Genomic DNA, 56,350 nt, shown 5'->3' with positions numbered 1-56,350 from the left:
TAATATTGCCGTTTTTTCACCCAATTCAAATTCGTTCGATCCTGTTCAAACTCGCAACCCTACCCGGTATTCAATGAGGCAGACCCCCGTCATGCTTGAGCGACTATTTCAGTTAAAAGCCCATGGCACCAACGTTCGCAGAGAAGTGGTAGCCGGCATTACCACGTTTCTGACCATGGCCTACATCATCGTGGTCAACCCCAGCATGCTGGAATCTGCGGGCATGGATTACGGCGCGGTGTTCGTCGCCACCTGTCTGGCCGCTGTGATCGGTACCCTGATCATGGGCTTGTGGGCCAATTACCCGATTGCCCTGGCTCCGGGTATGGGCCTGAACGCGTTTTTCTCGTTCACTGTGGTCGGCAGCATGGGCTACAGCTGGCAGGTCGCCCTGGGCGCCGTGTTCATTTCCGGCTTCCTGTTCTTCCTGCTCAGCATTTTCAAAGTCCGGGAATGGATTATCAACAGCATTCCGTTGTCGCTGCGCTTCGGCATTACCGCCGGCATCGGTTTCTTCCTTGCGCTGATTGCACTCAAGAACGCCGGCATCGTGGTGGACAACCCTGCCACGCTGGTGGGGCTGGGTGAGGTCAAAAGCCCTGAAGCTCTGCTGTTCTTTGGTGGCTTCGCTTTGATTTGTGCCCTCGCCTACCGCCAGATCACCGGTGCTGTCATGATCGGCATCATCGCCGTCACAGTGATTGCCATGATGCTCGGCCTGGTGGAATACAACGGCTTTGTTTCCGCGCCGCCGAGCCTCGCCCCGACGTTTATGGAGCTGGACCTGGCAGGAGCCTTAAACATTGGCATGATCAGCGTGATCTTTGCCTTCCTGTTCGTGGATCTGTTCGATACCTCTGGCACCCTGATCGGGGCGGCCCAGCGGGGCGGTCTTCTGAACAAGGAAGGCAAGCTGCCCCGCCTTGGTCGCGCGCTGATGTCTGATTCTGTTGCTACCATGTCCGGTGCGGCCCTGGGCACCTCCACCACCACCAGCTACATTGAATCCACCGCGGGCATCTCCGCCGGCGGCCGTACCGGGCTCACGGCGGTGGTCGTCGCCGTTCTGTTCCTGGCGTGCCTGTTTCTGTCACCGATTGCCAGCGTCATTCCGCCCTACGCCACTGCGCCAGCCCTCCTGTTTGTGGCGGTGCTGATGACCTCTGGCCTGAAGCTGATTGACTGGGACGACGTCACCGATGCGGCACCCGCGGTGGTCACCGCGCTGATGATGCCGCTGACCTTTTCCATCGCCAACGGCATTGCACTGGGCTTTATCACCTACGCGATTCTCAAAGCACTGAGCGGCCGCTGGTCCCAGTTGAATGTCAGCGTGGTGATCATTGCCGTTGTGTTCGTACTGAAATTCATGTTCCTGGACGTGGCGTAAGCCGCCTCCAGCGTTTCCCGGACGAGTTATGGATTACTTCGCAGAGAGCATCAAGAAAGCCATCCGCACCGTGCCCGACTGGCCCAAACCGGGCGTCGCGTTTCGTGATATCACCACCGTGCTTCAGGACAAAACCGCCTTCCGCAAGCTGATTGACGCCTTCGTGCACCGCTATCACGGACAGCAGATCGATGCCGTTGCGGCTGTCGACGCCCGTGGATTTATTATCGGCTCCGCCCTGGCCTACGAGTTGAACGCATCGCTGGTGCTGATCCGCAAGAAAGGCAAGCTGCCCTTCGACACGCTGGTGGAAGATTACGAACTGGAATACGGCACAGCATCCGTTGAACTCCACAAAGATGCGTTCAAGCCCGACGACAAGGTCGTATTGGTGGATGACCTGATCGCCACCGGCGGCACCATGCTGGCCGCCACCCGCCTGATTCGCCGAATCGGCGCAGAAATCGTGGAAGTGGCCGCCATGATCGACCTGCCGGACCTGGGCGGATCACGCAAACTGCAGGACGAAAACCTGGCGGTTTATACGGTGTGCTCTTTCGAGGGGGAGTAACATCGCTAGCGCCAATACCCACCGATAAGATATGGTCGGCTCTCCCACGAGGGCCGACCGTGCAGCCTGAAACCCTACCAGCCTTCTTTTGGGATACCGTGTTCTTCTAAATGATCGCCGCTGCGTTCGAGGTAACCTTCCGTTGTTTGTTTGAACTCTGAGGGATCGCCTTCGATTTCGTTGGCTTGGAGTCTTGCAAGTTCGATCTCATTTCCAATCTGATTCATAACCCACACAACTATTTCCCCGCCAGGTGCAAGACCAAAAATTAGCGAATCTCGGGGACCTTCAAACGCGCCTAAGGACGTGGTGTACGGGGCTGGTTCCTTCATTTTTTCGAGCCAGGCCTCTGGTATCGACATTAACCGCTGGTAGAACTTCTGCTCCGCATAGGAGAACCATTGGATCGCTATATAGTTTGGAAATGGGTCCAACCGACCACCGGGCCCTCTCGGTCCGTGGTCACCCCTCCAGCAACAGGAGACAAACCCAGGTGCCTGATGCCACGCATACTCACCAGACAGTTCGAACTCCATGTATTGAACCCATACGTCATAGTGCTTCGGAACGGCCACTCGAAAATACCACGCTGACTCCTTCTCCACCGGAGTTAAGCCACTACAACCAGCTCCCATTAACATCAAGCAGAGGAGTGTATATGTGAGTAAATTCCGCATTATCTTCCTGTCATTTTATGGTTTGGATGGACAACTCGGTTCCGTCGCGTTGCCGGTCGAAAGGGATGAATCTCGTCAAATGGAAACTCGTAACGTAGTAGGTCGTCTCCAACGGCACTTTCCATCAAGTTGTAGTGATCTGAGTGATGAATGTATCTTTGCAAGATTCGTTTGTTTTCTGGCTCTTCTAGAGTTAAAGCCTGCGCGCCAGAAGCCAATTGTTTGGTGAATTTTTCATAAAGGATGCGCAACTCATCTGGCACGCTTTCAGATTCGTTATTGCTTCCCAATGCTGCTAACGGAACTTCTTCCGCGGAGGCCAAGTCATGCATGATTCTTAGCGCAATTCTCGAGTAATGGCCCTTTATGTGCCTTGTCATGCGCAAACTCAGTAATACCTGACCATCAGGTGCCGGATGATCAATTCGTCGTTGCTTGATTTTCAGACTTGGATGTTCTCCATCAGGTAACATAAAACTGTGCTCTCCAATCCACCCTTCACCCGCCAGATACGACCGAAAATCCTCTAAATTGTCCCACTCTATGGTACTCACAGGCCATTGGACACTGCTGCCGCGGATGCTCAAAACAGGGTAAACAAGGACTTCTTCTATTTGCTCATCCGGGTAACCTCCCCCGATGTCGGAGTGAGCACCTGGCATGATAATCTCCCGAAAATTTTCCGGAATTTGATTCTGAGCATCCCTGAGACTGTTTAAAGCAAAGTTTTCCCGTTTTTCATGGCCAGCAACCAGCTGCACGGCTTTCGCCACGTCTTTTCGATTCAAATGCAAATTAACGGGAGAATTACGGTCATTTCCTGGTGAAAAATCGAGATCGGACAAATTAACTATGCCAGCAACCGTGTCAAATAATCCGACAAACCTAATTTCGACAGCTTCAGGCAATTCCAAATTATGGCGGCGCATCGCTTGAGACAACATGCCAGTCTTGCCCTTTACAATTTCATTAACAGCATGTCGGGCGGCAGCACCACCTCTGCTAAACCCGAACAAATCAAAAACAATTCTGTACCCCCTGTCTCCAGTGTTTAGATTTCTGATTTGTGAAGCAAGTTCCATAAAGAGCCGATTCACCTGCTCGAAAACCCCTGTCTCCCCCAACCCAGTAGCCATGCCAATCAGTGAATCATTCTCTCCGGTCTTAGTGCCAGCTCCGGGAGAATATACCTTAATCACGACAGGCCCCTTACCGGGTGCCTGCTGGCTTGAATCATCATAAAGCTGCCAGAGCTTCGCCACATTCGTAGCCGCCCCCGCATAGCTCTCCCCCATCAACAACCGCAGCCGCTCTTCGCACTCGGCCTGTTTTGACGGGTCTTTGCGCATGGGCTCCAGGCATTCCTGCTCAACCCGTCGTTCAAAGGTCTCGATGTTGTCCACGTTATTCAACGTGCCATCGGTAAACAGGCCGGCCACAATTTCCAGCGGGGGTTCTTCCGCTTTTTGCTGCTGTTCAGGGTTCGCTTCCACGGGCGCAACGGCGGCGAGGGGTAACGCAGCGGCTAAAGCTGCCGTGGGGTTTGTGGATGCATGCGCACCGGCCTCGCGCTCACGTTGTTGACGGCGCTGCGCGCGGAGTTCCATCTCAACGTCACCGGCCGACATGCCGCCAATACCCATGGTCGCTTCCAGATCGTCAGGCGATATACGTTCACGGTTGAGTGCGGCAACGGCTTCAGGGATATGACGGCTGAGGTGGCGGCTTTCCTCATAACACCATTGTCCAGGGCCGCCATCGTCTGAACGCCAGGTGACCACCGGGGAAACCAGTTCGTTTCGTCTGATGTCGCTGTACACCAGCAGAAGTTCCCCCGCCGCAACGCGGGCGCAGAGCTCATCGGCCTGGGCCTGATGCGAGCGGTAGCGGCCAGCTTGCTCCCGGGGCAACTCAAGCCGGTTGCGTTCGTGAGCATAAAACGAGGTGAGAATGGACCGGACTTTGCTGGTCGCGAAAAATGGGGATTCAATCAGCGGCAGGTCCTGTGCCCTGAGGTCCCGGGGGTATTTGAGTATCATCACTGTCCCTGTTGGTTTTGTTCCAGCCGGCCCTCTCCGTTGGTGCCAAGCGTCACGGAAACCTAAAGAATTTCTCCCGGTAGTGCAAGGGAAACAGGTTCCGGTTTAGACTCATGCCATTGTTTGAGGAGAAAGTTTCCATGCAGAACTACCAACACCATTGGAAGGACGGCACGCCGGTTCACCTGCCGCTTGGCAAGATTGTCTGTATCGGTCGCAATTACGCCGAACATGCCAGGGAACTGAATAACCCGGTACCCGATGAACCCTTGCTGTTTATCAAGCCCTCTACCGCGGCGGTGTACGCCACCCGCCCGCTGGATTTCCCCCGTGACTGCGGTTCGGTTCATTTCGAAACGGAGCTGGCGGTGCTTATCGGCCGCCCGCTCACCAACGCCTCGGCAACGGAAGCGGAAAGCGCGATACTGGGTTACGGCCTGGCACTGGATCTTACCCTGCGGGATGTTCAGGGCAGGCTCAAAGAGAAGGGCCAGCCCTGGGAGCGGGCGAAAGCGTTTGACGGCTCCTGCCCACTGTCGCCGTTTGTCCCCGTCGACCACGTCAGGAAAGACCACCTGACGTTCACCCTCGATATCGACGGTCAGCGCCAGCAAACCGGTGATACCCGGGAAATGCTCAACCCCATCGTGCCGTTGATCGCCCATATGAGCAGTCAGTTCAGCCTGCTCCCTGGCGATGTGGTGCTCACCGGCACGCCCAAGGGCGTTGGTCCACTGGTGGCCGGCCAGGTGTTGTCACTGGAACTGGAAGATGTGCTGTTTGTCGAGACCAAAGTGCTTTAACGTAGGCAACACAGTAAACCTTTCCAAAGGTCGGAACCCAATCACGGCATGGCAAAAAAACCGGTTACCTCACGTAGTGGGCGCTTCTTCAAGCTGGCGGGCATGACCGCCTCGGTGGCTGGCGAATACGCCGGGCAGCGGGCGCGACGCCTGTTCCGCACCGAAAACGACGAAGGTGCCCAGAGCGAAAGCTATACCCGCATGGCAGACCAGATCGCCGATACGCTGGGCGAACTGAAAGGCGCGGTAATGAAAGTGGGCCAGATCGCGTCGCAGACCCAGGATTTCCTGCCCAAAGAATTTTCCGACGCACTGGAACGGTTGCAGAAAGAAGCGCCCCCCATGCCTTTTGAGGTTATCGTGGCGCAGGTGGAATCCGAGCTCGGCCGGCCGATAGCTGAATTATTCGAATATTTGCAGGAGACACCCTACGCGGCGGCTTCCATTGGCCAAGTCCACCGGGCGCGCCTGCATGATGGCAGCGATGTCATTGTGAAGGTGCAGTATCCGGGTGTGGACGAATCCTGCGACAGCGACCTGAAGCAACTTCGCCTGACCCTCAAGCTTGGCGGCCTGCTGAAAATGCCGAAAGAACACGTGGACCAACTGTTTGGTGAAATCCGCGTGCGCCTGAAAGAAGAGCTGGATTACGAGAACGAAGCCCGCAATCTGGAGGAGTTCCGCCACTTCCACGCCAAGGACGACTGGATTGTTATCCCCAGGGTATTTGAAAGTCACTCCTCAAGGAGGGTGTTGACGATGGAGCTGGTGGAGGGTGACCACATCAGCGCCATCACCCCCGGCAGATACAGCCAGGAAACCATTAACCTCATCGGCCATCGCATTTTCACCATGATGGCGGATCAGCTGTTTCGGTTTCAGTGCATCCACGGCGACCCCCATGCGGGCAATTTTGCCTATCGACCCGATGGCTCCATCATCCTGTATGATTTTGGCTGCGTGAAAAAACTGAAACCGGAAATTGTCGAAGCCTACCGCAAGGCGCTGATTTCCGCACTGGAGGAGGATTACGCCGCCCTCGACCGCCACCTGATCGACCTGGGCGCACGGGTGGAATCACAGCCAGCGGTGGACGAAGCCTATTACGCCATGTGGCGCGATATCCTCATTGTGCCGTTCAATCAGGTGGAACCCTACAACTTCGCCGAATCTGACATCCATAAGCAGGTGGCCGCCAAAACCACCACGGTGTTCAAATACCTGGATTACTTCAAGCCTCCGGTGGAGAGCATCTTCATCGACCGTATGATTGCGGGGCATTACTGGATGCTGAAGCGATTGGGGGTTCAGGTGGCGTTCAGAAGTGAGCTGGAGAAGTACCTGCAGACGGGCTTTCAAGCCGGCGGGTCAGCCTAGCTCAGACTGGATAGCCATTCAGCCGCTTTCGGCGCTGATGCCAGCGCCTGTCAGTACAACGATGTGATCACGCATCAATCGAAAATCTTGCCTGGGTTTATGATGCCGTTGGGGTCAAACACCTGCTTGATACCCTTGAGGTAGGCAATTTCCGCCTCACTGCGGGTGTAGTGCAGGTAGTGCTTTTTGGTCATGCCCACACCATGCTCGGCGGAAACACTGCCCTGGTAGCGTTCGACAATCTCGAACACCCATTTGTTGACCTGCTGGCACTTCTCGAAAAACACCTCTTTGGCCATGTCTTCCGGCTTCAGGATATTCAGGTGCAGGTTGCCGTCGCCGATGTGACCGAACCAGATGATCTCGAAATCCGGATAATGCTCGTTCACTACCGCGTCGATTTCCTCGAGGAAGCCCGGTACTTTGGAGACAACGACCGAAATGTCGTTTTTGTAGGGCGTGCGCGGCGCGATGGACTCGGATATCCGCTCCCGCAGCTGCCACAGATTTCGCGCCTGAGTTTCGCTCTGGCTGATCACACCATCGAGCACCCAGCCGTTTTCCACGCATTGTTCGAACAAGTTCATGGCGTCGTCCATCACCTGATCGGACACCGCTTCAAATTCCAGCAGCGCATAGTATGGCGCTTCGGTCTCGAACGGGGCCTGTACCTGGCCGTGAGCCAGCACATGCCCCATCGCCTGATGAGAGAAGAACTCATACGCGGTCAGATCGATCTGCTTCTGGAAGGCCTGCAACACATCCATGGTGTTGGTCAGATTGTTCAGCCCCAGCACCAGCACCGTCAGGTTGTCCGGTTTGCGGGAGAGCTTCATGGTGGCTTCGGTAATGAACCCCAGAGTGCCTTCTGCGCCGATAAACAGGTGGCGCAGATCGTAACCGGTGTTGTTCTTTTCCAGATCCTTGTTCAGATCCAGCACGTCTCCCTTACCGGTTACCACTTTCAGGCCGGCAACCCAGTCCCGGCTCATGCCGTACCGGATCACCTTGATGCCACCGGCGTTGGTCGACAGGTTGCCGCCAAGCTGGCTGGAGCCGGCAGACGCAAAATCTACCGGGTAGTAAAGACCATTCTCTTCTGCAAACGTTTGCAGCTGTTCGGTCACCACGCCGGCCTGGCATTTGACGGTGCGGTCGCTGGCGCTGAAATCCAGGATCTGGTTCATGTTATCGAACGCGATCACCACCTCGCCGTTGGCCGCAACGGCTCCGGCGCTCAAGCCCGTACGGCCGCCGGAGGGCACCAGGGCAACCCGGTTCTCGTTGGCAAACGTCACCAGTGCCTGCACCTGTTCCGTGGTTTTCGGCAACACAATCGCCAGCGGCTTGGGCGGATAGATTTTAGTCCAGTCCTTACCGTAGGTTTCCAGGTCGGCCGGATCGGTCAACACTTTCCCGGGGACGTCGCCGGTGGCAACCAGCGCTCTGAGCGAAGCGATAATCTGTTCGGAATTCATGAAGTTAAGCATCTCATAAAGGTTCGGAGGCCGGTCGCTGCACACCTGATATCCAGGCTATCGCCAAGTTGTTGATTCAGGCGATCCGACGCACTGTGAAAATCTGCGTTTATGGTATCATACCGCCCCTGTTCTGTGAGCCAGCCTGACGATCCCCTGGCTCCAGGTCATTTCACGTGACGAAAGGTTCGGAAACAAGCCCATGTCCAATACGTCTCTCGAAAAGAGCAAAATCCGGATTCTGCTGCTGGAAGGCGTGCATCAATCTGCCATTGATACCCTGAATGCCGCAGGCTATACCAACATTGAATACCTGACTCACTCGCTGGCCGAGGAAGAGCTGGCCGAGAAAATTGCCGATGCGCACTTCGTCGGCATCCGCTCGCGCACCCAGCTGACCGAGAAGGTATTTGAAGCCGCCAAGAAGTTGGTGGCCGTGGGCTGTTTCTGCATTGGCACCAACCAGGTGGACCTTCAAGCCGCCACCCGTCGTGGCATTGCAGTGTTCAACGCGCCCTTTTCGAACACCCGCAGTGTGGCCGAGCTGGTTCTGGCTCAGGCCATTCTGTTGCTGCGCGGCGTGCCTGAGAAGAGCGCCAAAGCCCACCGCGGTGAATGGCTGAAATCGGCCAAGGACAGCTACGAGATTCGTGGTAAAAAACTGGGCATCATCGGCTACGGCAACATTGGCACTCAGTTCAGCGTGCTGGCCGAAGGCCTGGGCATGGATGTGTACTTCTACGATGTGGTCTCCAAGCTGTCCATCGGCAACGCCACCCAGGTGGGCACCCTGCAGGAGCTGCTCAACATCTCCGATGTAGTCAGCCTGCATGTGCCTGAGACCCCGGCTACCAAGTACATGTTCAAGGCGGAGCAATTGGCCCAGATGAAGCCCGGTGCCATCCTGATGAACGCGTCCCGAGGCACGGTTGTCGACATAGACGCGCTGGCCGACTCGCTGAAGAGCGGCAAGCTTCTGGGTGCCGCCATCGACGTGTTCCCGGTCGAGCCCAAGTCCAACAACGAGGAATTTGTGTCCCCGTTGCGCGAGTTCGACAACGTGATTCTGACGCCGCATGTGGGCGGATCCACCATTGAGGCCCAGGAAAACATCGGGCGCGAAGTGGCGGAAAAGCTGGCCATGTACAGCGACAACGGCACCTCGGTGTCTTCGGTGAACTTCCCGGAAGTGGCCCTGCCTTCACACCCAAACCAGCACCGTTTGCTGCACATTCACGAGAACGTGCCGGGCGTGCTGTCGGAAATAAACCAGGTGTTCTCCGAAAATGGCATCAACATCTGTGGCCAGTATCTGCAGACCAAGGAAGATATTGGTTATGTGGTGGTAGACGTGGACAAGGCCTACGGCGAGCTGGCACTTGAGAAACTGCTTCAGGTCAAAGGCACCATTCGCTGCCGCGTACTGTTCTGATCTGACCAGATCGGATGAGTGAACCTAAAAAAGCGGGAGCCTAGGCTCCCGCTTTTTTGTTCTGCCAGCACCCGTTCCGTGGCAATTACTGAGGCGCACGCAGCAACAGGTTGGGTGAACCGGCCTTGATGCCACCCAGAACATTCCCCGTTGCTATCTCCAGTATGGCGGAACCCACCTGAGCCGGGCTCAAACCGCCCTGATCGCCCAGCACCAGGGCTCCAACGCCTGCCACATGGGGTGAAGCCATTGATGTGCCACTGATGGTGTTGGTTTCGGTGTCACTCTGATACCAGGCCGCCGTGATGTCCGATCCGGGCGCAAACAGGTCCAGGCATTCACCATGATTGGAAAAAGACGAACGCTCGTCCTCTCGCGTTGTGCTTCCCACCGTAATGGCAGCCTCCACCCGGTTCGGAGAACCAGAGCAGGCATCGCCATCGCTGTTACCGGCGGCCACTACAAAGGTCACGCCCTGTGCAATCGCACCTTTCACCGCAAAATCCAGAGCGTCTGAATTTCCACCTCCCAGCGACATATTGGCAACCGCCGGTGCCTGATGGTTCTCAGCAACCCAATCCACGCCCGCAATCACGTCGGCATTCGAACCGGCACCGGAGCAATCCAGTACCCGCACAGCAGCCACGGAGGCTGCCTTGGCAACACCATACTCTGAACCCACCGCAGTGCTGGCCACATGAGTCCCATGACCATGGCAGTCTGTCGTATCGGCAGGATCAGTTTCCCCACCAATATTCAGCAGGGGGCCAACTAACGGCAGACCGCCTGCTCCCAGAAGACCCGTGTCGTTTGCTGCAAAATTGCGCCCCTCGATCACACGACCTGTAAACTCGACATGGCTGTCCCGCAGGCCGGTGTCGATAATGTACACATTGGCTCCTGCTCCGGCGGACGCAGGGTAGCGATAGTGCTCGTCCAGCGGCAGTACCTGCTGGTCAATCCGGTCCAGCCCCCAGGTTGCACCCTGCTGTACGTCCGTGGTGGCAGCTACGACACGATCCGGCTCCACGGCCAGCACACCCGGCAGGGACGATAACAGGCCAGCCTGATCGTCGCTCAGTGATACCGCGGCACCAGTCAGAGCAGCGTTATACAGGTGCAGGATGTCCCCACCACCAACGGCCAGCAACAGGGACTCAACCCCCGCCCGCAGGTCCGCCAATCCGAGAAGGCCGGGCAGCTCAGGATCGAGGGTAATAATGTACCGTCCCGGCAGGACATCTCCGGGCTGGAGCGCTTCCTGGCTGGTTTCATCCTGGGATCCGCCAGTCAGGCCACCGAGAAGGCTACCGTGACTTGCAGATGTGGAAGCGGCGAGAGCCAAACCAAGACAGGCAGCAGGCAATATTCGGCTGGTCATAGGGTATGTTCCTTCATTTGTCGTTATTAATGTTATTGATCGTGATCAATTTGTCACAACCAGCACCCTCTCCAACATGGCTACGGAGGCCAAAGTGTGCCGAAGTTAACGTTATCTAACCGCCTATTGTTCGGTTTTCGCTTGAGAAACACCCAATGCTGGAAGGCCGCATTGATAAGTAGCTGCCCAGCACTACCAGTTAGGCGTAAAAAAACCCCGGAGCGGTGAAGCTTCGGGGTTTTCCTGGACTTGCGACAAACTTATTGCATCGGCACCAGTGTCAGCTCGACACGACGGTTCTGCTCCCGCCCGGAAGCGCTGTCATTGGAAGCGATCGGATAGCGAGGACCATAACCCACGGCCCGTGTACGCTTGGGCTCAATTCCCTGGTTCAGCAGAAAGTCCCGCACGGATCCGGCGCGGCGCTCACTCAGCAACTGGTTGTAGTTCTGCGAGCCAGTGCTGTCGGTATGACCGTCGATCTGGATGATGGTCTTGTCGAATTCCTTCAACACCAGGCCAACGGACTCCAGCGTGTTGCTGAACGACGGCTTGATGGTGGATTCGTTGGTATCGAAAGTGATGTTGCCAGGCATAACCAGCTCAATTTCATCACCATTACGTACCACCCGAACGCCTGAACCTTCCAGCTTGCGGCGCAGCTCGGCTTCCTGCTTGTCCATGTAGTAACCAATGCCACCACCCACGGCAGCGCCGCTTGCGGCACCAATCAGCGCGCCTTTGCCACGATCACTTTTGCTGGAGGTTGCAGCACCCACCGCAGCACCGCCGATGGCACCAATAATGCTGCCTTTAGTAGCACTCGATGTTTTCTCTTCCCCGGTGTAAGGGTCGTAAGTCATACAGCCACCGAGACCAACCGTGGCAATCGCGAAAGCGAGAATAGTTTTCTTCACAGCATTCTCCTGACATTGTTGTTACTAACAGGCCTCGGAGAAGTCCTCGGCCTGATCATTAGAAAATGTATCGATGATGGCATTGAACACCGTCGCTTGCAGATCCTGTGCTTCATTCACCAGATGATGACGCCCATCCGGTATTCTCAGTTCCTCAACCGAGGAAAATTTATTCCTGATAATCCGTAGGTTGTGTCGCCAGTCAACCGTCAGGTCTTTCTCCCCCTGAACCACCGTCACCGGAAAATTGACCGGGCGAGCGGACTCGATGTGCGGCACCCACCGCTTTAGCGCGCTGACCCAATCCACGTGAACCGCCCTGGCCTGCAGCGGATCGTGCTCTCTGAGAAATCGCAGAAAGCGGGTATTGCCACTGTTCGGCGCGAAGGCCCTGCGCCAGCGTGACAGAAACGGCCTTGCCAGACTGTGCAACACCTTGGCTCCCAGCCATCCCACTGGCCTGACCAATGGAGCCAGCAACACAACCTGTCGAAAATCCGATGTCTTCTGGTCGTGATGGTTCGACAACAGGTAGTCGATCAGTATCGCACCGCCCGTGCTTTGCCCGACGGCGTACCAGGGGGCGCGCACTTTGCCTTTCACCTCGGCTATTACCTCAGAAAGCACCGCCTGGTACTCCAGAAAGCTGCCGATCGCTGCCGGTGTTCCGCTGGACAGGCCATGCCCCGGTTGGTCGTAAGCCAGCACATCAAAGCCCGCATCCAGGCAGCGGTCGATCAGTTGGCTGTACAATCCCACGTGGTCAAAGTAGCCATGCAGAATAAATACGGTGCCCTTGCTGACAACGCCTTCGGGATGACGGAAATAATGCACCATTACCTGATGCCGCCCCGCGCTTACATAGCCCTGATGGTAGTGCACCTCCGGGTGTTCCACCCATAAATCAAGGCCGTAGAAACGGCAGTAAGCCATCATCTCGCCACTCAGATCGCGGCTGGCAGCGGGATCAAACGGTTCCAGCCATTCCAGCAGAGAGCTTCGGTTCCAGCCCGGGATTTCTATGGTATCTGTTTTCCAGTACACGTAGAGTTACACGCCTGTCATTAAAAGGTCGTATGAATGGCCCTGAAGCCCCTTGCTCACCTGAGCGTTCGTCACTAGGTTAGCACACCACTGTATAATCTCAGGCAGAACCTGCTCATTATCACGGAGAAATTCATGCTTCAGACCGTGCTCGAAACCGGCCTTCGCCAGACCATGAGTCGGCTTATCCGCCCATGGCTTCATCCCGCCATTCCCGTGCCCCTGCAACGCTCGATTGTGGCGCAGGCTTACCGCAGCTCGGTACCGCCCAGAGGCTGCCGTTTCAGCAAGATGACCGTTGGCGGCATTCGGGCGACCCGCACGGACTTTGGTGATGCCGGGCCGGGAGTGGTGCTCTATCTGCACGGCGGGGGTTATATCATCGGGTCACCCTCTACCCATCGTGGCATTACCGGGCACCTCGCCAAAGCGTGTGGGTGGCCGATCATCGCGCCAGATTACCGCCTGGCTCCGGAACATCCCTTTCCAGCGGCGCTGGACGATGCTGAAGCCGCCTACGATGGGTTGCTGCGCGACGGTTACAACCCGGAAAACATCGCTGTGGCCGGAGACTCAGCCGGCGGTGGCCTGACGGTAGCCCTGGCCATGAAACTGCGGGACGGGGGGAAACCGGTGCCTGGTTCGTTGGCGGTCATGTCACCCTGGGTCGATCTGAGCCACCAACGGTTGTACTCACCAGAACGGGAACCCGTGCTGCAAGCTCGCTGGATCGACAAAGCAGCACGGCTTTACTGCGGCTCCGAAGCACCAATCCACCCGTTGATCTCGCCGGTGTTTGGTGACCTCAGCGGCCTGCCGCCGCTGCTGATTCAGGTCGGCAGTGAGGAAATCCTGCTTAACGATGCCCAGCGGCTTGCCGAGGCCGCCACGCGCCAGGGCAATGAAACCACTCTGGAGATATTCAACAGCCTGTGGCACGTGTTTCAGGTTCACGCGGGGCAACTGGACCGGGCAACCGACGCACTCAATGACGTTGCCGCTCACATCAGTCAACATCGGGCAGGGTAATGTCCCCTCTGACCAACGCCTCCTTTTGAGTCCGGGGCCATTGTTTCAGCTGCCATTCCAGACGAGAAGCGATGCTGCGATCGCTGACGGCCGCTGAGAACACCAGCTCCAGGGGGCCTTTGCCCCGCAAACTGCGGGCTCCTTTTGGGGCACCGGCCTGGTGTTCAGAGAAGCGTCTCGAAACGTCGGTGGTGATACCCGTGTAGAGCGCGCCCCGGGCAGTTCGGACCATGTACAAGTGCCAATGGCTCATCGCTTTTCCACCGCTGCCAGGCGCGCCCGGGTTTTGAGTTGCTGAACCCAGAGCCCGGCAACAATCAGCAACAGCCCCACGTAAGTTGACGGCAGAATCACTTCGCCCAGGATCAGGTAGATAAAGACCAGTGACAGGAACGGAGAAATAAAGATCAGGTTGCTCACCCTCGACGTGTTTTCCGCTTTTTTCATGGCGTAGGACCAGAACACAAAGGCAATACCCATCTCAAAGACACCCACGTACACCGCTGCGCCAACAGCCGTGCCGAGCGTCATATCAAAACCATCGGTGAACGCGCAGGCCACGAGAATGAAGGGCAAACCGCAGAGAAAATTCAGAAACAGCCCAACCACCGGGTCGCGTTTATCCCGAGTCGCGATGATCCAGTACGATGCCCACACCAGCGTGCTCGCAATCGCCAGCCCTACGCCAAGCGGGTCGGAAAACGTCAGCGACAACACATCCCCCCGGGTAGCGATAACAACCACCCCGGCGTAGCAGATCAGGCCGGCGACGATGTCCAATCGGCGCAATCGCTGGCCAAGAAACGGCACCGAGAGATAGGCCAGCACCAGCGCCCAGGTGTAATTCAGCGGTTGGGCCTCCTGGGCCGGCAAGCGGTCGAAGGCTCCGAACAACACCAGATAGTACAGGCACGGGTTGATCAGACCCATACCGATGGACTGCAGGTACTGCTGGCGGCTTAGCGAAAACACCAGGTGCCAGCGCTTCTGGACTATCAGAATAAGCGCCATGACCACCACCGAGGCCGAGCAGGCCACCGCCATCATCTGGAGTGGAGACAACTCGCGAAGCGACAGCTTGAAAGCCGTGGCAACCGTGGACCACAACAGCACCGTTGCCAGGCCATACATCATCGCGTGTTTCTGGTTAGTCATTCACCTCTCCCGCCCCGGCACCCAGCCAGCGATAGAGCGTTCGGCGGTTGATTCCCAGAATTTGGGCGGCCCGGCGCTTGTTCCCTTCCACCGCTTTGATCACCCGGCTAACGTAATCCTGCTGCAGCGCCTCCAGCGTTGGCCAATCGGCCAGGCTGCCGGGGCTCGCTTCGGCCGAAGCCGCCGGCGACTCCGCACGGCGCCGGCGTATTCTCGCTGGCAAATGTTCCGGCTGAATGACCTCGCCATCGCAAAAGGTCACTGCCCGCTCAATGGCGCTCGCCAACTCCCTGACGTTGCCGGGAAACGGGTAATCCAGCAGCGTTTGTGATGTGACATTACTCAACCTCATAAACCCCCGGTTATGGCGTTGGGCCGCCTCCCGGAGAAAGTGCATCGACAGGATGTCGACATCATCACCCCGTTCTCTCAAGGGCGGCACCAGCAGGGCAAGGGTTTCCAGTCGGTAATACAGATCTTCCCGAAACGCGCCTTCTGCAACGGCCTTAAGAAGGTCGACGTGGGTGGCCGCAAGAATGCGCACGTCAACGCTTTCTTCCTGGTCCGCACCTACTGGTTTGATGGTTCCCTCCTGCAGCACACGTAGCAATTTTGCCTGAAGCGCCAGCGGCATTTCACCGATTTCATCAAGTAGCAGCGTTCCGCCGTCAGCTTCCGCGAACAGACCCTTGCGAGCTTGCCTGGCTCCGGTGAACGCACCCGCTTCATGCCCGAAGAACTCGCTTTCCATTAACTCCTGCGGAATCCCTGCACAGTTCACCGGCAGGAAAGGCCGCGCTTTGCGCTCACTTTCAGTATGAATAGCCCGTGCCACCAGCTCCTTGCCGGTGCCACTTTCGCCATTAATCAGAACCACTGCGTGGCTGCGCGCTACCTGTCGAATCTCCGTTCGCAATCGGCGCATGGCTGCGCTGTCACCAACCAGACCGAGCGACGTATCGTCTTTGCCTCTGGATTTATAGCGGGCAAGCTCGTGGGTAATCGCCGCCTGAGATAACAGGCGGCGGATTTTCAGCCGCAGGTGGTCGGTCGACAGGGGTTTGGTGAGGAAGTCGTCAGCGCCGGCTTTGAGGGCGTCTACCGCCTGGTCCACCGTGCCAAAGGCGGTAATTATAATAAACGGCACCGAATGCCCAGCCGCCTGAAGTTCACGCAAAACGGAAAGACCGTCTGCGTCCGGCAGCCGCAAATCGGACACGATCAGGTCAGGAATCTCCGCCAACGCCTTTTCCTGCCCTTCGTAGGCGGATGCAGCTGACACAACCCGATAGCTCTCCAGCTCCAGCTCTTCTGCAAGCAGAGATCGCAGACTGGCATCGTCCTCGATCAGCAGGATCAATGGCTGATGATTATTCATTGCCTTGTACCCCCGCCCAAAACAGACTCATCCGACACCCTCCAAGCTGACTCTCCCCAATATCGACATAACCGCCATGTTCTTTCAACACGCTGCCCACCACAGCCAGGCCGAGCCCCGTCCCTTCACCGGCGGGTCGGGTACTGTAAAACGGTTCGAAAACACGCTCCCTGGCTTGCGGATCGATGCCGGGGCCATCATCTTCCACGCGTACTTCCCACTGAGCTCCCTCGCGCCTGAGCGACACTTCTACCCTGCCCTTGCTGGCCTGGCAGGCATTACGGATAACATTCAGGCAGGCCAACTCCAGGCGGGTGGGTTCTGCCGTGATTTCCGCCAGCTGATCCAGCCCATGAGCCTTCACGCTGGCTGTACCGCACTTGGGGTCATCGCCAATCCGGTCGGTGACATCCCTGAGCACCGCCGCCAGATCCGTGGTGCGGCGGGAGTCCGGCACATGGCGAAAACAATCCAGCAATTGCTGGATGATCAGCGTCATCCGTTCTACCTGATGTTCGATGTCGTCCAGATGTCGATCCTGCCCTTCTTTGAGCCCGGCCCGGCGCAGAATATTGGCGCGCCCCTGAACCACACTCAGCGGCGCGCCCAGCTCGTGGGCGACACCGCCGGCAACCCGACCGATCATGGCCACTTTTTCCTGGTACTCCAGGCGCTCGGCCAGCTCCCGCTCCCGAATGACGCGCTCACCAATCTCGGTCTCAGCCGCCCGCATACGCTCACCCATGTCCCGAAGCCCCTCATGAATTTGGCGCAATTCACGGGGGCCGCCGGGCACCGCGGTGACACGCCAGCTTCCCGGAGCCATGCGGCCCATAATTTCCAGCAGCCGGCTGACATGACGGCCCACCGCACCGTAATGCCCCAGCACCACCACCAGAATGACAATCAGAGAAAGCGACGACCAGATAGCGATGGCCCAGAGCCAGCTGGAAGCCACCAGCTCGTGAAAATCACTGCGCTTGCGGGTGATCTGCAGCAGCCCCTGAATACGGCCGTTCTCAGCGACCAGAGGGGTGAACTGGGAAAACACCGACTCGCCGTCCACCCGCCGAAACGCACCGCCAAGCTCACCGCTGGCGATAACCCGCTCGGCACTCTCGCTGCTGCGAACGTTGCTGTCTGCTACACCCAGGCTGGCAATCTGGTTGCCCTCCTCGTCAAAAACAGAAGCCCCATAGACCCGGCCGATCCGGAATATGGACTCAAGAGACTCCCCCATGACAATCTCATCACCCTCGGACATGGCCCGCGACAGCGGCCCACTGACCGCCCTGGCCACCAGCTCAAGATCCTCCCGCAAGCGATCGTTCAGGTTCTCTCCGACGGCGCTCACGCCAACGTAAATGGCGACGCCACTGAAAAGCATTAGTGGGATAACCAGGGTCAGAACCAGGGTGAGCCGCAAAGAGTGAAACATGCTCCCTGCGCTCAGTACGGGCCGCGGCATAACGTGCGCTCCGACAAAATGTCACACCTTTTTGCCACATGTGGCATTTCGCCACAACCGCTCTTACATGAAATTAATTAGAATGAATTCATTATCTCATTGTTTTTTAAGATATTTTAACTTTATCGGGAAGGTGGCACGCCAATTGATAGGTCTCTGGTACGAACACGACATTGTCGGTGCTAAAAAGCTTCACACCGGCAACCAATGTAGTTAAGCGGTTGTCACCGGATATCTCCGAACTGACACACCCCAACCAAAAGGAAAGGAGTATCGTTATGAATAAACTACTCACGTCACTGACTGTTTCCATGGCACTGCTCGCGGCAGGCCCCGCTCTGGCCCAGCAAAGCCAGCAGAACCCGGAACAGACTGGTCAGGATGGCTACAGCGATCCGGCTTCCGCGGGTTCTCAAAACACTAATTACAACGACGCTGAGCTGAAGCAGTTTGTCGAAGCTCAGAACGGTATCAACGATATTCGTGACGAATACATGGCGAAAATCGAAGACGCCGACTCGCAAGAGAAAGCGCAAGAGCTTCAGATGGAGGCCAACGATGAGATGGTCACCGTGATTGAAGACTCTGGCCTTGATATCCCGACCTACAACGCGATTGCCACCGCTTACAACAGCGAGCCAAAGGTACGCAACCGTGTTGACGCACTGATGTAAACGCTGCCCTGCGATCAGTGTCATTACAAGCCCCGCCCCTGCGGGGCTTTTTTTCGTTCCGCTGTCCCGTCCTGAAATACGTTGTGGTCAGCCACCCCTCCGACTATCTTGTGGTACCTTATTGCAGAAGATGTGACCAGAAAAACGTCATTGGAGACATAGAGATGCCAATTTTTTGCCCGCGGCTGATTCCGCTGCTCGTCCTGACCCTGATCTCATTGGCTGGGTGCTCGGACAATCAGGCAGAGAAACAGCCCAAGGCCGTATCGGTAGAAAATGAGTCTCCGAAATACCCGGTCACCTGGCGCTTTGCCCTTGAGGAAATCGAGGGAAGCGTCCAGCACTCCTACGCCGTCGCCTTTAAAGAGCGCATCGAAAGCCGCTCAGACGGCAATATCGAACTGGACATTTTCCCCTATGGCTCCCTCGGCACCTCTGCGCAACTGACGGAACTGACCCGGGACGGATCTGTTCACCTGGCCTTCGCCTCGCCGGGGCACCTGGCCAATACCGTGCCGGAAGTCGGGGTGTTTACGCTGCACTTTGTGCTGTCTGACGACAACGACGTCAATCGGCGGCTGCTAGTCAGCAATGAACTGTTAGACCTGTTTAGCGGGAGTTATGCCGAACACGACATGAAACTGCTCGGTTTTGTGCCGGAAGGCTGGATGGTATGGACCGCCAACAAACCGCTGCGCACTCCGAAAGACTTTGACGGCTTCCGAATCCGCACCATGACCGCCGACATTTCCGCCGAGGCCTATCGTGCCTACGGTGCCGACCCTCACCCCACGCCCTACTCCCAGGTCTACAGCGATCTGCAGCTCCAGCGCATCGACGGTCAGGCGAACCCGGTATTCGCCATCGAAGAAATGGGGTTTTATGAAGTCCAGAGCACGCTAACCTTCGCACGCCCGGCTCAGTTTGTTGCGTCGGTTGTCTCTAACCACCAGTGGTACCAAGACCTGCCCGATGACCAGAAGCAGTGGCTTGATGAGGCGCTTGCTGATGTGGCCGCCCAAACCTACACCCGGCAGGCGGAGCTTAACGAATCCAGGCTGGCCAAAATTCGCGAAGACAGCAACGTGTCGGTCGTGGAACTGACCCCGGAGCAACGGAAGCGCTTTCGCGAGGCCAGCCTTCCGGTCAGAGAACTCTATGCTGAAGCCGCCGGCAAGCGGGGCCAGCACATACTCGACACCCTTCTAGGCATGATTGAGCGTCTGGAAGATCACGCCGAAACAGAGGGTGAAAACGGCGAAACGTGACTACTCCGGCACCAACCATGAGAGCGAGGCCTTCACGCTCAGGCCATCGCCGCTGGTCCCGGAGACACTCTCCAGCATCTGCGTCAGCCGCTCTCCAAACCCCCAGGGTGGGTTAACAACGAGCATGCCGGAGCCCGTCATTCCCCGTTGTGGTGGCCGCTCAAGGTGGATTTCGCTGCAAAGCACGCCTTTAAGCGGGCCCTGAACGATGGCCTGTTTGAGCGCCTGCTCAAGCGCGGATGTCAGTATCGGATACCAGACCAGAAAAACACCATGGCGGCATTTTTTCCAGGCTCGCGCCAGCGTCTCCGCCACCTGCTCGTACTCTGTTTTCACTTCGTAGGACGGGTCCATCAGCACCATCAGCCTGGGCTGGCGCGGCGGTAACTGACGCAATAACCCACTCAGCCCATCCTCCCGAAACACCTGCACGCTCTTTTTCCCCCTCTTTTGCACATTCCCCTGCCCCGCCCATGACTGCAAATGCTCGCTTTCGGTCGGGTGGAGCTCAAACAACGTCAGTGCATCCTGGTCCCGCTGGAAACGCCGGAACCATTCCGGTGATCCGGGATAGCGGCTCAGGCTGTCGTGGTGACGGTTGAGGCTGGCAAGAACATCCAGCAATGGCTGCCAATCGTCACCGGCGAGGCCAGGGCGCGCCTGCCAGAGCCTGCGGATGCCATCGTCGGCTTCACCGGTTTTCTGTGCCCGATCACTGTCCAGATCATAAAGCGCGCTGCCAGCGTGGGTATCAAAACACGCAATGCCGCTGGGCTTGGCCTGCATCATCCGCAACGCGAGGACCTGGGCTGCGTGTTTCTGGACATCGGCAAAGTTGCCAGCGTGAAATCCGTGAAGATAGCTGAGCATGAATCATCCTGTCGCGGCTCGTCGTGTCCGCGCATTAGGCCCGAAGATCAAACAGGGAGCAAGCTGATGGCTGGGGCCGCGGCAACCACCCTGCTATGATGCGATACGGCCCTGATTACCTGAAGGAGAGACCGTTGTCAGACATGCTCGGTAAGCCTACAGACCAACTCTATGCCCTGATCGCCAACGAAGAGGACGCCCGGGTCTGCAAGGACATCCCCGAAGAAGCCTGTCGCGAAGTGCCTCGCAACTTTTTCCTCATCCTCGCCAGCAACGTACTGACCAAGCTGGGCGATTTGCTGATCAGCCCCAAAACCGTACTTGCCTGGCTGCTCAGTGCAGTGGGTGCGCCGGCGTTGGTTGCCTGGCTGGTGCCGATCCGGGAGTCCGGGTCGATGGTGCCGCAGATGGTGATTGCTGCCTGGGTGCGGCGCAAGCCGGTTCGCAAAGGGTTCTGGATACTCGGCAGCTTCGGCCAGGCCGTCAGCGTGGTCGCCATGGCCGGCAGCATCTGGTTCTACGAAGGCTACGTTGCAGGCGGCGGCCTGATCGCTGCGTTGGTTGCCTTTTCCCTCTCGCGGGGTTTCTGTTCGGTTGCGATGAAAGATGTCCAGGGTAAGTGTATCCCCAAGACCCGCCGCGGCCGGCTCTCGGGGTTGGCCACCACCATCGGAGGAACCGCAACCGTGGTACTGACCGCCTTGCTGTTCTGGGATCGGGGTGACCCTGGAATCGGGTTTTACACCGTGTTGTTGCTTTTGGCTGCCTGTCTCTGGCTGATCGCCGGTGTGCTGTTTGCCTTTATTCAGGAGCACGAGGGCGAAACCGGTGGTGGCGACAGCGCGATGCGACAGGCGTTCTGCAGCCTCTCTCTGCTGCAGAACGATCCCCCTTTCCGACATTTTGTCATCACCCGGGCCTTGTTGCTGTGCTCCGCGCTCGCCTCCCCTTACTTCGTCGTAATGGCGCAGAAAGAGGCAGACAGCGATTGGCTGTTGGGCGCTTTCCTGCTGGCCAGCAGCCTGGCAAGTTCGGTCAGTGCCAGCTTTTGGGGCTGGATGGCAGACGCCTCCAGCCGTCGCGTCATGATTCGCGGAGCGGGAATCGCTAGCTCGGTGTGCCTCGCGGTGGGTTTCATTGCGCTGATGGCTGGAGAGATAACCGGCGGCGTCTGGTTCTATCCCGGTGCTTTTTTTGTGCTGAGCATCGCCCATGCGGGCGTGCGCCTGGGACGTAAAACCTATCTGGTGGATATGGCCGGCGGCAACAAACGCACGGACTACACCGCTGTGAGTAACACCGTCATCGGCGTTCTGCTGCTGGTTACCGGGGGGATTACTGCACTCATTTCCCTGGTGTCAGACATCGCTGTAATCCTGACACTTGGCTTTATGGGACTGGCGGGAACGCTCAGCGCACTGCGTTTGCGTGAAGTGACCACGGATTGACCACAAAAACATTGAACCACGTCACATTAATCATTGCATTAGCCTGGTATATCCGGCACCTTGACGTCATCGTGGCTAGTTGACCGGCTGCGTCGCAAATAAGCAGGTGCCATCCTAAGCATTTGTTCAGATGTCGATTTCTTAAGGATTGAACATGCGAGCAGCTAAGACTTCAAGTTGCCACGCCGAACGGCTCCTCCACACCGCGTTTGGCTGGTATGCACTGACACGGGAGCCGTCCGACCTGGGCCCGTTCCCAAGTTCTGAAGAAGCCACGGTAGCGCTTGAGCGCCATATTCGGGCGTTCCGAGGAGTCACCCGACAGCGCCAGAACAGCGTCCAGGGCATGTCACTTCACGATTCCGCGAGCTGCTCCCGGAACAACTGCGGCCTCTGCGCCGAAGCCCATATTGCCCGCGAATCGCGGATCGCTTCATGAGCGGCGGCGTCACAACCGGCGAACAGAACGAGGCGGAATCTCTGGTCCCTCCCCATCGACGGCTCAGAGTCACCTTCGCGTTGATCGTGTTTATCGGCGGACTGGCCGCACTGCACTGGGTGAGCTTACTCTGAGCAACGCCCCGGCGGCCGAACCACTAGTTTACGGCTGCTTGCCATCATTGAGAGCAAGTGCCCCCTTGACGATTCGGTAGATCAGCCAGATTGAGATACCCAGAAGCACAAACCAGCCGATGATCAGAGGCGTGGTGACGATGCCAATAACGGTCCACAGCAGGCCAATCCAGAAGGTACGGATTTGCCACCGGAAATGCGGCTCGATCCAGGTACCTGCCACGTCATCCATCTTGACGTAATTGATGATCACGCCCACCAGGCCGGTGATCCCGCCCAAAAAGAACGACAGCCCCTGAAGCACGTAAACCACCACCGCCAGGTTGCGGGCAGGGTCCGCCCGGCGCGCTACCGGATCGGCATCGGCGGGAATAAATTCGTGGTCGGCCACAGCATGCTCCTGTCAGAATAATGACCGAAGTCTATCACCGGGACGATGGCCGCGAAATGGCCCGCGAGCTCAGTGGTTATCCGGACGATAGCCAAGCCGGAAACCACCCCAGTGCCTGCCGTTAACATACACCGGCACCGAAAGGTCATGCATGATTTCCCCGGTATCGCGCCGGTACGTCTGCAACAGCATATCGTCGGTGTGGTTTCCGCAGCGGGCACCGGTGCGGTCATTGAATAAACGTTTGCTCCGACTTTTAAACAGGTCTACATCTGGATCGCCGGTGGGCGAATGGGCAAAGTCCCGGTTGTGAGTGGGCACATAGCCGTCAGGGGCAGTGGCGATGGCAAAGACCACCGCATCGTGGTAATCCTTCACGGGCTCCTGAACCGTCGGCAGGTATTGATCCGTAAACCGATCAAACGAACTGGCGTATTTCTGGGGCTGCGTATTGGCAATGGGCACCCGGCCTTTGTCGAACAGTGCACTCTCAGTAACTTTGCCATCACGGATAGCGTCTTCAAACAGCTGCCCCAAGCGGTCGGAACCTTCTTTGGCCTGCAGATAGAAGTGTCGGTGGTAACTGGCGCTGCTGTTCAGGGCAAAGGCGGCGTTTGCGTTCTCTGCCAGCTCCATCAGCGTGCCCGCCTGTTCCGCCAGCGACACCACGCTGCGGTCACTTTCAGAGATCTGATCACGGACAACTTCAAGCGCTGCAAACACCCGCTCAAGACTCTGTTCGTTGCTCTGGTCACTTTCGGCAATCTGGGCGACCTGCTGCTGCAAACGGTCGGACTGGTCACGAATCTGATCCAGCTGCCCTCCAACACTCTCGACGGAAGTCAGACCTTCTTCAACGCTGCGGGCGAGGCCCTCAATCCGCGAGACAATCAACGTCGTGTCAGAGCGGATTTCCTGCAGGGTTTCCGCCACTTCGCCCGTGGCCTGAGCGGTGCGCCCTGCCAGTTGTCGGACTTCGTCCGCCACCACCGCAAACCCGCGCCCCTGCTCTCCAGCCCGCGCGGCTTCAATAGCCGCATTCAGCGCCAGCAAGTTGGTCTGTTCGGCAATGCCCTGGATGGTTGAGGTTACACCCTGAATGCGGTTGGATTTCTCGTTCAGTTCCTGGATCAGCCGCAGGTTCTCACCGGATTGCTGATGAACCACACGCACACTTTCGATGGCACCCATTAGTGCCTGCCGGCCCTCTGCGCTGATTTGGCTGGCCTGCTGAGCCATGGTGGCGGCATCGGTGGCCTGTCGTGAGGACTCGCGAACCGTTTCAGTGATTTGCCCGGTGTATTCGGCCATGTGGGTGGTTTCTTTCACCTGGCGATCGAGGCGCAGCTTGAGCTGGTCCGCCGCGAACGACACCTGGGCGGCCGATATGGCATTTTTATCCGCACTGCCCGAGAGAGTTCCCACCAGAGCCCGCCCGGCGCGCGCATCGGCGATAAGGCGTTCACAGCGCCCGTGCAAAGGGCCGGTCTCTGGCAACTGGCCGTCGTCAAGTGCCTTCAGCCCTCGTTCCACCGGCTCCAGAACACGAAGCACCAGGTACCCCGATGCCGTCACCAAACCGAGGACCACACCGATCAGTACCGATGCGATTTCCAGCCCTATCATCGGTGCCGCCACGGCTGCGCCAACGGCAACACCCAGAGCAACCACTCCCCCCACAACAAGCACAGGACGTTCGACCAAGCCCATGGAAACCTCATTTTTATCGTTATTAATGAATACAGCATGCCATTGAAGGCCTTGAGCAAGAGTAAAGAATTGATACAAATTTATAACTGAGACTTTAGTGGGTTCTACCACGCACTATTCATAGTCATCGGCCAGCGGAGTGAAACCTTTTATGAATTTCGTGAGCACGGGTAGCAAAGAGGGAGTCAGGGCACAGGGCAGGCATAAAAAAAGCCGGCCACCCCAAAAGGGTGGCCGGCTTTTTCTGTGAAGATAACGGCTTACTTGTCGTCTTCAGTCGCTTCTTCGTAGCCTTCTTCCATGGAATCACCGGCTTCGTCAGCCGCGTCGCCCATTTCATCGCCGGCCTCTTCAGCGCCTTCTTCGATGGAATCGCCTGCATCATCCGCCATTTCCGCGGCGTTGTCAGCGGCTTCCTCAAAGTCGGCACCTTCGTCTTCCTGACTGCAGGCCGCAAGGCCCAGTGTCATCAGCAGAGCCAATGCACTCAACGTTAGCTTGTTCATACCATGTCCTTTCGTTGGCAAATGTATACAACGGAGACAAGTGTAGGGCGGTCATCCGGTGCACGCAATTACTGAGGCATTACCCTTTTGTTAGCTATGACAGCAGGTTAGCTATATTTGATCGGCAATCAACCAATGCCACCCGACACTTCCACGCCGTCGAGCGTCACGATGTGATCCAGTCTTAGCAAATGGCCGCGCCCAATCAGAACAAATTCACGCCCTGCCCGGTTAAACAGGTCACGGATAACGTCATGAACGATTCGCACCTGGCCCGCATCGTCCCGATAAACGATTTCAAGCAATTGCGCAGAGAACAGGTATTCCCGGAGCAGCTGCTGCACCGACCAGTGAATAGGATCCGCCGCAGCGGAAGGGTTCTCGGTGGCCATGGCTGATTCGTCCTCGTGGGTCGCGACCTATGAACTGGAGTCTGGTTCAGAATGCTCTAACCCGCCAGTTTCGAATGTAACCGATCCATGCCGGCCCAAAGTGACCAACATCTAAATCAACTGTTGAATTGTAATATTGTCCGACATAAAGTGTGATTACATCCTGAGAACTGGAGCCCAACAATGAACACAACAACCCGCGACAGACTGGACAGCCAAACCCTGACAGCGGCCCTGAATGACGACGACCAGAGCAAAAAGCCAAGTGCGTCCAAAGCCGGAAAAGACTGGAAAGACCCAAAGCGCTACCTCTGGCTGATGGGGCCGGCACTGCCCGGCATTGGCCTTGCAGCCCTCGCCGGCTACGCGATTGCCCCCAAAAAACTGCGCTCGCTGGCCTGGACCGGCCCGGCTCTGGTCCACGGGATCATTCCCGCCCTGGACCGCGCCATCGGCGAAGATCAGAGCAACCCTCCCGAATCCGCGGTTAAAACGTTGGAGCAGGACAAGTATTACGACCGAATCGTGAAGGCCTTTATCCCCTCCCAGTACGCCATGACCTTTATGGGTGCCTGGTTGGCCAGCCGCAAAAGCACGCCGCTGTCGGACAAGATCGGCATCACCCTGACGGTTGGCGCTATCAACGGTGTCGGCATCAATACCGCCCATGAGCTGGGTCACAAGTCCAACAAGTCGAACAAACTGATGGCGATGGCTGCCCTCGCGCCCACGGGCTACACCCACTTCGTGGTGGAACACAATTTCGGTCATCACAAGCGAGTGGCGACGCCAGAAGATCCGGCCAGCAGCCGTATGGGCGAAAGTTTCTGGAAATTCCTGCCGCGCACGGTAATGGGCGGTATCAAGTCTTCCATAGAAATTGAAAAGGCCAGGTTGGCTCGCAAAGGTAAGGGCTTCTGGACACTGGATAATGAGTTACTCCAGGGCTGGGCCATGAGCGCCGGCTTCTTTGGTGCCACTACTCTGGTTTGCGGCCCAAGGGCGGTCCCTTTCCTGGCAGCCCAGGCAGTCTATGGAGCCAGTCTGTTGGAGACGGTGAACTACGTCGAGCACTACGGCCTGCTGCGTCAGAAGGACAGCAAGGGCAGGTATGTGCGCACCCAACCTGAACACAGCTGGAACAGCAATCACATTGTGACCAACCTGTTCCTGTATCAGTTGCAGCGCCATTCAGACCACCACGCGCACCCGCAGCGCAGCTTCCAGGCGCTGAGACATTTTGAGCATGCGCCGCAGTTGCCGGGCGGCTATGCCTCGATGCTGTTGCCTGCGTATTTACCGTCCTGGTGGTACGAGATGATGGACAAGCGGGTTATCGATCATTACGAGGGCGATATGAGCAAAATCAACTGGGACCCGGACCGTAGGGAAGAGCTGATGGCCAGGTACGCGGATTATGCGACGGCAGTGGCGACTGAGGCCAAAGCGCGGAGGGAATCTTCTTCTGAAGAGGCCGCCTAAGCGATTTCCAACTTGGGAGTCTGCGGTCAACTGGTCCCTTCTCCCGGGACACGCCGTGAATACGTCCCTGTAGGCTTGGCTGCAGCATCCCTGCTGCAGACAGTCCCGGGAGAAGGGACCAGTAGCCCGCCGTCCAGCCTGGGTGGTACTCGTACATACTCAGACACAAGGTGGCAGCGGATCATCATGACTTCGGGCGCGCTCGGCCGGGAAGACCTTCAGGGACCGTCTGTGGCCAGGGATGGCCACAGCCGAGCCTACAGGGACGTACTCGTGGCGTGTCCCTGAAGGTCTTCCCGGTCGAGTGTGCTTACACCAGATTTAGAACCACTCGGACTTCATGTTCAGGCAGGTATCGTCCTGGTTCCGCAACAGCACCAGGTCCTGGGCCACCGTCGGCAACTCCCAGTGGAAGAAATACTGCGCCGCCTGAAGCTTGCCCTGATAGAAATTGCGCTCATCATCCGTATTCGCTGAAGCCAGCGCATTCGCTGCGGCGTTGGCCTGGCGGAGCCACATCCAGGCGACGATGATGTGCCCGAACAGATGCAGATAGCAGCTGGCATTGGCCAGGGTCTTGTCCACTTCGCCATCCACCAGGGATTTACCCAGGCTCTGGGTGACTTTCACCGCCTGCTGCAGAGTTTCACTGAGCGACAGCGCCCACTGCTGACAGCGGTCGGTGGTGGCCGCCTGTAGATCCACCTGCATTTCCTGCATCAGCAATTGCAGACCGTGGCTCTGGTCCTGCCAGATTTTGCGGCCCAGAAGATCCAGAGCCTGGATACCGTTGGTGCCTTCGTGAATCGGGTTGAGGCGGTTATCGCGCCAGCACTGCTCTACCGGATACTCACGGGTATAGCCGGCACCGCCGTAGACCTGAATCGCCAGATCGTTGGCCTTGGGGCCGTACTCCGAAGGCCAGGCTTTAATCACCGGGGTGAGCAGGTCCAGTAATTTGCCCGCCTCTACACGCTTCTGTTCGTCCGGATGAGTGTGCTGATCGTCCATCAAGCGCGCGCCGTACAGGCACAGCGCCAGGCCGCCCTCGCTGTAGGTTTTCTGGGCCAGCAGCATACGGCGCACATCGGCGTGGTCAATGATTGGCACCTGGGGAGATTCGGGGTTTTTCTCGCTGGCTTTGCGGCCCTGCAGGCGGTCTTTGGCGTATTCCAGGCTGTGCATATAGCCACGGTAGCCAATCACCGCGGCACCGAAGCCAACGCCTACCCGCGCTTCGTTCATCATCTGGAACATGTACTTCAGGCCCTGGTGGGGTTCGCCAACCAGGTAGCCGTGGCAGGGGGCGTCGTCACCAAAGCTCAGAGCGGTGGAGGTGGTGCCTCTGTAGCCCAGTTTGTGGATCAGTCCCGCCAGGTTAACGCCATTGCGTTCCGCAGGGTTGCCGTCCTCGTCCACCAGAAATTTTGGCACGATGAACAGGGAGATGCCTTTGACGCCAGCCGGCGCGCCTTTGATCTTGGCCAGCACCATGTGAACGATGTTGTCGGTGATGGACTGTTCGCCACCTGAAATATAGATCTTCGCGCCTTTGATCAGGTAATGGTCGTCATCGGTGGGCGATGCTGAGGTGCGGATGTCCGCCAGGGACGAGCCGGCGTGGGGCTCGGTGAGCGCCATGGTTCCGGTATATCGACCACTGAGCATGTGCGGCAGGAAGGTGGTTTGCTGCTGTTCGCTGCCGAACACGCGGATGAGGTTGGCGGCGGCGGTGGTCAGGAACGGGTAGCCTGCGGTGCCGGGGTTGGCGGCGGTGAAAAACCCGTTGCAGGCGGCCATGACCGATTCCGGCAGTTGCATGCCGCCGAGATCGTAGTCATATCGGCCAGCGATGAACCCTGCTTCGGCGTAGGCATCAAACGCTTCTTTGACCTGGGGCAACATCTCGACCTGGCCGTTGACGAATTTGGGTTCGTCTTTGTCGGCGGCGCTGTTGTGGGTGGCGAACTTTTCCCGGGCGATTTTATCGGCGGTTTCGATGACGGCATCGAAGGTGTCACGGTTGTGTTCGCTGAAGCGCTCGCGGGTGGTGAGGCTGTCGGTGTCGAGGACTTCGTAGAGCTGGAACGCCAGGTCGCGGCGGTCGATCAGGGTGTCGGTCATTCTGGGTCTCCTGTTTGTTGTCGATAGCCTCTCACACCTTGTTTTTTCGGGGAACCGGCATTTATGACATAATCTTGGTTAATCTCGCCTCTTTGATATCAAGCGCTTACTTTTCTGGTGCTCGGCTCCCGGGCACCAGCGGACTGTTTCTGTTATTGGATTTGATAGAACGATACGCCGGGGCGCAGGTGGCGCGGGTTATGCATCGCTTACCTTTGAAGGCCATCAGATGGCCGGCAACGTAAAGAATACCGACACCGGTGTAAAAGTGGGGAGGGTCGCCATGAACGCACCAATCAGGCAAAGCCAGGCAGACATCCTGAGCAAGCTGTACGACATGAAACAGAAGCAGATAGCGCTTGCCTCACAGCAGGGAAATCCGTTTCGCTGTCAGGTACTTGAGGCAGAAGCGGAGGCTATTTTCAATGCTCTGAAATCCGTCCGCTGACAGACTGACTCCGTATTCAGGAGCGGCTGTATTTTTTCAGGCGACGGCTCCAGCGCTGCTTCGCGTAACGGCGAAGGTTGGAGACATTATCGGTTTCGTCCATGCTTTCGGTGCCCAAAAGTGTCTCCAGTATGCCCTCCAGCGTCACTATTCCCAGCCAGCGACTGACTTCGCAAAAACCCTTGTATCAGAGCCCGGCCGCAACTTCGGTACCCTGGCGGATTGCCCGCTTGGCATCCAGCTCTTCCGCCACATCCGCGCCACCGATCAGGTGAGCCCGGATACCGGACTCCGCCAACTGGTCGTACAACGCCCGCAACGGTTCCTGGCCGGCACAGACAACCACGTTATCAACCTGCAGCACTCTGCTCTCCTTGAGCTTGCCGTCTTTGTCACGGACGGATATGTGCAGGCCTTCATCATCAATACGCTCGTAACTGCAGCCACGCACCATGTCGACGTCGCGGTGTTTGAGGCTGTTGCGATGCACCCAGCCGGTTGTTTTACCCAGGCCACCGCCGACTTTGCCGGTTTTACGCTGCATCAGGTAAATTTTACGCGGGGACGAGGTCGCTTTACGCTCCGCCAGCCCACCAGGGCCCTCAAACCCGGGGTGAACGCCCCACTCTGCCTGCCAGTCGGCGACACTCACCTGCTCGCCTTCTGGCTGATGGCTGACATCGTGAGTCAAAAACTCACTGACGTCGAAGCCGATACCGCCCGCGCCAATGACCGCCACGCGTTGACCCACCGCTTTGTTATGGCGGAGCACATCAAGGTAACCCAGCACCTTGGGATGGTCGATCCCATCAATCTGTGGCGTGCGTGGTTTAACGCCGGTGGCGATAATGACATCGTCAAACCCCAGCTCGGCCAAATTCGCCGCCTCGATGCGCGTGTTGAGTTTCAGGTCAACCTCCAACAACTCGATCTGGCGCTGGAAATAACGCAGGGTTTCGAAGAACTCTTCCTTGCCGGGAATACGCTTGGCGTAGTTGAACTGGCCGCCGATTTTATCGTCGGCTTCGAACAGGGTCACTTTGTGGCCGCGTTTTGCCGCCGTGGTGGCAGCGGCCAGCCCTGCAGGCCCGGCACCCACAACCGCGACCCGCCGCACCACAGGCGCAACGGTTAACACCAGTTCGGTTTCATGGCAGGCTCTGGGGTTCACCAGACAGGATGCCCGTTTGGCCTTGAATACGTGATCCAGGCAGGCCTGATTGCAGGCGATGCAGGTATTGATTTCATCGGCCCGGCCCTGTTCAGCCTTGCGTACAAACTCACTGTCCGCCAGCAACGGCCGGGCCATGGAGACCATATCGGCCTTACCACTGGCGAGGATCTCTTCCCCTTTTTCCGGGGTGTTGATCCGGTTGGTGGTGCACACTGGAATATCCACTTCGCCATAAAACTTGGCGGTGACGTCGGCAAAGCCACCACGAGGCACAGACGTCACAATGGTGGGCACTCGGGCTTCGTGCCAGCCAATACCGGTATTGATAATGGTGGCTCCGGCCTTCTCGATGGCCTTGCCGAGGGTGACGACCTGATCCCAGGTCTGACCACCTTCCACCAGATCCAGCATCGACAGGCGGTAAATAATGATGAATTCAGGCCCTACCGCTTCCCGCATTCGACGCACGATTTCGACCGGCAAGCGCATGCGGTTTTCGAACGGACCACCCCACTTGTCAGTACGCTTGTTGGTGCGTTCGCACAGGAACTGATTGATGAAATACCCTTCGGAGCCCATCACCTCAACACCGTCATAACCGGCGAATTTCGCCAGTTTTGCGGCATCGACAAAATCGTTGATCTGCCGTTCCACTCCTTTCGTAGATAAAGCCCGAGCCTTGAAGGGGCTAATGGGAGCTTTGGTCGCGGAAGCAGAGACTATAAGCGGCTGATAGCCGTAACGGCCGGCGTGCAGCAGCTGCATACAGATTTTGCCACCGGCCTCGTGCACGGCCCCGGTGACATGGCGGTGCAACAGCGCCGTCGCGCGGTTGTTCATGGTAGACGAAAGCGGTGCTAGCTGGCCGACCAGGTTGGGTGAGTAGCCACCAGTCACCATAAGCCCGACGCCGCCCTCTGCCCTTTCGGCAAAATAGCGGGCGAATTTGTGCAGGTTCCAGAACCGGTCCTCAAGGCCGGTATGCATGGAGCCCATCAACACCCTGTTTTTGAGCTCTGTGTAGCCGAGATCAAGGGGTTTCAACAGGTTAGGATAAGTCGCTGTCATGATTTGGCACACCTGGGCTGGGGTTGAAAGGCTCATTAATCGCAACGCTGATGTTAGCACAGCCGCCTGCGACTAAGGTATGAGCCGGGAATCGGCGTAGTCTGCAGTGAATGGCCTTGCGGCACCCGTGAGTAGTCGGTTTACCTTGCCTTTAGGTTATGTGTCAGATAGTCTCTCAGGCACAAAACGAGGGCTCAATAATAGATTATAACTATTAACCAGCATCCCGCACCCTCGCGGTTCTAAATCGCCCCGGTGCCCGAACGGAGTTATTTCGCGCCATGCTACTGGCTGTTTTGTCAGGCTTTCTCCTCGCCATCGCTGCTCCCTTGCTGCACAAAGTTGCTGGCCGATTTATCGGATGGCTGCTGGCCGCGCTGCCCGCCAGCCTGTTCGTATTCTTCTGCAGCTTTCTTCCCGATGTTCAGGATGGCCCCCTGCTGCTGGAATACCAGTGGATGCCAGGGCTGGATATTTCGCTGAATTTCCTGGTGGATGGCCTGTCTCTGGTCTTCGCGCTGCTTATCAGTGGCATCGGTACCTTTATACTGATATACGCGGGTGCCTACATGTCGGGGCACAAGTCCCTCGCCCGCTTCTACGTCATCATGCTGTCCTTCATGGCTTCCATGTTGGGGCTGGTGCTTTCCGACAACCTGATTACTCTGTTCGTGTTCTGGGAGCTGACCAGCATCACCTCGTACATGCTGATTGGCTTCAATCACGAAGACATGGAAGCCCGAAAGTGCGCCCTGCAAGGCCTGTTCGTGACCGCAGCGGGTGGCCTGGCACTGATGGCTGGCCTGATCCTTCTGGCTATCATGGGCGGCACCTACTCACTGACTGAGTTGCTGGCCTCCGATCAGCCCATGCATCAGCATGCATTCTATGTCGGTGCCGTGCTTTGCGTGCTGGCCGGCACGTTCACCAAATCGGCGCAGGTTCCGTTCCATTTCTGGCTTCCCAACGCGATGGCTGCACCCACACCGGTTTCGGCGTTCCTCCATTCGGCGACGATGGTCAAAGCCGGGGTTTACCTGATGGCGCGTTTGAACCCATCACTCGGTGAAGGTGAACTCTGGAGCCAGATGCTGATGGGTTTTGGCGCTGCCACTATGCTGACCGGTGCCTACTTGGCGTTCAGCAGTACCGGCATTAAAAAGGTACTGGCCTACTCCACCGTTATGGCCCTCGGCACACTGACCATGCTCATTGGCGTCGGAACCGAGTTGGCGATGACGGCATTCATTTGCTTCCTGGTCGCCCACTCACTGTATAAAGGCGCACTGTTCATGTTGGCAGGTGCGCTCGACCATGAAACCGGCACTAAAGATATCACCAGGATGAGTGGGCTGCGCCGTTCCATGCCAGTGGCGGCAGTTATCGCTGCTGGCGCTGCGCTGTCGCTGGCCGGCCTGCCGCCGCTATTCGGTTTCATCGCCAAGGAGTTGATGCTCGAATCGCTGCTCGACGCACCGTTGTGGAGCATGGCTCTGATCATTCTGACCGTCGTTTCCGCGATGCTGATCGTCGGCGTTGCCGGGCTGGTTGCCATCAAACCCTTTTTCGGCAAGTCAGGTAATACTCCGAAAGTCCCTCATGAGGCACCGTTCGGCATGCTGATAGGGCCGGCGGTGCTTACTCTGTTTGCCCTGGTTTTCGGCCTTGCTCCGTTTCTACCAGAAGCGTTCCTGCTTAAAGCAGCGGTGGCGTCAGCATACGGTGCGCCTGTGGAATTTCATCTCGCCCTCTGGCATGGCATTAACCAGCCCCTGGTACTCTCCATGGTCAGCCTCGTGGCAGGACTCCTGCTATTCAAAGCATGGACACGACTTCAACCGACGCTGCACGCCGTCAACAGTGCGGGCAGCCGATTCGGCCCCGAAGCAGGCTATTTCAAGATCATGGAGTGGATTACCGTTGTTTCTGGCTGGCAAACGCGGCTTCTTCAGAACGGAGTACTTGGCATTTACATGCTGGTGTTAGTAGCCATCACCTTTGGTCTGGCAGGCTACACCATGATTAATCACTACGGTGTTCAGTTCACCCTGAACCTGGCTGACAGCCATTTTTATGAGTGGGGCATTGCCTTGTTGCTGGTCGCGTCAGCCGCATTCGCCAGCGCGACACATTCCCGATTGGGCTCAGTCGCCTCAATGGGCGTACTCGGTTATGCCGTTGCCCTGACCTTCATCCTGTTCAGCGCGCCAGATCTGGGCATCACCCAGCTTTTAGTGGAAACCCTGACCGTTATCCTGCTGGTGCTCGTGCTTTTCAAGCTGCCGGAATTCGTAAACCTATCCACCCCGTTCCAACGTTTTCGGGACCTGGCTGTGGCGGTGCTTGCCGGCGTGACCATTACCGTCATGATGTTGGCCGTGCTGGACATTCAGTACTTCGATACCATTTCGAGCTATTACGTTGAAAACAGCGCGCCTCTGGGCTTTGGCCGCAATATCGTTAACGTGATACTGGTCGATTTCAGGGCCCTCGACACACTGGGCGAAATCTTCGTGCTCTCGCTCGCTGCCATAGGGGTGTTCTCCATGTTGAAACTCAAAGCGGAGGATCAGCACAAGCCATGAAATCCAACACCCTGATCCTGCACACAGCCGCGCTGCTGATCATGCCACTTCAGCTCATGTTCTCGGTTTTTCTACTCTTTCGCGGACATGACGAGCCCGGGGGTGGGTTTATCGGGGGCCTGGTCGCCTCTGGCGCATTCGTGCTCTACGCCTTTGCGTTTGGTGCTGAAGCCACCCGGCACCTGCTGAGAGTTGGCCCCAGAGATCTGCTTGCTGCTGGCCTGCTCCTGGGGCTGGCCTCCACCTTACCAGCCCTGCTTTCCGGGCAACCCATGTTGACCGCGCACTGGTGGGAACTTCCATTGCCTGGTGACAGCTACATCAAGCTGTCGACGCCACTGGTATTCGATATCGGCGTCTACTTTGCCGTGCTTGGCACCATCATGACCTTTGTTATCGGCCTGATGGAATCAGAAGAATCATGATTCGGAGCAAGCTAACCCCTGGAGAGCTTTTATGGAAAGCCTGATGGCTTACGTGGTGGGGATCATGTTCACCGCCGCGATCTATATGATGCTCAGACGTTCCATCGTCAAGCTGGTTATCGGCCTGATGATTCTGAGCAATGCCGCCAACCTCCTGATTTTCGTGGTGTCCGGCATGACCCGCGGAGCGCCCCCGCTGATACCGGATGGCGCAAGCGGTCCCGCAGGCGCGGTGGCAGACCCATTGCCCCAGGCACTGATTCTGACTGCCATTGTCATCGCCTTTGGCGTTTTGGCCTTTGCCGTGGTTCTTATCCGCCGGGCCTACGAGGTGGTGGGAACCGATGACCTGGACCAAATGAAGGATACGGATACTTGAGCCCGGAACTGATTCTTCCCGTACTGATACCGCTCACCGCCGGTGCCCTGTCCCTGGCCCTGTGGCGATCGGTCCGCTACCAGCGGATTCTGGCGGTACTGGCCACCGGCCTGCTGCTGTGGTCCGGCATCTGGCTGCTGATGTCCACTGTGGACCAAGGCTTCTTGATTATGCAGATGGGCAGCTGGCCTGCCCCCTTCAGCATCGTCTTTGTCGCCGATATGCTAAGTGCCATCATGATCGTTCTCACCGGCATTATCGGTCTGGCTATCTCGATCTACTCGTTGGCTTCCACGCCTCGCGGCCATGAGAAATTCAGCTATTACCCGTTGATGCATCTGCTGCTGGCGGGCGTCGCAGGCTCTTTCCTGACCGGCGACATTTTCAATCTTTACGTTTGGTTCGAGGTCATGTTGCTGGCCTCGTTTGCGCTGCTGACCCTGGGCGGAGAACGCGCCCAGATGGAAGGTGCGATCAAGTACGTTACCCTGAACCTGTTCTCCTCTGCGGTTTTCCTGTCAGCGGTCGGCCTTCTGTACGGCATGGTAGGCACCCTGAACATGGCTGATATCGCACAGAAGATCAGCCAGATTGACGACCCCGGCATGATCACTGTCGTCTCCATGATGTTCATGGTCTCTTTTGGTATCAAAGCGGCTGCTTTCCCACTGTTCTTCTGGCTGCCAGCTTCTTATCACACCCCGCAGGTGGCGGTGTCCGCGCTGTTTGCCGGGCTTCTGACAAAAGTGGGCGTTTACGCCCTGTTCCGCGTCTTTACCCTGATGTTCACTCAGGATGTGGGCTACACCCACAACATCCTGCTTTGGGCGGCGACACTGACCATGCTTACCGGTGTACTCGGGGCAGCCGCGCAGTTCGAGTTCCGCCGCATCCTGTCGTTTCATATTGTCAGCCAGATCGGCTACATGATGTTGGGGCTTGCTCTGTATACCCCTCTGGCCCTTGTTGGCGGGGTGTTCTACATCATGCATCACATCATCGTTAAGACGAACCTGTTCCTGGTAAGCGGGTACACCTATCGCCTGCTGGGCAGCTATGAGCTGAAGAATCTCGGCGGGGTTTACCGTTACCGGCCTTTCCTCGCCATCCTGTTTCTGATTCCGGCGCTGTCACTGGCTGGCATACCTCCGCTATCCGGGTTCTTCGCGAAATTCGTGGTTATCCGCGCAGCGCTGGAGGCAGAAGCGTACCTGGTTACCTTTGTTGCACTGTTGGTCGGGCTGCTGACGCTTTATTCCATGATCAAGATATGGGCGGAGGTGTTCTGGAAGAAGGTGCCCGACCATGTTGAGGATATCAGCCGTCTGGAAGGCAAAACCAAAGACAAGCACACCTGGGCCTACTATCTGCCGATGATCGGGCTGGCCGTCTGTACCCTGATAATCGGCCTTTATGGTCAGCCCATTTACGAGTTGGCAGAAATGTCTGCAGAACAACTGATGAACCCGCAACGTTATATTGATGCGGTTCTGGGAGGTGAGCAGCCATGATCGGGTTCTTCTGGAACGTGGCACTGGCCCTGGCGTGGGTTGCCCTGAGCGGATCGTTCACCGCCTGGAACCTGGTGGCCGGCCTGTTTTTTGGTTACCTCGCACTGATGGTCATGCAAAAGCACGTACCGGCCCTGAAGGGGTACTCCCGACGCCTGCCCCGGCTGACTTCATTTGTCGTGTTTTTCATGAAAGAACTGGTCAAGGCCAACGTCCGGGTCGCTTACGACGTCGCCACGCCTGTGTGGTACATGAAACCCGGCGTAATCGCGTTCGAAATGGAAGCGCACACCGATGCCGAGATCATGTTCCTGAGCAGCTTTATCTCGTTGACACCCGGCACTCTGAGCCTGGACGTCTCCGATGACCGCCGTGTGCTCTACATCCACGCAATGTTCCTGCAGGACGAGGAGCAATTGCGCCAGGATCTCAAAGAGCTTGAGTTCCGCATCCTGAAGATCATGCGCTAAGGAGCCGAGCTGTGCTAAATATTGTTATCAACATTGTTTACTTCATGTTTTCACTGGCCCTGCTGTTCGCCTTCATCCGGCTGATCAAGGGCCCGTCACTGCCCGACCGGGTGGTTTCTCTGGAACTGATCGCTTCCATCGTTGTCGGTTATGTGGGCGTGCACGCGATTGATACAGGCGTTCCCAGCCTGCTGGACGTTGCGATCGTTATCGCCCTGACCGCCTTCCTGACGGCCATTGGCTTTGCCCGGTTCCTGGAGCGAGGAGGCCCCAAACATGACTGAACTGATTGTATCCATTTTTCTTCTCACCGGCGCGGCGTTCATGATTCTGGCTGCGGTCGGCATTCTTCGCCTGCCGGATCTACCCACCCGGATGCACGCGTCCACCAAGGCCGGGGCCATGGGTGCAATGATGACCATGGCCGGCGTGGCCTTTTATTTTGCCGATAGCATCATTTTCGCCAGGGCCCTGGCCATCGTGATCTTTATTCTGATCACCGCCCCGATCGCGGCTCATGTCATTGGTCGGGCGGGCTATTTTCTAGGCACTCCCCTATGGGAAGGCACAGTGAAGGATGAACTGCGGGATAATTACGATGATAAAACCCACAAACTGTTCAGTGGCTTCGAATCTGCCCCGGAGAGCGTTATACCGCCTAATCACGATGGGCAGCGCGATGAGCCGGACAACTGATTGCCTGAAACCGGACTGGGTTACGAAATTTTCTATGGGACCGCACCTCTAATCACGTATAGTGCGCGCCCGAGCACAGGAGACCAAAATCATGCTGAACGTAAACGAATACTTTGACGGCAAGGCAAAATCCATCTCGTTCCAGACTTCGACCCTGCCGGCCACTGTCGGTGTTATCAGCCCGGGCGAATACGAGTTCGGCACCAGCAAAAAAGAAACCATGACGGTAGTCAGTGGTGCGTTGACCGTGCTTCTGCCAGGCGTGGAAGAGTGGATGACCTACGGGGCCGGTGAAAGCTTCGATGTCGCCGGACAAGCCAGTTTCAAAGCAAAGACCGATATCGATACCGCGTACCTCTGCACCTACGAGTAACGTCACCCGCCGCCACTAGCCAGCCCCGAGAATCGCAGAGCGAAAAAGAACATTCGTAACACCTGATTTGCTCTGTGTTTTTTCGGAAATCGAGGTTTCCGTTTTCAACAAAGTATGTCAGATTCAGACCGGTTTCTCGTATAACGTCAACAACTGAGAAAGAGGTATCGAGCCATGACGCAGACCCGCATTCTTCCCCCGGCGGACAACGCCCACCAGTATCCGCTGCTGATCAAACAACTGTTACTGTCTGGCCCCAGGTATTCCCCGGACCAGGAAATTGTGTACGCCAACCGCAGTAAGTACACCTACACCGGCCTGGTGGAACGTATTCACCGCCTTGCCAATGCCCTGACCGACGCCGGCGTTAAGCCCGGCGACACCGTTGCGGTCATGGACTGGGACACACCACGCTATCTGGAGTGCTTTTTCGCCATCCCGATGATCGGAGCGGTGCTGCACACCATCAACGTGCGCCTTTCGCCAGACCAGATCCTGTACACCATGAACCATGCCGAAGACGATGTGGTGCTGGTACACGATGACTTCCTGCCGATCCTCGAAGGGGTGAAGAGCGAGATTAAAACGGTCAAGCGCTACATCCAGCTCACCGACGAAAAGGCGGCCGCATCCACCAATCTCGACACCGCTGGCGAATACGAAGCCCTGCTGGCCAAAGCCGGGACGCAATTCGACTTTCCCGATTTCGATGAGAACAGCATCGCCACCACGTTTTACACCACCGGCACTACCGGCAACCCGAAAGGGGTTTTCTTCAGCCACCGGCAACTGGTATTGCACACCCTGGCGATGACCGGTTCGTTGTCGGCCTACGATGAAATGCCTCTGCTGCGGTCAACAAGCGTGTACATGCCGGTGACCCCCATGTTCCACGTACACGCCTGGGGCGTGCCCTACGCCGCAACCATGATGGGCATCAAGCAAGTTTACCCTGGCCGTTATGAACCGGAAATGCTGGTGGACCTGCTCAAGGAACACAAGGTGTCGTTCTCCCACTGCGTACCCACCATCATGCAGATGATGATGGGCACCGAGTCCATCAAGACCGCGGACCTCAGCAACTGGCACGTACTGATTGGCGGTAGCGCTCTGACCAAGGGCCTGTGTGATGCCGGCGCGAAACTCGGCATCCGCATGTACACCGGCTATGGCATGTCAGAAACCTGCCCGCTGCTCAGCGTCACCCATCTCAAACCCGAAGACCTGGAACTGCCGCTGGAGCAACAGACCGCCAAACGGGTCAAAACCGGCATTGCCGTGCCCATGGCCGATCTGGAAATTATTGATCCCTCCGGTCAACCGGTGGCCCATGACGGCGAAGCCAAGGGCGAAGTCGTGGCCCGCGCACCCTGGCTGACGCAGAGCTACTTCAAAGAACCGGAAAAAGGCGAAGAGCTGTGGCAGGGCGGCTGGCTGCACACCGGCGACGTTGCCAGCATGGAGCCGGACAACACGCTGGTGATCAAGGACCGCATCAAGGATGTGATCAAAACCGGGGGCGAATGGCTGTCGTCACTGGATCTGGAAAACCTGATCAGCCAGCATCCGTCCGTGGCCGGTGCCGCGGTGGTGGGTGTGCCTGACGAAAAATGGGGCGAACGCCCGCACGCACTGGTCACCCTCAAGCCGGGTGAACAGGCAACCCTCGAGGACATTCAGAACCACCTGAAGCAGTTCGTGGACGCCGGTGAAATCAACAAGTGGGCGATCCCGGCGCAGATTGACTTCGTTGAGGATATCCCCAAGACCAGTGTCGGCAAAATCAACAAGAAGCTGATTCGTGATCAATTGCAGTAAGACCGGATTGCGGTAACCCAAAAGGCCCCGGTTCTCATGAGCCGGGGCCTTTCTTGGTCAGAGACCGGAGAAAGTGAAATCCACATCCGGCTTGCGCCCATCGATAATATCGGCAATCGCCGCTGCGGAACCGCAGGAATGCGTCCATCCCAGCGTACCGTGGCCGGTGTTCAGATACAGATTGCCAAAGCGGCTTTTGCCAATATAGGGCACGTTGGATGGGGTTGCCGGCCGCAAACCGGCCCAGAATTCGGCCTGGTCCCAATGGGCGGCTTCTGGCATCAGCTCTGCAGTGCGGCGGACAATAGCGCGACAGCGGGTGTAGTCAAGGTTGCGGCTGTATCCACTCAGTTCAGCGGTTCCGGCGACCCGAATCCGGTCACCGAGGCGGGAGTACACCAACTTGTATTCGTCATCGGTCAGGCTCACATTAAACGCTGCTTCTTCGTGCTTGACCGGCACAGTGATGGAATAGCCCTTGGCGGGGTAGATGTTCAGGGACAATCCCAACTGACGGGCCAGTATTGCACTGAAACTGCCCAGGCTCAGAACATAAGCGTCAGCCCGAAGCATTTCGTAGCGGCCGTCCCTCAGGATCTGGACGCCCAAAATTCGGTCGCCAGCCCGATCAAAGCCGAGAATGTCCGCGCCATACACAAAGTTTACACCCGCTTCCTCTGCTTTTTTGGCCAAGCCCTGCGTGAATTTCCGGGCATCCCCGGATTCGTCCTCGGAGGTGTAAGTTGCACCGGCGATGCGGTCGCGCGCGGGGGCCAGCGCCGGCTCCAGTTCAACCGCACGGTTCGCATCGATAATCTGGCGGTCACAGCCGAGATCCCGCATCTGCCGGGCGGGCTCAAGCGCAGCATCAAATTCCTTGTCGCTGGTGTAGAAGTGCAGGATACCTCGCTCCAGCTGGTCATACTGGAGATCGGCCTCCTGTCGAACGGCTTGCAACTGGCTTCGGCTGTAGGTACCCAGGTTGACCATCTGGCGAATGTTGTGAGCGGCCTTCGCGGAAGTGCATTGCATCAGGAAGGCGATCCCCCAGCGCCACTGGGCCGGATCAAGGCGCGGGCGAAACAGCAGGGGGGCATCCGCCTGACTCAGCCACTTCAACACCTTCAGCGGGGCCGAGGGATTCGCCCAGGGCTCCGCGTGGGATACCGAAATCTGCCCCCCGTTGGCGTAGCTAGTCTCAAGCCCCGCTTTGCTCTGGCGGTCCACCACCGTGACTTCATGACCCTGCTTGCGCAAAAACCAGGCGGTCGTTACGCCAACAACACCTGCACCCAGCACCATTACGTGCATTCTGACTCCTCCGGTACTCATTGCCCTGCTTGGGGTGTTCGGAATACTCGCCCGGTGTAACGCCTCAATCCGGGCCTGCGTGCTCTACCTCAGCCACCGGCGCGCTTCACCGTCCAGCCCCGGGCCTGCAACATGGGCACGAGAATCTCCCGCTGATCCCCCTGAATTTCAACAATGCCCTCTTTAACGGTGCCGCCCGTGCCACATTTGGCCTTGAGGACCTTGGCAAACGCCTTGAGCTCTTTTTCATTCATGGGAATACCGGTGACGAGAGTAACGCCCTTGCCCTTTCGGCCTTTGGTCTCCCGGCTGACGCGGACAACACCATCACCGGCTGGAAGGGACGGCTGACTACAGTTGCAGTCAGCCACAGGATTGCGGCAATCCGGGCACATGCGGCCTTGTTCGGTGGAAAACACCAGGCCGCCAGCGGATTTTGATTTCATGCTCTCTCCGTTTCCGAAAGATAATACCTGGCTGCTAGTCCAGTCCCGGAGGGTACTTGGTAAACATCTCTCCGACCACCTCGTCGATCAACTTCCGGCGGTATTCCGGCGACTGGTCCTCATTCAGATAGCGCTTACTCACCGCGCGCCAGACCACACGCTCACTGCCGGAATCCACCAGTTCCACCACCAGTTTGCCTTCCTGCACCTCACGAACGGGCGGAGCCGTTGACAGTCCCCAGCCGAAGTTTCCGCGCCCCAGACCCAGGCCGAAACCGAACCCGGAGCGCTCGAGCCGCTCTTTCTCTACAACTTCCCAGGTGACCAACAGATCCGCTTCGTCGGCCTTCACCTTATCCATGGCTTTGCGGTTCAGCTCGCGCTCAACGGCCGAACGAATGCGACTGCCGTCCAGTGACTGGAAAGACTCGCCACCGCCCTGGTTGTTGGCAAACGCCCAGGTTGAATAGTTGCCAAACACCGTGCCGGAATCGTAATCCGTCACCACATTGCTGGCACAACCGGCCAGCAGGAGCATCGCCAGGGATGCCAAAACCATGCGAATCGTCATCTTGCACCTCGTCTTGATCTCTTTACTGAAGTATACGCACAGTGAACGGCCAGGGATGTAGCAACGAGCCCTTACCTTTCAAAACGGTAACCCAGTTGCCTGGCCTCGCAGAAGGCACTGAATTCGCCATTGCAACCCGAGGGTACCCGCACCCGCGCTGTTACCCTGGCGCGATAATCCACCGAATCCACAATCGCCCCGTGGGTGTCACACCAATGCCGTAGCGGCTGTTCATCGGCAAACTCCATGATTACCACTGCAGTGTCCATCGATGGCTGGACCATCCGGTCCACCGCTGACAACACACTTTCTGCTGCGCCGGCGTAGGCCCTGACCAGGCCTCCGGCCCCCAGTTTGGTGCCCCCGAAGTAACGAACCACCATAACCAGCACATCGCCCATGTCTTTATGCTGGATGACGCCGAGAATCGGCTTACCCGCAGTGCCCGAGGGTTCCCCGTCATCGTTCATCGCGGCCTCGGCGGCGGAGCCGGGCCGACCGATCTGATACGCCCAGCAGATATGGCGCGCATCCGGGTGATCCCGGTGGGCGTGATCAAGCCAGGCTTTTACCTCGTCACGACTGCTGACGGGCGCAACCCGGGCGATAAACCGGCTTTTCTTAATCTCCGTTTCCCGCTCAAGGTAGCCGGCGGGCACGGGGTAATCCTTGCTCATTTGCTCATTCGCTCGTTTCCGCGTGTCAGCCGATGTCTGTAAAAACCGGCAGATTAACCGTTACCCGAAGCCCGCCTGAATCACCAATGTCAGCCCGGATCTCACCGTCATGAGTTGCCACGATGTCACGAGCAATTGCCAGCCCGAGGCCCCAGCCTTTGCCACCACGAGACTTGTCGCCCCGGTAAAATGGCTCAAACAGGTGTGGCAGCATCTCCGGTGGAACGCCAGGCCCGTCGTCTTCAACGGCGATGATCAGCGAGCCGTCCTGCTTGTTCATCCGAATTCGAACCGCATGCCTGGGCCTGGTGTGATCCAGCGCGTTCTGAACGATGTTATCAAACGCTCGTTGCAGCAACCCCTGATCGCCCAGTACCGAGACCCCTGGACAATCCGGATTGATCACCAGCTGGCAATCCACGCCCCGATGCTCCGCGTAGTCGGCGGCGTCCTGCAATACATTGTTGATAATGGCCACTGGCTGAATCGCCTCGCGGGGGATATCGCGCCCCTCTTCCGACACCCGGTACAGCGTAAGAATCTGCGACGTCATCGCTTCCAGCCGTTCGTTCTGCCGGAGGATGCTGGCCATCAGTTCCTCATCTATGCTGCTTTCACTGGCCAGTTCGATGGCAATTCGCTGCCGGGTCAGTGGCGTCCGGAGATCGTGGGAAATGTCACGCAGCAAGTGCTTCTGTCGGTCCAGCAAACTGCACAACTGTTCGGTCATGGCGTTAAACGCTGCCGCCAGCTGACCCACTTCGTCACGGCGGCCGGCGATACTGTCACTCACCCGCAGTTGGGTATTGCCGCTGGCAATCTCCCGCGCCGTGGTTTCCATATGCTTCAGCGGGCGAGAGACCAGCCGGGCAATCCACCAGCACGCCAGGGTGATCAGCACAAACGCCAGGGCCATTTCCAGCACCCGGAAAAATCGGGGGTCCAGCCAGCCATCGCCGTCTATTCGTGGCCAGGCCACCAGCCGGTACCCTTCAGCTACATCAATCACCGCCGGCCGCTGCCGGTACCACCCGGACTGCAGTCGTTCGCGGATGGACGATGGCAAGCGGCCATCGTGCTTATCGTTCTCTACCAGGATCAGGTGCAGCTCGCGGTGCTCTCCCTGCCCTCGCAGGAAGCGCCAGGCCGCGCCACGGCCCTCCGCTTCACGGACGGCCAGAGCTTCCAGTGCCAGCTCCCTGAGGCCGACCTGACGTTCAATGGAGGCCCGCTCGCGATCCATCAGCGCCCGGGTGGCCAAGTTGCTGATCAGCATGGTGACCGCCATCGCCAGCCAGATCGACAGGAAAATCCGCCAGAACAAGGGGACATTAAAGCGCCGCTTCATACTGGCACCCGATAGCTGTATCCCAGGCCACGCACGGTTTCGATGCGAGGGGGATCGTCATTACCCAGTTTTCTGCGCAGATTGCTGATGTGCATATCGAGGGTGCGGTCATAGGCTTCCAGCCGGCGGCCTAACGCCCACTGCATAAGATCGGTCTTGCGAACCACGCTGCCGGCATGGGCCAGCAGAACCTGCAATACTTCGTATTCGGTGGCGGTCAGCTCCAGTGGCAGGTCATCCTGATAGATGCGGCGATGGGCGGGCTCAACACGAAGGTCGCCATAGGTTCTGGAGGCGTCCACATCCACCGCCTGGTCCCAGGCGATCCGGCGCAACAGCGCCTGCAGCCGCGCCACCAGCTCCCTTGGATTACAGGGTTTGGGGATGTAGTCATCCGCGCCGACTTCAAAGCCGACAATGCGGTCCGTCTCATCGCCGCGAGCGGTTAACAGAACCACCGGCAGGTGGGTTTCCGCCCGCAGGGATCTCAGCACGTCCAGGCCACTGATGTCCGGCAGCATGATATCCAGCACTACGATGTCGCAGTTCTGACCCCGAGCCAGTGACAACCCGTCGTTGCCGTTGGCTGCCTCGCGCACGCTGAAACCCTGATTGGTCAGATAGCGGGCCAGTAACTGCCGCAGTTCGTCATCGTCTTCAACCAGTAATACCCTGTTCTGCATGGACGTCCTCCCGTTAGCGAATGTCAGTCTAACACGTTGGCCGTTGGTGTCTTTTTACCCGGTTTTTCCTTTGCACAACCTTTACACCACACTGACACCAGCTAACGGGATTGTTGGTTACTATGATTCTCGACACGACGAAATCTCAACACCACGAAGTCGCCCTGCGGCTTCTTAACCAAACACGAGAGAGGTAACTTTTATGGTCAAACGTCGATTTTCCCTGTTGATGGCCAGTGCCGTGCTGTCCGCCACCATGCTGGCAAGCCCGTTCGCTGCGGCCGGCAACCATGGTGACAAACACGAGGGTCATCACGGCAAGCATCACAAATCCGACATGTGTGAGCAGATGCGCGAAGGCACAGGTAAATTCAGCCCGGAAAAACGGGAAGCCCGAATGGAGGAACGCCGGGCCAAAATGGAGCAGCGCCACCAAACCATAGCCGACCGCCTCGAACTGAATGAGGAGCAGCGGGCAACCTGGGACGACATCCACGAAGAGCACACGGAGAAGCGGGCCCAAAAGATGGAAAAGTGGCAGGAAAAAATGAAAGAGCGCTGCGCTGACCAATAAGTCAGCAAGCTGCCGCCTGAGAACACAATTCAGGTTAACAGTGATCACTAGCCGGGTTCTGGCGTATGGTATCGGGTGACTTCAAGGAGTATGCCCGACCATGGCCGAACCCGGTTTTTCATTTCCGCACATCCGCCTGTGCACATCGATACACGACATCCCTCGGGCCGACTGGGATGCGCTCTGCCCTGATCGCTATCCGTTTGTCAGCCATGCGTTTCTGCAAGCACTGGAAGACAGCGGGTGCACAGCGGCAGACACCGGCTGGGCACCCGCGCACCTGACATTCTGGCTCGACGGCGAGCTGGCTGGTGTCGCCCCGGCCTTTCTCAAGTCTCATTCCATGGGCGAATACGTGTTTGACTGGGCCTGGGCCGACGCTTACCACCGTTACGGTGAACCCTACTATCCCAAACTGTTACTGGCCGCACCGTTCACGCCATGCCTGGGGCCACGGTTACTGCTGAACGATCGCTTGCGCAACGCAGTGTCACCCTCTCAGCTACACCACTTACTGGACAGTGCCAGCGAAGCGGCCGGCGCGCATTCCTGGCACCTACTGTTCCCCGACGCCAGTGATCAGCGCCTTCTGGACCAGCCAGGCAGCCTTCACCGAATTGGCTGCCAGTTTCACTGGCACAACCGTGATTTCCAATCGTTCGACGACTTCCTGGCCGAACTCACGTCCCGGAAACGCAAAACCATCCGCAAGGAAAGGCGGCAGGTGGTCGAGTCCGGCGTCTCTTTCCAGCGGTTTTCCGGGTCCGACACACCTGACGAGGTTCTGCGCACGTTCTATCAATTCTATACGGCCACTTACCTGAAGCGTGGCCAGCGGCCTTACCTGAATGAAGATTTTTTCCGCAAACTCTGGCTTGCCCTGCCGGATCAGGTTCACCTGATCATGGCGACCAGAAACGGGACGATGATCGCCGGTGCGCTTTTCCTGACCGGGGAGCACACTCTGTACGGCCGTTACTGGGGATGTTTAGAGGAATACGAGTTTCTGCACTTCGAAACCTGCTATTACCAGGGCATAGAGTTGGCCATTGAGCTCGGTCTTGCCGTTTTTGATGCGGGTGCCCAAGGCGAACATAAACTTATCCGCGGGTTTGAGCCGGTTACCACCCACTCATGGCATGGCATCCACCATCCCGGATTCCGGGGCGCTATCAAACAGTTTACAGTGGAGGAGGCCGACCACGTTCGACAGTATGTCGATGATGCCCGGCTTGCCCTACCCTATCGACAGCAGAAAACCGGTTAATATTTAAGCCATCCTGTAATAAGCTGACCCTGGGGTTCCGAACAATAGAGGAAACCCCATTTCAGCATCGCACCGGGGCAACACACCATGGATACGGATCAGCTGCTCAGCCTCATGAACAACAACGGAATCGCCGTTGCGTTATCTGTCATCGCTGTTGTCGTGGCGCTGGTAGCGCTCGTGTTTGTCGTCAACAGCCGGCGCACCCAGACACACCGGGACGACCAGCTCAGGCATCGCACAGAAACCCTATGGCGCGACATGGACGAACTTCGCATCAATCACTTCAACGGTCCTGCTCCGCCTTTACTCGCCAGCGGAGGCGCTGCGGCTGAAGCCGATCAGTTTGCGGCCGAGAAAGCGGCCTATGACGTGATCTGGCCCCAGGTCTGGCTGCTTCATGATCGACTTGGCATATTCCTGCGTGCGGTTGAATCCGGCGATGGGGCCGGTGACCTCCGGCTTGAAGCCCGCAATGCCGCGCTCGAAGCCCGCACGGCGCTGAACCGCAACCGCCCGTTCTGTCACGAAGAGGTGGAGGCGCTGGTCACCAAAGTGATCGATACCGAGATCAAGGCCCACCTGGCTGCCTGCCAGTACATGGACCTGTTAAAAGACCCAGCCGCTTCCAACCCCACTCACGACCGGAACATCCAGCGGGAGAAATTCCACTTACTGTACGATAGCGAGGCAAGAGAAATGATCAACCAACTCGTCAACACCATTCGCGGGCGAACGCTCCGAAAGAACTGATACCCCGAATAGCCGTACTATCAGCATTACCCTGAACCCGGACACGCGAAATGACACGAATGCTAAAACTGACCGCCTGGTTTTTCGTCGGCCTTTTTCTTCTCCTGGCCGGGCCACTGTTGCTGGCCACCAGCGGCTCCCCGCACAGCGCAGAAAGCTGGCAAACCGCCTCCCGCGACAGCGCCGGTATTGCCCCAAGCCCACAAAGCACCGAAGAAGCCGTCATTCAGGTCTATGGCGCACGGGCCTGGAGCTGGCGGGGTTATTTCGCGGTACATACCTGGATCAGCACCAAGGAGAAAGGCGCGGATGAGTATTACGTTCACCAAGTCACCGGTTGGCGGCAATACGTCGTCAGCTCCCGACCTGGCGACCCCGACCGCCGCTGGTACGGGGCCGAGCCGCAGCTTTACGCTGACCTTCGCGGTGAAGAGGCGGAAAGGCTGATTCCCGGCATCTACGACGCGGTTGAGACTTACCCCTACCCGACCCAATACGAGGCCTGGCCGGGGCCCAACAGCAACACCTTTGTGGCCTGGGTGATACGCGAAACCGAAGGGCTGGATGTGGCCCTGCCCAACCACGCCATCGGCAAAGACTACCTTGGCGATCAGTTAGCGGCTGCAGTTCCCGGGGGCAGCGGCTATCAGGTCTCTCTGGGCGGCTATTTCGGATTACTGGTGGGCGTTCGCGAGGGGCTGGAGTTGAATATACTGGGCCTCTCCCTGGGCATTAATCCACTGGGCCTGGGCGTTAAATTACCGGGCATTGGCGAACTGGCTTTGCGGAATACGAATCCGATGCCGTCAGCTTCGGAGTAACAACACGGCCTACCGCCTCATCGCTCGGATCATCGGCACGCCCGCACGAATTTTGATCAACTCAGAAGAAATACCGCACAGCCGCCGCGGCCGCTATCCCGGCGGTAATCGATGGAAGCGGCTTGCGTAGCACCAGCATGGCCACGGCTGTGACACCCAAGGCAGCGCGCGCGCCGGCGTCACCATCGAAAGCCATGGGCACCACAATGGCAATCAGCACGGAACTGGCCATGGTGTTGATGAAGCTCTCTATGCGCGGGCTGATACGCACGAACGACATGGCAACCACGCCGCCATAGCGGGTAGCCAGTGTGACCAGGGTCATGATCAGAATGATCAGCAGGATGCCGGAGGTGTTAGTTTCAATGGTCATAGCGCTTTCTTCTCAAGCCAGAACAACCCAACCACACCACCGGCGAGCGCTCCGACCACCACATGGGTGTGCGGCGGCAAATACCAGTAGGCCGCCAGCGACGCCCCGGCAGCCACCGCCCAGGCCACGAGTATCCGCGTAGATTTGTTGCCACCCAGAGCCATCGCCAGCAGGAAGCACCCGAGTACCATATCCAGCCCGAGACTTTGCGGGTCCTGAAGCAAGCGTCCAAAATAGACACCCATCAGCGTACCGATAATCCAGGCCAGCCACAGCACCAGCCCACCACCCAGGATCACCTCTAGGTTGCGCCGGCCACTCTGATATTCCTGGGCGGAAACGGCCCAATTGGCGTCGGTCAGCAACAGCAGTACGCCATACCGCTGACGAGGCGGTAAATCCTTTAGCATGGGATACAGGGACGCCCCCATCAGGAGATGGCGGGAATTAATGGCAAACACCACCGCAATCATGGGTAGCACCGACACTTCGGCCCCCCACATATCCACGGCAGCAAACTGGGAGGCCCCGGCAAACACCGTCGCACTCATCAGCACGGCCTGAAGCGGCTCCAGGCCTTGCTGGATAGAGGCCAAACCGAAGGCAGCACCAAACGCCACCACAAACAACGAGATGGGAAGCAGCCGAACAAACTCAAGGCGCACCTTGGCCGGCTGGAGCTGATAAGAATAGGAAGCGACAGACATCAGAGGAAACTATTGCAGTTTCCTCTGATGGCGTATAGGTAGTTCCCGAAGCAACACTGAAAACTACGACTAATGGACCAGATGAACCCGACCGTCAGCCGCCGCCAACGGGTTATTCAAGCTGCTGCTCTCGCCCTGCAGCTCCGCTTCCGGGTGGTTCAGGGCCATAAGCTCTTTCATCTGTGCCACATCCGCCTTGGGCACATCGACCATGACCAGATGGCGTCCAGCCTCGATATCACCGTGGAACTTCCGGATGCGGTAGTTTTCAGTGCCAATACCACCAAACCCGCCGAGCCAACCCCCGGCAATAATGGCAAACGCACCCATGGCAATAAACGCGGACACCGGCCAGCCAAGGGTGCCCCAGACCGCGAGCGGCATCACAAAAAATAAACTGAAGACCGCACCGATGATCATTCCACGCTCCACAAACCTTGGCATGTCGGTTCGGTCCAGAACGCTGGCCGAGTGCAGCCGGTGTGTGTACAGCCCACTTTCATCCTTGCTGACAATATGAAACCGCCAGTCACTGATACCCCGCTCGTGAAGGTCCTCGGAAATACTTTCCACACTGTCGATGGTATCTACCAGATACATAAGCCGTTTCATGACGCCTCCTCCCCCTCAGGGTGCCTGAGCCTGAAACCATGAACTGATTATAAAACACCCAAGGCACTTGACCCGATGATTCCTGAAACCGTTTTACGATAAACAGATTCGGGATATGGCACTTGCGTCTAAAGGCTGCCATTTTACCGTTGACGTTAACGTCAATTGCCGCTAGTTTATTTTCGTCCGGCCTCAAAAGGGCGCTCCCCGTCGGGAAACCAGGACACATAAAATCGAGCCGCCGGCCCCAAAAGGGCAGTCGTTGCTCTCGAAGCGAGGCAAAACGCCATGAACGTATTCAGCCATCCCGAGTTCGATAACCACGAACACCTATCCTTTTTCTGTGACCCGGAAACCGGCCTGAAAGCTATTGTTGCCATCCACAACACCTCACGGGGCCCGGCCCTCGGCGGTTGCCGGATGTTCCCCTACGCCACGGACGAAGAAGCCCTGCGCGATGTGCTAAGGCTGTCCCGGGGCATGACCTACAAATCCGCGCTGGCCAATCTGGATCTTGGCGGCGGCAAGTCGGTCATCATTGGTGACCCACGCGCCGACAAAACCGAAGCCCTGATGGAAGCCATGGGCCGCCATTTGGAAAGCCTGGGCGGCCAGTACATCGCGGCTGAAGATTCCGGCACCAGCGTGCGCGACCTGAAAGTCATGGGCCGCCACACAAAACACGTGGCCGGCATCGCCACGCGCACCGGGTTTGACGGCAAACCCAGCAACGGCGACCCCTCTCCCGCGACCGCTTACGGTACGTTTATTGGTCTGAAGGCAGCGGTGAAACACACGCTGGGGCGGGACAACCTCAAAGGTCTGAAAGTCGCTATCCAGGGCATCGGCAACGTCGGCTTCCGACTGGCCAAACACCTCACGGAAGCCGGGGCCGAACTGTGGGTGTACGACATCCACGAGGACAACATGCAGCGAGCGGTGGACCAGCTCGGTGCCAGGCCGGCCGCCGCTGAAGACATTCTTTTTCTGCCCGTGGACGTCGTCGCCCCCTGCGCCATGGGCGCAGTACTCAACGATGACAGCATTCCACAGCTGCGCGCCGCCATTGTGGCCGGTGCCGCCAACAACCTGCTGGAACGTCCCGAACACGACGCCATGCTGCAAGACCGGGGCATCCTCTACGCACCGGATTTCGCGATCAACGCTGGCGGCATCATCGACGTGTTCTACGAACGCACCGGTGCCACCCCGGACACCGTGCGTGCCCACGTGGACACCATTGGCGACACCCTGACCGAAATCTTCAACCGTTCCGACCGCTCGGGCCGTCCGACCGGCGAGATTGCCAACGAACTGGCGGAAGAACGGTTCCAAAAGCATACCGCAGGTGCCGGCCAGGCACCCGAGCGGGTGGTTTGCACCGGGTGACCTGACACCGGTGCATCCGTCTTGGGGCCGCAGGCAACTGCAGCCCCCCTTTTCATTCCCTGACAACAACAAGTAGCACAGGAGATCATCATGTCTGCCGCTTCATCCGATTCCTCCTCCCACCCGGAGGCGCTTGAGGGCTCCAACGCCAAGCGTGGGCTCTGGTCAACACGCCTTGCCTTCATCCTTGCCGCCACCGGCTCTGCCGTGGGTCTGGGCAACATCTGGAAATTCCCCTACGTCACCGGTGAAAACGGGGGCGGTGCCTTTGTTTTGGTGTACCTGCTCTGCATCGCCATAGTCGGTATTCCCATCATGATGGCGGAAGTCATGATTGGCCGGCGCGGAGGCCACAGCCCGGTGAACAGCCTGCGCTCGATTGCCAGGCGTGACGGTCTGAAGCCCGCCTGGAAACTGGTGGGGGCGATAGGCGTTCTGGCAGGCTTCCTGATTCTCTCGTTCTATTCGGTGATCGGCGGCTGGGCTATATCCTACGTCGGCACCACCGCCAGCGGGCAGCTTGCCGGTCAATCCGCCGATGCCATCGGTGCCATATTTTCCGGGCTACTTAGCAACCCGACCACTCTGCTGGCCTGGCACACGCTGTTTATGGCCCTGGTCATATTCGTGGTTGCCCGCGGGGTTCGCTCCGGGCTCGAGAAGGCCGTCAGCATCCTCATGCCCGCGCTGTTCCTGTTGCTTCTGGTCGTTGTGGGTTATGCCATGACTACCGGCCACTTTGGTCAGGCCGCTGCGTTCCTGTTCCAGCCCGACTTTTCCAAACTGACGACCTCCGGTGTCCTGGTGGCCCTGGGGCACGCATTCTTCACCCTGAGCCTGGGCATGGCCGTCATGATGGCGTACGGCTCCTACCTGCCCAAGAACATCTCCATCGCCAAGACGTCCATTACCGTCTCGGTGATCGATACGGGCGTGGCCCTGCTCGCCGGTCTGGCTATTTTCCCCATCGTGTTCGCCAACGGCCTCGAGCCGGGTGCCGGTCCCGGTCTGATTTTCCAGACCCTGCCACTGGCCTTCGGCCAGATGCCTATGGGCTCGCTGTTTGGTACCCTGTTCTTTGTGCTGCTGATTTTTGCCGCCTGGACCTCCGGCATTTCTCTACTGGAGCCCATTGTGGAGTGGCTGGAAGAACAGAAAGGCATGAACCGGACCGCCAGCACCCTGGCCGCAGGCATCGTCTGCTGGGCACTGGGCATTGCCTCAATCCTGTCGCTGAACCTGTGGGCTGACTTTGCGCCCCTTGGCTTTGTGCCCATGCTGGAAGGTAAAACCATCTTCGATCTTCTGGACTTCTTCACCGCCAACATCCTGCTGCCACTGGGCGGTTTGCTGGTCGCCCTGTTCGCAGGCTGGGTGATGTCCCGCCAGGCCATGGAGGAGGAGCTGTCGCTGTCACCGGGCATGTTCAAGCTGTGGTTCGTAACCGTGCGCTTCGTTACCCCGGTCGCCGTGGCCGTGGTGTTTATCTACAACCTGGTGTAACCCCTCAAAGAGGCGGCGGCACCGCCGCCTCTTTCCCCCTCCGGGCTCGCTATTCTCCCCCGCTTTCCGGCTCTGACCGCATTCTGTCCCGTTCTAACCGGACGAACGGCGGGTTTACCCCGTATCGTTGAGCTTGTAGGACAATAAATCAGAGAGGCCACACCATGTCAGCAGTAACCGCTTCGTTTCCCGTGCGTCGTCAGGACTTTGGTTTTGAGGAAGTTCCAAGGCACTGGGTGGACAGTGACCCGTTCATGACCCACCTGTTCAACGCCCTTTCCGCCCTGTTTCCAGATGGTGAGCGCTTTTTCGTGGACAGCGTGCGCGCAGTGCGTGAGCAGATCAACAACCCCCAGCTGCAGAAAGACATCGGGGCGTTTATCGGCCAGGAAGCCATGCACGCCAAAGAGCATGGCCACTTCAACGACGGCGCGATCAACCAGGGGTTTGATATCAAAAAACTGGAAGGGTGGACCCGGGGATTCCTGTCGGTAAAGAACCTGCCACTGCTGAACAACAAGCGGGTACATCTGGCCGCCACGGTCGCTCTTGAGCATTTCACCGGGATACTGTCGGCGCAACTGCTCAAACGCGAAGATCTGATCAACGCGATCGATCCGTCCATGCGCACGCTCTGGGCCTGGCATTGCGTGGAGGAGAATGAGCACAAGGCCGTAGCCTTTGACACTTATCAAGAACTTTACGACAAAGGCGTGATGGATTACGCCATCCGCATGGGCACTATGGCATTGATCACCGCCCTGATCATGGTAGCGATCCATTCTTTCATCGTGGAATTAATGCGCGAAGACAAACAACTGCTGAACCTGCGTTCCTGGGGCAAAGGCCTGAACCGGGTCTGGGGGCCGAGGGGCATGTTCACGGCCATCGTTCCGGAGTATCTGGACTACTTCAAACCCAGCTTTCACCCTTGGCAGCACGATACCGAATTTCTGCTGCGCAAGTGGCGCAAGCAGCTTGGTTTCGCCTGATTACGCGGCTCGCTATAACCGCTCAAGCGAGGCCTTAAGCGTCTCGCCGATGCGGGCGTTCAGCTTCAGAGCCACTAACTCGTCTGCGCGGGTACGGCCCAGATTGAGCGTCGCAATCGGCTTGTTCCATTCCTTGGCGTAACGACAGAACCGGAAGCCGGAATACACCATCAGCGATGAGCCAATCACCAGCAGGCCATCGCTGGTCTTGAGTGTATCCAGCGCGGAGACCACCCGGTCTTTAGGCACAAAATCCCCGAAAAACACCACATCCGGTTTCAGGATACCTTCGCACTGCGGGCAATCCGCCGGGCGGAATTCCGAGAAGTCCACCTCAAGATCCGCGTCACCGTCTGGCGCTGTGTCTGCCCGGTAGTGCCGGAAGGCCGGATTCAGATCGGCACACCGCTCATGCACATCATCCCTGGGACAGCGGTAGCCGCAGCTCATGCACACCACTTCGTCCGCTCGGCCATGGAGGTCGGTGACCGCCCGTGTGCCGGCGCGCTGGTGCAGCCGATCAACATTCTGGGTCACCACCAGGCTGCTGTGGTTGAGCAGTTCCAGCTCCGAGATAGAGTGGTGGGAAGGATTGGGTGCGGCGTTACGCATCACAGGCCAGCCAATCAGGCTGCGCCCCCAGTAGCGCTGGCGGGTGTGGAAGTCTTCCATGAACGCTTTATGCTGAACCGGCTGCCGGCGCTTCCAGGCACCGTCGCCGTCGCGGTAATCCGGAATGCCCGAATCGGTACTGACCCCGGCACCGGTGAGAATCGTTAGCCTGGGATACTGGTGGATAAAATCCACCAGTAACCTTCCAGCCTCGTCCGGTTCGTGCAGCACCGGCGGCTGATCGGTATCGGGCAGGCGCTGGCTGGAGCTGAAAGGTCGGCTTCGATGGGTAGTGACAGTCATACACACTCCGGGGTTCAGCCCGGCTTGCGGGCCACGTATACGGTGTTGAACGATTCCCTGTTCTGAAACGGGTTGTAGAAGCTTACGACGTGACAGGCAACGTCGACGAATACCTCGCGCAATATGGCCATGAACTCTTCATCTTCGCCCTCGTTGGACCACATGGCAAACACGCCCCGGGGCTTGAGTTGCCGGGCCATCAGCGAGAGGTTACCGGCGGTGTAGAAGCTGGCACTGGAGTTGTGCAGCAGGGCCCTGGGCGAGTGGTCGATGTCCAGGAGTATGGCATCAAATTGTTTTGCGGGCGTGTCAGGGTCAAAACCGCCGGTTTCAGGCCCGGCGATGGCGAGGTCAAAGAAGCTGCCGTGGATATAGCGGTTGCGGGTATCGGCATTGAGGTCTTTGCCCAGGGGCACGAGTTCTTGCTGGTGCCAGCCGATCACGGGTTCGAGGTATTCCACTACGAGCAGTTCGGCGACACGCGCGTGCTTCAGTGCTGCAACGGCGGTGTAGCCAAGGCCGAGGCCGCCGACCACAACACTGAGGTTGTCGCCTTCGGTTTCACCCAACCCGATGTCGGAGAGCGCAACTTCAGCGTCCACGAACATGCTGGACATGAGGAATTCCTCGCCCAGCTTGACCTCGAAAATGTCCCGGTCGCCGATGGCCGGAATGCGGCGTCGGCGCAGAGTGATCTCGCCGATCACTGAGGGTTGGCTGTCTATTTGTTCGAAAAGAAGTCCCATGAAGTTGGCTCTGTTATTTGGTCCAGTTTGCGGGAACCAATGTGCTCTGGCGCTTGCCGCCCTGGTCTTTTAGTCCGTGCGGTCGCCGGTGGGCAGGGCCGTCCAAAACACGCTCCTTCGGCACATCCATGTGACGCT

57 protein-coding genes are annotated in these 56,350 nt (G+C 57.9%); 29 read left to right on the top strand and 28 right to left on the bottom strand.

Annotation, left to right across the window (positions count from 1 at the left end; translation table 11 throughout):
• Positions 1-91 precede the first annotated feature (91 nt).
• Both WD429_RS00350 and WD429_RS00345 read left to right on the top strand, forming a co-directional pair.
• On the top strand, positions 92-1,390 hold the full coding sequence (locus tag WD429_RS00350; RefSeq protein WP_368420174.1) for an NCS2 family permease: 1,299 nt from the start codon (positions 92-94) through the stop codon (positions 1,388-1,390).
• A 28-nt stretch (positions 1,391-1,418) separates the two neighbouring features.
• Complete coding sequence (locus tag WD429_RS00345) at positions 1,419-1,961, top strand: adenine phosphoribosyltransferase (protein WP_368420173.1); 543 nt, start codon at positions 1,419-1,421, stop codon at positions 1,959-1,961.
• A 74-nt stretch (positions 1,962-2,035) separates the two neighbouring features.
• On the opposite strand, the gene WD429_RS00340 is transcribed toward WD429_RS00345, so the two are convergent.
• Both WD429_RS00340 and WD429_RS00335 read right to left on the bottom strand, forming a co-directional pair.
• The gene (locus WD429_RS00340) at positions 2,036-2,596 is read right to left on the bottom strand and encodes a DUF2931 family protein (RefSeq protein WP_368420183.1); all 561 of its coding nucleotides are present in this window, start codon (positions 2,594-2,596) and stop codon (positions 2,036-2,038) included.
• A gap of 41 nt (positions 2,597-2,637) precedes the next feature.
• Entirely contained in the window at positions 2,638-4,677 is a 2,040-nt protein-coding gene (locus WD429_RS00335; RefSeq protein ID WP_368420172.1) for a DUF2235 domain-containing protein, read from the bottom strand.
• 140 nt (positions 4,678-4,817) lie between these two features.
• Between WD429_RS00335 and WD429_RS00330 the strand changes: the two genes are divergently transcribed.
• The gene (locus WD429_RS00330) at positions 4,818-5,480 is read left to right on the top strand and encodes a fumarylacetoacetate hydrolase family protein (RefSeq protein ID WP_368420171.1); all 663 of its coding nucleotides are present in this window, start codon (positions 4,818-4,820) and stop codon (positions 5,478-5,480) included.
• A gap of 48 nt (positions 5,481-5,528) precedes the next feature.
• Positions 5,529-6,857 carry an ABC1 kinase family protein gene (locus WD429_RS00325; RefSeq protein WP_368420170.1) on the top strand — a complete coding sequence of 443 codons (1,329 nt, stop codon included), beginning with the start codon at positions 5,529-5,531 and terminating at the stop codon, positions 6,855-6,857.
• 74 nt (positions 6,858-6,931) lie between these two features.
• Here the strand turns inward: WD429_RS00325 and WD429_RS00320 are convergent, their stop codons facing one another.
• Positions 6,932-8,335 (bottom strand): FAD-binding oxidoreductase, encoded by a 1,404-nt coding sequence (locus tag WD429_RS00320; RefSeq protein ID WP_368420169.1) that lies wholly within the window; start codon positions 8,333-8,335, stop codon positions 6,932-6,934.
• A 202-nt stretch (positions 8,336-8,537) separates the two neighbouring features.
• Between WD429_RS00320 and serA the strand changes: the two genes are divergently transcribed.
• Positions 8,538-9,767 carry a phosphoglycerate dehydrogenase gene (gene serA / locus WD429_RS00315; protein WP_368420168.1) on the top strand — a complete coding sequence of 410 codons (1,230 nt, stop codon included), beginning with the start codon at positions 8,538-8,540 and terminating at the stop codon, positions 9,765-9,767.
• Between the two features lie 85 nt (positions 9,768-9,852).
• Here serA and WD429_RS00310 read toward each other — a convergent pair whose 3' ends face one another.
• The 3 genes from WD429_RS00310 to WD429_RS00300 all read right to left on the bottom strand — a co-directional run bounded on the left by WD429_RS00310 (position 9,853) and on the right by WD429_RS00300 (position 13,109).
• Positions 9,853-11,148, bottom strand: coding sequence for a S8 family peptidase (locus WD429_RS00310; protein WP_368420167.1), 1,296 nt, complete (start codon positions 11,146-11,148; stop codon positions 9,853-9,855).
• 260 nt (positions 11,149-11,408) lie between these two features.
• Positions 11,409-12,065: an OmpA family protein gene (locus tag WD429_RS00305; protein ID WP_368420166.1), complete on the bottom strand. Its 657-nt coding sequence runs from the start codon at positions 12,063-12,065 to the stop codon at positions 11,409-11,411.
• Between the two features lie 24 nt (positions 12,066-12,089).
• Positions 12,090-13,109, bottom strand: coding sequence for an alpha/beta hydrolase (locus tag WD429_RS00300; protein ID WP_368420165.1), 1,020 nt, complete (start codon positions 13,107-13,109; stop codon positions 12,090-12,092).
• A gap of 135 nt (positions 13,110-13,244) precedes the next feature.
• Between WD429_RS00300 and WD429_RS00295 the strand changes: the two genes are divergently transcribed.
• Positions 13,245-14,138, top strand: a complete 894-nt coding sequence (locus tag WD429_RS00295) for an alpha/beta hydrolase (RefSeq protein ID WP_368420164.1) — start codon at positions 13,245-13,247, stop codon at positions 14,136-14,138.
• Here WD429_RS00295 and WD429_RS00290 read toward each other — a convergent pair.
• From WD429_RS00290 to WD429_RS00275, 4 genes are read right to left on the bottom strand one after another with little or no spacing between them, the layout of a single operon-like run.
• Positions 14,116-14,391 carry a GIY-YIG nuclease family protein gene (locus WD429_RS00290; RefSeq protein WP_368420163.1) on the bottom strand — a complete coding sequence of 92 codons (276 nt, stop codon included), beginning with the start codon at positions 14,389-14,391 and terminating at the stop codon, positions 14,116-14,118. The two genes, WD429_RS00295 and WD429_RS00290, sit on opposite strands and share 23 nt — an antisense overlap.
• On the bottom strand, positions 14,388-15,293 hold the full coding sequence (locus WD429_RS00285) for a DMT family transporter (protein ID WP_368420162.1): 906 nt from the start codon (positions 15,291-15,293) through the stop codon (positions 14,388-14,390). Before WD429_RS00285 ends, WD429_RS00290 begins: the two co-directional genes overlap by 4 nt.
• Complete coding sequence (locus tag WD429_RS00280) at positions 15,286-16,671, bottom strand: sigma-54-dependent transcriptional regulator (protein ID WP_368420161.1); 1,386 nt, start codon at positions 16,669-16,671, stop codon at positions 15,286-15,288. The genes WD429_RS00285 and WD429_RS00280 overlap by 8 nt, the downstream gene beginning before the upstream one ends.
• Positions 16,664-18,139 carry an ATP-binding protein gene (locus tag WD429_RS00275; RefSeq protein WP_368420160.1) on the bottom strand — a complete coding sequence of 492 codons (1,476 nt, stop codon included), beginning with the start codon at positions 18,137-18,139 and terminating at the stop codon, positions 16,664-16,666. Before WD429_RS00275 ends, WD429_RS00280 begins: the two co-directional genes overlap by 8 nt.
• 278 nt (positions 18,140-18,417) lie before the next feature.
• On the opposite strand from WD429_RS00275, the gene WD429_RS00270 reads away from it, so the two are divergent.
• Both WD429_RS00270 and dctP read left to right on the top strand, forming a co-directional pair.
• Entirely contained in the window at positions 18,418-18,813 is a 396-nt protein-coding gene (locus tag WD429_RS00270; protein ID WP_368420159.1) for a DUF4168 domain-containing protein, read from the top strand.
• A 164-nt stretch (positions 18,814-18,977) separates the two neighbouring features.
• Positions 18,978-20,081, top strand: coding sequence for a TRAP transporter substrate-binding protein DctP (dctP, locus tag WD429_RS00265; protein WP_368420158.1), 1,104 nt, complete (start codon positions 18,978-18,980; stop codon positions 20,079-20,081).
• On the opposite strand, the gene WD429_RS00260 is transcribed toward dctP, so the two are convergent.
• The gene (locus WD429_RS00260) at positions 20,082-20,951 is read right to left on the bottom strand and encodes a 23S rRNA (adenine(2030)-N(6))-methyltransferase RlmJ (RefSeq protein ID WP_368420157.1); all 870 of its coding nucleotides are present in this window, start codon (positions 20,949-20,951) and stop codon (positions 20,082-20,084) included. It lies immediately after the preceding gene.
• A gap of 143 nt (positions 20,952-21,094) precedes the next feature.
• On the opposite strand from WD429_RS00260, the gene WD429_RS00255 reads away from it, so the two are divergent.
• The 3 genes from WD429_RS00255 (at position 21,095) to WD429_RS00245 (ending at position 22,972) form a co-directional block, all read left to right on the top strand.
• Positions 21,095-22,399, top strand: coding sequence for an MFS transporter (locus tag WD429_RS00255; RefSeq protein ID WP_368420182.1), 1,305 nt, complete (start codon positions 21,095-21,097; stop codon positions 22,397-22,399).
• A 154-nt stretch (positions 22,400-22,553) separates the two neighbouring features.
• On the top strand, positions 22,554-22,838 hold the full coding sequence (locus tag WD429_RS00250) for a hypothetical protein (RefSeq protein WP_368420156.1): 285 nt from the start codon (positions 22,554-22,556) through the stop codon (positions 22,836-22,838).
• Entirely contained in the window at positions 22,835-22,972 is a 138-nt protein-coding gene (locus WD429_RS00245; protein WP_368420155.1) for a hypothetical protein, read from the top strand. The genes WD429_RS00250 and WD429_RS00245 overlap by 4 nt, the downstream gene beginning before the upstream one ends.
• 28 nt (positions 22,973-23,000) lie before the next feature.
• Here the strand turns inward: WD429_RS00245 and WD429_RS00240 are convergent, their stop codons facing one another.
• The 4 genes from WD429_RS00240 to WD429_RS00225 all read right to left on the bottom strand — a co-directional run bounded on the left by WD429_RS00240 (position 23,001) and on the right by WD429_RS00225 (position 25,971).
• On the bottom strand, positions 23,001-23,363 hold the full coding sequence (locus WD429_RS00240) for a DUF4870 family protein (protein WP_368420154.1): 363 nt from the start codon (positions 23,361-23,363) through the stop codon (positions 23,001-23,003).
• Positions 23,364-23,432: 69 nt separating this feature from the next.
• Positions 23,433-25,073, bottom strand: a complete 1,641-nt coding sequence (locus WD429_RS00235) for a methyl-accepting chemotaxis protein (RefSeq protein WP_368420153.1) — start codon at positions 25,071-25,073, stop codon at positions 23,433-23,435.
• Positions 25,074-25,333: 260 nt separating this feature from the next.
• Complete coding sequence (locus tag WD429_RS00230) at positions 25,334-25,579, bottom strand: hypothetical protein (protein ID WP_368420152.1); 246 nt, start codon at positions 25,577-25,579, stop codon at positions 25,334-25,336.
• Between the two features lie 128 nt (positions 25,580-25,707).
• Positions 25,708-25,971, bottom strand: a complete 264-nt coding sequence (locus tag WD429_RS00225; protein WP_368420151.1) for a hypothetical protein — start codon at positions 25,969-25,971, stop codon at positions 25,708-25,710.
• Positions 25,972-26,154: 183 nt separating this feature from the next.
• Here WD429_RS00225 and WD429_RS00220 point away from each other — a divergent pair, with 183 nt between their 5' ends.
• Positions 26,155-27,453 carry an alkane 1-monooxygenase gene (locus WD429_RS00220; protein WP_368420150.1) on the top strand — a complete coding sequence of 433 codons (1,299 nt, stop codon included), beginning with the start codon at positions 26,155-26,157 and terminating at the stop codon, positions 27,451-27,453.
• 321 nt (positions 27,454-27,774) lie between these two features.
• Here WD429_RS00220 and WD429_RS00215 read toward each other — a convergent pair whose 3' ends face one another.
• Complete coding sequence (locus WD429_RS00215; RefSeq protein ID WP_368420149.1) at positions 27,775-29,577, bottom strand: acyl-CoA dehydrogenase; 1,803 nt, start codon at positions 29,575-29,577, stop codon at positions 27,775-27,777.
• Positions 29,578-29,860: 283 nt separating this feature from the next.
• Here WD429_RS00215 and WD429_RS00210 point away from each other — a divergent pair, with 283 nt between their 5' ends.
• A complete protein-coding gene (locus WD429_RS00210; RefSeq protein ID WP_368420148.1) occupies positions 29,861-30,025 on the top strand; it encodes a hypothetical protein in 165 nt (54 codons plus the stop codon).
• Positions 30,026-30,212: 187 nt separating this feature from the next.
• Here the strand turns inward: WD429_RS00210 and WD429_RS00205 are convergent, their stop codons facing one another.
• Positions 30,213-32,267, bottom strand: a complete 2,055-nt coding sequence (locus tag WD429_RS00205) for an FAD-dependent oxidoreductase (protein ID WP_368420147.1) — start codon at positions 32,265-32,267, stop codon at positions 30,213-30,215.
• 281 nt (positions 32,268-32,548) lie between these two features.
• Between WD429_RS00205 and WD429_RS00200 the strand changes: the two genes are divergently transcribed.
• From WD429_RS00200 to WD429_RS00160, 9 genes are all read left to right on the top strand, one after another.
• Positions 32,549-34,852, top strand: coding sequence for a putative monovalent cation/H+ antiporter subunit A (locus tag WD429_RS00200; protein ID WP_368420146.1), 2,304 nt, complete (start codon positions 32,549-32,551; stop codon positions 34,850-34,852).
• The gene (locus WD429_RS00195) at positions 34,849-35,277 is read left to right on the top strand and encodes a Na+/H+ antiporter subunit B (RefSeq protein WP_368420145.1); all 429 of its coding nucleotides are present in this window, start codon (positions 34,849-34,851) and stop codon (positions 35,275-35,277) included. The genes WD429_RS00200 and WD429_RS00195 overlap by 4 nt, the downstream gene beginning before the upstream one ends.
• Positions 35,278-35,308: 31 nt before the next feature.
• Complete coding sequence (locus WD429_RS00190; RefSeq protein ID WP_368420144.1) at positions 35,309-35,656, top strand: Na+/H+ antiporter subunit C; 348 nt, start codon at positions 35,309-35,311, stop codon at positions 35,654-35,656.
• The gene (locus WD429_RS00185) at positions 35,653-37,167 is read left to right on the top strand and encodes a Na+/H+ antiporter subunit D (RefSeq protein WP_368420143.1); all 1,515 of its coding nucleotides are present in this window, start codon (positions 35,653-35,655) and stop codon (positions 37,165-37,167) included. Before WD429_RS00190 ends, WD429_RS00185 begins: the two co-directional genes overlap by 4 nt.
• Positions 37,164-37,637, top strand: a complete 474-nt coding sequence (locus tag WD429_RS00180; protein WP_368420142.1) for a Na+/H+ antiporter subunit E — start codon at positions 37,164-37,166, stop codon at positions 37,635-37,637. The genes WD429_RS00185 and WD429_RS00180 overlap by 4 nt, the downstream gene beginning before the upstream one ends.
• Positions 37,638-37,648: 11 nt before the next feature.
• Entirely contained in the window at positions 37,649-37,921 is a 273-nt protein-coding gene (locus WD429_RS00175; protein WP_368420141.1) for a monovalent cation/H+ antiporter complex subunit F, read from the top strand.
• The gene (mnhG, locus tag WD429_RS00170) at positions 37,914-38,333 is read left to right on the top strand and encodes a monovalent cation/H(+) antiporter subunit G (protein WP_368420140.1); all 420 of its coding nucleotides are present in this window, start codon (positions 37,914-37,916) and stop codon (positions 38,331-38,333) included. Before WD429_RS00175 ends, mnhG begins: the two co-directional genes overlap by 8 nt.
• 91 nt (positions 38,334-38,424) lie before the next feature.
• Positions 38,425-38,706 (top strand): pyrimidine/purine nucleoside phosphorylase, encoded by a 282-nt coding sequence (locus tag WD429_RS00165; protein ID WP_368420139.1) that lies wholly within the window; start codon positions 38,425-38,427, stop codon positions 38,704-38,706.
• A 174-nt stretch (positions 38,707-38,880) separates the two neighbouring features.
• Entirely contained in the window at positions 38,881-40,524 is a 1,644-nt protein-coding gene (locus WD429_RS00160; RefSeq protein WP_368420138.1) for a fatty acid--CoA ligase, read from the top strand.
• A 57-nt stretch (positions 40,525-40,581) separates the two neighbouring features.
• Here the strand turns inward: WD429_RS00160 and WD429_RS00155 are convergent, their stop codons facing one another.
• From WD429_RS00155 to WD429_RS00130, 6 genes are all read right to left on the bottom strand, one after another.
• Entirely contained in the window at positions 40,582-41,856 is a 1,275-nt protein-coding gene (locus WD429_RS00155; RefSeq protein ID WP_368420137.1) for a D-amino acid dehydrogenase, read from the bottom strand.
• Between the two features lie 68 nt (positions 41,857-41,924).
• The gene (locus tag WD429_RS00150; RefSeq protein WP_368420136.1) at positions 41,925-42,281 is read right to left on the bottom strand and encodes a translation initiation factor Sui1; all 357 of its coding nucleotides are present in this window, start codon (positions 42,279-42,281) and stop codon (positions 41,925-41,927) included.
• 34 nt (positions 42,282-42,315) lie between these two features.
• Entirely contained in the window at positions 42,316-42,852 is a 537-nt protein-coding gene (locus WD429_RS00145; RefSeq protein ID WP_368420135.1) for a DUF4136 domain-containing protein, read from the bottom strand.
• A 71-nt stretch (positions 42,853-42,923) separates the two neighbouring features.
• Positions 42,924-43,529 carry a YigZ family protein gene (locus WD429_RS00140; protein ID WP_368420134.1) on the bottom strand — a complete coding sequence of 202 codons (606 nt, stop codon included), beginning with the start codon at positions 43,527-43,529 and terminating at the stop codon, positions 42,924-42,926.
• Positions 43,530-43,554: 25 nt separating this feature from the next.
• Positions 43,555-44,877: a sensor histidine kinase gene (locus tag WD429_RS00135; RefSeq protein ID WP_368420133.1), complete on the bottom strand. Its 1,323-nt coding sequence runs from the start codon at positions 44,875-44,877 to the stop codon at positions 43,555-43,557.
• Positions 44,874-45,560 (bottom strand): response regulator transcription factor, encoded by a 687-nt coding sequence (locus WD429_RS00130; RefSeq protein ID WP_368420132.1) that lies wholly within the window; start codon positions 45,558-45,560, stop codon positions 44,874-44,876. The genes WD429_RS00135 and WD429_RS00130 overlap by 4 nt, the downstream gene beginning before the upstream one ends.
• Before the next feature lie 202 nt (positions 45,561-45,762).
• Here WD429_RS00130 and WD429_RS00125 point away from each other — a divergent pair, with 202 nt between their 5' ends.
• The 4 genes from WD429_RS00125 to WD429_RS00110 all read left to right on the top strand — a co-directional run bounded on the left by WD429_RS00125 (position 45,763) and on the right by WD429_RS00110 (position 48,975).
• Positions 45,763-46,134, top strand: coding sequence for a hypothetical protein (locus WD429_RS00125; protein WP_368420131.1), 372 nt, complete (start codon positions 45,763-45,765; stop codon positions 46,132-46,134).
• A 100-nt stretch (positions 46,135-46,234) separates the two neighbouring features.
• Positions 46,235-47,401 (top strand): GNAT family N-acetyltransferase, encoded by a 1,167-nt coding sequence (locus tag WD429_RS00120; protein WP_368420130.1) that lies wholly within the window; start codon positions 46,235-46,237, stop codon positions 47,399-47,401.
• An 87-nt stretch (positions 47,402-47,488) separates the two neighbouring features.
• The gene (locus tag WD429_RS00115; RefSeq protein WP_368420129.1) at positions 47,489-48,154 is read left to right on the top strand and encodes a hypothetical protein; all 666 of its coding nucleotides are present in this window, start codon (positions 47,489-47,491) and stop codon (positions 48,152-48,154) included.
• A gap of 50 nt (positions 48,155-48,204) precedes the next feature.
• Complete coding sequence (locus WD429_RS00110) at positions 48,205-48,975, top strand: DUF3750 domain-containing protein (protein ID WP_368420128.1); 771 nt, start codon at positions 48,205-48,207, stop codon at positions 48,973-48,975.
• Positions 48,976-49,036: 61 nt separating this feature from the next.
• On the opposite strand, the gene WD429_RS00105 is transcribed toward WD429_RS00110, so the two are convergent.
• The 3 genes from WD429_RS00105 to WD429_RS00095 form a co-directional block, all read right to left on the bottom strand.
• Positions 49,037-49,348, bottom strand: a complete 312-nt coding sequence (locus tag WD429_RS00105) for an AzlD family protein (RefSeq protein WP_368420127.1) — start codon at positions 49,346-49,348, stop codon at positions 49,037-49,039.
• A complete protein-coding gene (locus WD429_RS00100; protein ID WP_368420126.1) occupies positions 49,345-50,055 on the bottom strand; it encodes an AzlC family ABC transporter permease in 711 nt (236 codons plus the stop codon). Before WD429_RS00100 ends, WD429_RS00105 begins: the two co-directional genes overlap by 4 nt.
• 69 nt (positions 50,056-50,124) lie before the next feature.
• Positions 50,125-50,667, bottom strand: coding sequence for a hypothetical protein (locus WD429_RS00095; RefSeq protein WP_368420125.1), 543 nt, complete (start codon positions 50,665-50,667; stop codon positions 50,125-50,127).
• A 288-nt stretch (positions 50,668-50,955) separates the two neighbouring features.
• Here WD429_RS00095 and WD429_RS00090 point away from each other — a divergent pair, with 288 nt between their 5' ends.
• The 3 genes from WD429_RS00090 to WD429_RS00080 all read left to right on the top strand — a co-directional run bounded on the left by WD429_RS00090 (position 50,956) and on the right by WD429_RS00080 (position 54,551).
• Positions 50,956-52,056 (top strand): Glu/Leu/Phe/Val dehydrogenase, encoded by a 1,101-nt coding sequence (locus WD429_RS00090; protein WP_368420124.1) that lies wholly within the window; start codon positions 50,956-50,958, stop codon positions 52,054-52,056.
• A 90-nt stretch (positions 52,057-52,146) separates the two neighbouring features.
• The gene (locus WD429_RS00085) at positions 52,147-53,559 is read left to right on the top strand and encodes a sodium-dependent transporter (protein WP_368420123.1); all 1,413 of its coding nucleotides are present in this window, start codon (positions 52,147-52,149) and stop codon (positions 53,557-53,559) included.
• Between the two features lie 164 nt (positions 53,560-53,723).
• Positions 53,724-54,551, top strand: coding sequence for a metal-dependent hydrolase (locus WD429_RS00080; protein WP_368420122.1), 828 nt, complete (start codon positions 53,724-53,726; stop codon positions 54,549-54,551).
• A gap of 12 nt (positions 54,552-54,563) precedes the next feature.
• Here WD429_RS00080 and WD429_RS00075 read toward each other — a convergent pair whose 3' ends face one another.
• A complete protein-coding gene (locus tag WD429_RS00075) occupies positions 54,564-55,466 on the bottom strand; it encodes an NAD-dependent protein deacetylase (RefSeq protein ID WP_368420121.1) in 903 nt (300 codons plus the stop codon).
• A 14-nt stretch (positions 55,467-55,480) separates the two neighbouring features.
• The gene (locus WD429_RS00070; protein ID WP_368420120.1) at positions 55,481-56,212 is read right to left on the bottom strand and encodes a spermidine synthase; all 732 of its coding nucleotides are present in this window, start codon (positions 56,210-56,212) and stop codon (positions 55,481-55,483) included.
• Between the last annotated feature and the right edge of the window lie 138 nt (positions 56,213-56,350).

Origin of the sequence: Marinobacter sp., from assembly GCF_040904845.1 — a bacterium.
Classification (GTDB): domain Bacteria; phylum Pseudomonadota; class Gammaproteobacteria; order Pseudomonadales; family Oleiphilaceae; genus Marinobacter.
Note: the sequence above shows the minus strand (reverse complement) of the source record. Positions and strands in the feature narration are given on the sequence as shown.

Bases quoted from the DNA above. Each gene is read 5' to 3' on its own strand.
- WD429_RS00070 (WP_368420120.1), bottom strand. From the start codon at position 56,212: ATGGGACTTCTTTTCGAACAAATAGACAGCCAACCCTCAGTGATCGGC.
- WD429_RS00190 (WP_368420144.1), top strand. From the start codon at position 35,309: ATGGAAAGCCTGATGGCTTACGTGGTGGGGATCATGTTCACCGCCGCG.
- WD429_RS00200 (WP_368420146.1), top strand. From the start codon at position 32,549: ATGCTACTGGCTGTTTTGTCAGGCTTTCTCCTCGCCATCGCTGCTCCC.
- WD429_RS00275 (WP_368420160.1), bottom strand. From the start codon at position 18,139: ATGCCGCGGCCCGTACTGAGCGCAGGGAGCATGTTTCACTCTTTGCGG.
- WD429_RS00220 (WP_368420150.1), top strand. From the start codon at position 26,155: ATGAACACAACAACCCGCGACAGACTGGACAGCCAAACCCTGACAGCG.
- WD429_RS00075 (WP_368420121.1), bottom strand. From the start codon at position 55,466: ATGACTGTCACTACCCATCGAAGCCGACCTTTCAGCTCCAGCCAGCGC.
- WD429_RS00085 (WP_368420123.1), top strand. From the start codon at position 52,147: ATGTCTGCCGCTTCATCCGATTCCTCCTCCCACCCGGAGGCGCTTGAG.
- WD429_RS00135 (WP_368420133.1), bottom strand. From the start codon at position 44,877: ATGAAGCGGCGCTTTAATGTCCCCTTGTTCTGGCGGATTTTCCTGTCG.
- WD429_RS00320 (WP_368420169.1), bottom strand. From the start codon at position 8,335: ATGAATTCCGAACAGATTATCGCTTCGCTCAGAGCGCTGGTTGCCACC.
- WD429_RS00340 (WP_368420183.1), bottom strand. From the start codon at position 2,596: ATGGGAGCTGGTTGTAGTGGCTTAACTCCGGTGGAGAAGGAGTCAGCG.
- WD429_RS00130 (WP_368420132.1), bottom strand. From the start codon at position 45,560: ATGCAGAACAGGGTATTACTGGTTGAAGACGATGACGAACTGCGGCAG.
- WD429_RS00230 (WP_368420152.1), bottom strand. From the start codon at position 25,579: ATGAACAAGCTAACGTTGAGTGCATTGGCTCTGCTGATGACACTGGGC.
- WD429_RS00210 (WP_368420148.1), top strand. From the start codon at position 29,861: ATGAACGCACCAATCAGGCAAAGCCAGGCAGACATCCTGAGCAAGCTG.
- WD429_RS00110 (WP_368420128.1), top strand. From the start codon at position 48,205: ATGACACGAATGCTAAAACTGACCGCCTGGTTTTTCGTCGGCCTTTTT.
- WD429_RS00285 (WP_368420162.1), bottom strand. From the start codon at position 15,293: ATGACTAACCAGAAACACGCGATGATGTATGGCCTGGCAACGGTGCTG.
- WD429_RS00205 (WP_368420147.1), bottom strand. From the start codon at position 32,267: ATGACAGCGACTTATCCTAACCTGTTGAAACCCCTTGATCTCGGCTAC.
- WD429_RS00115 (WP_368420129.1), top strand. From the start codon at position 47,489: ATGGATACGGATCAGCTGCTCAGCCTCATGAACAACAACGGAATCGCC.
- WD429_RS00260 (WP_368420157.1), bottom strand. From the start codon at position 20,951: ATGCTCAGCTATCTTCACGGATTTCACGCTGGCAACTTTGCCGATGTC.
- WD429_RS00120 (WP_368420130.1), top strand. From the start codon at position 46,235: ATGGCCGAACCCGGTTTTTCATTTCCGCACATCCGCCTGTGCACATCG.
- WD429_RS00140 (WP_368420134.1), bottom strand. From the start codon at position 43,529: ATGAGCAAGGATTACCCCGTGCCCGCCGGCTACCTTGAGCGGGAAACG.
- WD429_RS00165 (WP_368420139.1), top strand. From the start codon at position 38,425: ATGCTGAACGTAAACGAATACTTTGACGGCAAGGCAAAATCCATCTCG.
- WD429_RS00150 (WP_368420136.1), bottom strand. From the start codon at position 42,281: ATGAAATCAAAATCCGCTGGCGGCCTGGTGTTTTCCACCGAACAAGGC.
- WD429_RS00280 (WP_368420161.1), bottom strand. From the start codon at position 16,671: ATGAATAATCATCAGCCATTGATCCTGCTGATCGAGGACGATGCCAGT.
- WD429_RS00215 (WP_368420149.1), bottom strand. From the start codon at position 29,577: ATGACCGACACCCTGATCGACCGCCGCGACCTGGCGTTCCAGCTCTAC.
- serA (WP_368420168.1), top strand. From the start codon at position 8,538: ATGTCCAATACGTCTCTCGAAAAGAGCAAAATCCGGATTCTGCTGCTG.
- WD429_RS00145 (WP_368420135.1), bottom strand. From the start codon at position 42,852: ATGACGATTCGCATGGTTTTGGCATCCCTGGCGATGCTCCTGCTGGCC.
- WD429_RS00345 (WP_368420173.1), top strand. From the start codon at position 1,419: ATGGATTACTTCGCAGAGAGCATCAAGAAAGCCATCCGCACCGTGCCC.
- WD429_RS00235 (WP_368420153.1), bottom strand. From the start codon at position 25,073: ATGGGCTTGGTCGAACGTCCTGTGCTTGTTGTGGGGGGAGTGGTTGCT.
- WD429_RS00335 (WP_368420172.1), bottom strand. From the start codon at position 4,677: ATGATACTCAAATACCCCCGGGACCTCAGGGCACAGGACCTGCCGCTG.
- WD429_RS00195 (WP_368420145.1), top strand. From the start codon at position 34,849: ATGAAATCCAACACCCTGATCCTGCACACAGCCGCGCTGCTGATCATG.
- WD429_RS00095 (WP_368420125.1), bottom strand. From the start codon at position 50,667: ATGAAACGGCTTATGTATCTGGTAGATACCATCGACAGTGTGGAAAGT.
- WD429_RS00225 (WP_368420151.1), bottom strand. From the start codon at position 25,971: ATGGCCACCGAGAACCCTTCCGCTGCGGCGGATCCTATTCACTGGTCG.
- WD429_RS00295 (WP_368420164.1), top strand. From the start codon at position 13,245: ATGCTTCAGACCGTGCTCGAAACCGGCCTTCGCCAGACCATGAGTCGG.
- WD429_RS00100 (WP_368420126.1), bottom strand. From the start codon at position 50,055: ATGTCTGTCGCTTCCTATTCTTATCAGCTCCAGCCGGCCAAGGTGCGC.
- WD429_RS00270 (WP_368420159.1), top strand. From the start codon at position 18,418: ATGAATAAACTACTCACGTCACTGACTGTTTCCATGGCACTGCTCGCG.
- WD429_RS00350 (WP_368420174.1), top strand. From the start codon at position 92: ATGCTTGAGCGACTATTTCAGTTAAAAGCCCATGGCACCAACGTTCGC.
- WD429_RS00330 (WP_368420171.1), top strand. From the start codon at position 4,818: ATGCAGAACTACCAACACCATTGGAAGGACGGCACGCCGGTTCACCTG.
- WD429_RS00180 (WP_368420142.1), top strand. From the start codon at position 37,164: ATGATCGGGTTCTTCTGGAACGTGGCACTGGCCCTGGCGTGGGTTGCC.
- WD429_RS00105 (WP_368420127.1), bottom strand. From the start codon at position 49,348: ATGACCATTGAAACTAACACCTCCGGCATCCTGCTGATCATTCTGATC.
- WD429_RS00250 (WP_368420156.1), top strand. From the start codon at position 22,554: ATGCGAGCAGCTAAGACTTCAAGTTGCCACGCCGAACGGCTCCTCCAC.
- WD429_RS00310 (WP_368420167.1), bottom strand. From the start codon at position 11,148: ATGACCAGCCGAATATTGCCTGCTGCCTGTCTTGGTTTGGCTCTCGCC.
- WD429_RS00245 (WP_368420155.1), top strand. From the start codon at position 22,835: ATGAGCGGCGGCGTCACAACCGGCGAACAGAACGAGGCGGAATCTCTG.
- WD429_RS00290 (WP_368420163.1), bottom strand. From the start codon at position 14,391: ATGAGCCATTGGCACTTGTACATGGTCCGAACTGCCCGGGGCGCGCTC.
- WD429_RS00325 (WP_368420170.1), top strand. From the start codon at position 5,529: ATGGCAAAAAAACCGGTTACCTCACGTAGTGGGCGCTTCTTCAAGCTG.
- dctP (WP_368420158.1), top strand. From the start codon at position 18,978: ATGCCAATTTTTTGCCCGCGGCTGATTCCGCTGCTCGTCCTGACCCTG.
- WD429_RS00080 (WP_368420122.1), top strand. From the start codon at position 53,724: ATGTCAGCAGTAACCGCTTCGTTTCCCGTGCGTCGTCAGGACTTTGGT.
- WD429_RS00125 (WP_368420131.1), top strand. From the start codon at position 45,763: ATGGTCAAACGTCGATTTTCCCTGTTGATGGCCAGTGCCGTGCTGTCC.
- WD429_RS00155 (WP_368420137.1), bottom strand. From the start codon at position 41,856: ATGAGTACCGGAGGAGTCAGAATGCACGTAATGGTGCTGGGTGCAGGT.
- WD429_RS00255 (WP_368420182.1), top strand. From the start codon at position 21,095: ATGCTCGGTAAGCCTACAGACCAACTCTATGCCCTGATCGCCAACGAA.
- mnhG (WP_368420140.1), top strand. From the start codon at position 37,914: ATGACTGAACTGATTGTATCCATTTTTCTTCTCACCGGCGCGGCGTTC.
- WD429_RS00160 (WP_368420138.1), top strand. From the start codon at position 38,881: ATGACGCAGACCCGCATTCTTCCCCCGGCGGACAACGCCCACCAGTAT.
- WD429_RS00090 (WP_368420124.1), top strand. From the start codon at position 50,956: ATGAACGTATTCAGCCATCCCGAGTTCGATAACCACGAACACCTATCC.